The following is a 57,671-nucleotide window of genomic DNA, read 5'->3' as shown; positions in this document are numbered from 1 at the left end:
GGCCTGACGGGGGCCGCCCCAGCCCCCCACATCACGCCAGGTGGGAGGGGTGGGGCGGCGGTGGCACACGGGTTCGAGACCCGTTGCGCGGGCTCGGCGGAGCCGGTGGCTTAGATCCGCGCGAAGGCCTGCTCGATGATGTCGAGGCCCTCGTTGAGGAGGTCCTCGCCGATGACCAGCGGGGGCAGGAAGCGGAGCACGTTGCCGTAGGTGCCACAGGTCAGGACCAGCAGCCCCTCCTGGTGGCAGGCCTTGGCGAGGGCCGCGGTGGCCTCCGGGTTCGGCTCCTTGGTGGCGCGGTCCTTGACCAGCTCGATGGCGATCATCGCGCCCCGGCCGCGGACGTCGCCGATGACGTCGAACTTCTCGGCCATGGCGGTGAGCCGGGGCTTCATGATCGACTCGATGTTCTTCGCCCTGGCGTTGAGGTCGAGCTCCTTCATGGTCTCGATGGCCCCGAGCGCACCGGCGCAGGCGACCGGGTTGCCGCCGTAGGTGCCGCCGAGCCCGCCCGCGTGCGCGGCGTCCATGATCTCGGCGCGGCCCGTCACGGCGGCCAGCGGCAGACCGCCGGCGATGCCCTTGGCCGTGGTGATCAGGTCCGGGACGATGCCCTCGTCCTCGCACGCGAACCACTGGCCCGTACGGCAGAACCCGGACTGGATCTCGTCCGCGACGAAGACGATGCCGTTGTCCGCGGCGAACTGGCGGATCGCCGGCAGGAAGCCCTTGGCCGGCTCGATGAAGCCGCCCTCGCCGAGCACCGGCTCGATGATGATCGCGGCGACGTTGTCGGCGCCGATCTGCTTGCCGATCTGGTCGATGGCCTGGGCGGCGGCCTCCGGACCTGCGTTCTCCGGGCCGGTGAGCCAGCGGTAGGCGTAGGCGACCGGAACCCGGTAGACCTCGGGCGCGAACGGACCGAAGCCGTTCTTGTACGGCATGTTCTTCGAGGTCAGCGCCATCGTGAGGTTGGTCCGGCCGTGGTAGCCGTGGTCGAAGACGACGACGGCCTGGCGCTTGGTGTACGCACGCGCGATCTTCACGGCGTTCTCGACGGCCTCGGCGCCGGAGTTGAACAGCGCGGACTTCTTGGCGTGGTCACCCGGGGTGAGCTCCGCGAGGGCCTCGGCGACCTCCACGTAGCCCTCGTACGGGGTGACCATGAAACAGGTGTGGGTGAAGTCGGCCAGCTGGGCGCTCGCGCGGCGTACGACGGCCTCGGCGGAGGCGCCGACCGAGGTCACGGCGATGCCGGAACCGAAGTCGATGAGGCGGTTGCCGTCGACGTCCTCGATGATCCCGCCGCCCGCGCGCGCGGTGAAGACGGGCAGCACCGAACCCACGCCCTGCGCCACCGCGGCGAGACGGCGGGACTGCAGCTCCTGCGACTTCGGGCCGGGTATGGCGGTGACGACGCGACGCTCCTGCGGAAGTGCGGTCATGGGGGCTCCCTGATGAGTGGTGCGAACCGATGCGTGCCGGGCGCGTCCCGTCCGGTTGCTCCGGTGGTGCGTTTTCGGACGCTTTCCTTCTTTCTTCGCAGGCTAGGGCCGGGTGTGGGAGGTGGGCATGCTCCATGTGGGCGTTGTCGGAGAGTGACGTTGTCCGCGATGGACATAGTGCGGTGGGGGGGACCGGTGTCCGGCCGGACGGCTCCTCGGCCGCGTAAGCGGTGAACTCCCCTTGCGAGGGCGTTAGATTGGCCGCTGACGGTGGACTGAAGAACGGCTGGTCAGGGAGCGAGAGCGATGGACAGCGACGGGACGCGGGACACGCGGCGTACGCATGCGAATCCCGTACCGCGTCCGGCGGCGCCGCAGGACGCGGGCGCGGTGCCGGCCGAGGCACCCGCGGTACCGCCACGGCCCACGGCGCCCCCGACGGCGGTACCACCGCTGCCGGACGGCTCGGCCTTCCTGACCTGGCTGCGCGCACCCCGGCCCGAGGCGGCGCCGGGGGTGTGGCGGCTCGGGTACCGGGCGCGAGCGGAGCAGGAACCCGAGGAAGTCCCCACGGTTCAGTTGTTGGGAGGGGCGCTGATCGCCTTCCTGGCGGGGTGGTTGGTCTGGTCCCTGCTGTTCAACGGCTACCTGGGCGGCTGGTGGTATCTGCCGCTCAACGTGATGGTCCCGGACTCCTGGGCGCCACCGAATTCGTTGGCGCGCGTCGTCCTCGGTTACACCTGGTATGCCATCACCGCGTTGGTCATCATCCTCATCGCCGGCCGCCTCGGCCGCTGGGGTGAGGTCTGGCGCCGCTACGGCCCGCAGGCCTGGACCCCGACCCACCCTCCCGTCGAACGACCACCCGTCCCCGAGCAGGACCCCGCCGAGTTCCCATATCTTCGTCAGGCCGGGGCGGACCACGCCGCCGACCGGCTCGCCGCCGAAGCGCGTTCCGGGCTGATGCGGGACGTGGACCACGCCCGGATCGCCCGCGCCTGGCAGGGCGTACGCAGCGGCCGGCACACCATGGCCACCTTCACCGCGGCCGTGGTCAAGGACGGCGCCGCCGCCTGCCTGCACCCCTCCGGCGAACGCGACCTGCCCGCCCGGCACGCCCGCCACGACCTGGTCACCGGCCAGGTCCGGCTCGGCACCACCGCCGACGACCCACGCAACCCCTACCGGTACCGGGGCACCGGCCTCGCCCTCGGCCCCGAACTGCTCGGCACCTCGCTGCTCGCCGTGGGCCCGGCCGGCTCCGGCAAGACCGGCAGCCTGGTCCGCCCGCTCGCCGAGTCGCTCTGCCTGCACGCGCTCGCCGGCCGCGCCTCCGTCGTCGTCGTCGGCGCGGCCGGCGCCGGCCTCGGACCCGCCGACGCCTACGACGTCGTCGTCCGCATCGCCCACCCCGAGTCCGTCTACGACCTCGACCTGTACGGCGGCACCACCGACCCCGACGAGGCCGCCGCCATACTCGCCGAGGCCCTCGCCGGCGACCTCGCCGACCCGCACCCCGGCAGCGACAGCCGCCGCTCCACCACCGTCCTCGCCCAGCTGCTCGGCCCGTTCCGGGCGGTCCACGGCCGCTTCCCCTCCGTCCCCGAACTGCGTCAGCTCCTCGACGGCGCCCCCGGCCCGCTCGCCGCGCTCCGCAAGGGTCTGACGACGACCGGACACGAGTCGCTGCTGCGCGAGCTCGACGCGCGGGAACGCCAGATGGGACACCCGGGGGACGTCGGCGCGGTCCTCGCCGACCGCATCGCCCTCCTCGACCGCCCGGCCTTCGCCGGCTTCTTCGACACCTCCGGCCAGTCCCGGCCCTTCTCCCTCAAGGCCCTCGACCACCCGGTCCGGGTCCGCATCGACCTGCCCGAGCGCGGCCACGCGGACGCCTCCCGCATCCTGGCCCGCCTGGTGCTCGCCCAGTTCACGGCGAGCGTCGCGGTACGGGACGACCGCTCGCTCTTCTCCTGCCTGCTCCTGGACGACGCGACGGGCGTGGTGACGCCGGAGGCGGTCCGCGCCGTCCAGCGGCTGCGCTCCGCCAACGCGGGCGTGGTGCTGACCCTGCGCACCCTGGACGACGTACCCCGCCCGCTCCGCGGCCCCCTGCTCGGCGCCACCGGCTGCAGGATGGCCTTCGCCGGGCTCACTCCCTGGGACGGGCAGGACTTCGCCGAGGTCTGGGGCAAGGAGTGGACCGAGGCCCGGGACGTCACCGACCGCCAGATCATCGCGGAGACCCCGGCGGGCAAGGCGCTGCACGTCGTACGCCGGGTGATCACCGGCAAGGCGGCCACGGCACGGGCCGTCACCGTCCGGCAGGTGGAGCGCGAGCGCTGGTCGGCCTCGGAACTGGCCCACGGTCTGCCACCGGGCCATGCGGTCCTCTCCCTCACCACCGTCAAGGGCGAGCACGCGCCCCCGCTGCTGGTGGACCTCAGGGCGGGCGGCCGGCTCTGAACACCGGGGCACACGCGACCGTACAGTGAGGCAGAATCGACAGAGGCCGTTCATACGGCACGGCCAAAGACCACTGGCCTCACTCACGACGCTCACGGCGCTCACGACGCCTTCGACCCAAGAGAAGATCTGACGGCCTGATGCCACCGACGCTCGCCTCGCTCGTCCACCACTCCGCGCTCAAACTGACCGTGCGCGCGGGCGAGGACCGCCTCGACGTGCCCGTGCGCTGGGCCCACGTCAGTGAACTCGCCGACCCGGTGCCCTACATGGAGGGCGGGGAACTGCTCCTGATCACCGCGCTGAAGCTGGACGCGGAGAATCCGGAGGCGATGCGGAAGTACGTGAAACGGCTGGTCGGAGCCGGGGTGGTGGGCCTCGGTTTCGCCGTCGGGGTCAACTACGACGAGATCCCCGAGGCCCTGGTCGACGCGGCGGAACACGAGGGCCTGCCCCTGTTGGAGGTGCCGCGCCGCACCCCCTTCCTCGCGATCAGCAAGGCGGTCTCGGCGGCGATAGCGGCCGACCAGTACCGCGCGGTGACGGCGGGCTTCGCCGCCCAGCGTGAACTGACCAGGCAGGCGCTGAACGCCGGCCCGGAGGGCCTGCTCGCCGCGCTCGCCGCGCAGGTGGACGGCTGGGCGGCGCTGTACGACGCGTCCGGCGCGGTCGTCGCAACGGCACCGGAGTGGGCGGGGCGCCGGGCGGCGCGCCTGACGGCGGAGGTGGAACGCCTGCGGGAACGCCCGGCACCGGCGTCCTCGGTGGTCGGCGGCCCCGACAACGAGGACCGGGTGGAACTGCACTCCCTCGGTACCGGCCGCCGTCCGCGGGCGGCCCTGGCGGTCGGCACGGCCTCGGCGCTCGGCACGGCCGAGCGCTACGCCGTCCACTCCGCGATCGCCCTGCTCACCCTCACGACGGAACGCTCCCGCTCGCTGCACGCGGCCGAGCAGCGGGTCGGGGCGGCGGTGCTGCGCATGCTGCTGGCCGGGCAGCCGGACCACGCCCGCGGGGTCGCCGGGGACCTGTACGGCGGGCTGCTCGACGCCCCCTTCCGGATGATCGTCGCGGACGCGGGCGGCGGCGAGGTGCTGGCCGGTCTCACCGAGGCGGTGGAGTCGGCGGCGGCCCGTGCCGGGGAGGCGGTGCTGCTGGTGCCCGAGGGGGAGCGGCTGGTGGTGCTGGCCGCGGACCGGGGCGCGGCGGTGGCGGCGTGCGTGGAGTACGCGGCGGCACGGGAGGCGGCGCGGGCGGTGCCGGCGGAGCAGGGCGGCGGCGAGGACGACGAACTGGTGGTGGGCCTCTCCGCGCCGTCCGGGCCGATCGCCGCGGCGGCCGCGTACAAGCAGGCCGAACAGGCGCTGTCCGTGGCCCGGCGCAGGGGCCGGGTCCTGGTCGAGCACGACCAGCTGGCGTCGGGATCGGTCCTTCCGCTCCTCGCCGACGACGCGGTGAAGGCGTTCGCCGACGGTCTGCTCAGGGCGCTGTACGAGCACGACGCGACCGGCCGGGGTGACCTGGTCGCCTCCCTCCGGGCCTGGCTCTCCCGGCACGGCCAGTGGGACGCGGCGGCGGCGGACCTGGGCGTCCACCGGCACACCCTCCGCTACCGGATGCGCAGGGTGGAGGAGATCCTGGGCCGCTCCCTGGACGACCCGGACGTCCGGATGGAACTGTGGCTGGCCTTGAAGGCGACGTCGGGGGAGTAGCCGGGTACTTCCCCGCCCGCCCGCCCGCGCCCGCCCACCCACCCGACCCGCCCGCCCGCCGAAACCGCACCGTCCCGGCACCCGCCGAGGACCCCCAGACCGGCTGCCGTCCGCGGCCCGGTGGGGGCCGGCCGCGCAGTTCCCCGCGCCCCTGGGTTTCTCACCAAGCCCGGCGCTGAGAACGGGAGCCCGGCCTGTGACGACGGGCCCGCCCCCCACTTTTTCCAGCCCGTCCGCCGTCTGAGGACGACGCCCGCACCCCCACTATTCAGCCCGTCCGGCGTTTGAGGACGACGCCCGCACCCCCACTGTCCAGCCCGTCCGGCGTTTGAGGACGAGGCCGTCAGGCCGATGCGGGGGTCCGGGGGCGGCAGCCCCCGGGACGGGCGGTCGAAGGGGGCCCACCCCCTGGAGGACGGGACGGGTAGGGGCGGCGGGGGCGAGGAAAAAGCGGCCTGCCCCCCGCACCGTGCCAATCCGGCGCACCCCCCACCCCCACCACTACACCCCGGACAAACGCACCCTCGGCCCCACCGACCTACCGTGGAGCCGAACACCCTGCACACACCCACCCCCAACGCGGAAGGGCCGGGACTCGCAATGACCGCCACCCACGCCTTCTGGCTCGCCGGCCGCCAGGCCACCGGCGAGGACACCTTCGACGTCACCAACCCGTGGGACGCCCGTCTCGTCGGCAAGGTCAGCGTGCCCACCGACGCCCAGGTCGAGGAAGCCGTCGCCGCCGCGTACGCCGTGCGGGACGAGTTCGCCGCCACCCCCGCCCACGTACGCGCCGCCGCCCTCGACCACGTCAGCCGCCGCCTGGCCGAGCGCACCGAGGAGATAGCCCAGCTGATCTCCGCCGAGAACGGCAAGCCGATCAAGTGGGCCCGGGGCGAGGTCGGCCGCGCCGTGTCCGTGTTCCGGTTCGCCGCCGAGGAAGCCCGCCGCTTCAACAGCGGCGAGGCCCAGCGGCTGGACACCGACCTCGGGGGCCAGGGCCGCCTCGCGCTGACCCGCCGCTTCCCGAAGGGCGTCGTGCTCGGCATCGCGCCGTTCAACTTCCCCCTCAACCTGTGCGCCCACAAGATCGCCCCGGCGATCGCGGCCGGCGCGCCGATCATCCTGAAGCCGGCCCCGGCCACCCCCCTCTCCGGCCTGATCATCGGTGACCTGCTCGCCGAGACGACCGGTCTCCCGGCCGGTTCCTGGTCGATCCTCCCGGTCGCCAACGACAAGATGGCCGCCCTCGTCCAGGACGAGCGCCTCCCGGTCATCTCCTTCACCGGTTCCGAGAAGGTCGGCTACTCGATCATGGACTCGGTGCCCCGTAAGCACTGCACCCTGGAGCTCGGCGGCAACGGCGCGGCCGTCGTCCTCGGCGACTACGCGAGCGACGCCGACCTCGACTGGGCCGCCACCCGCATCGCGACCTTCTCCAACTACCAGGGCGGCCAGTCCTGCATCTCGGTGCAGCGGGTCATCGCCGACGCCGCCGTCTACGACCGGCTCCTGCCGCGCATCGTCGCCGCCGTCGAGGCCCAGGTCACCGGCGACCCCGCCGACGACAACACCGACGTCGGCCCGCTGGTCAGCGAGGCGGCCGCCGAGCGGGTCGAGGCGTGGGTGAAGGAGGCGGTCGAGGCCGGTGCCACCCTGGTCACCGGCGGCGACCGCGACGGCGCCAGCTTCGCGCCGACCGTCCTCACCGACGTGCCGGAGGACACCACCATCTCGTGCGAGGAGATCTTCGGTCCCGTCCTCACGGTGCAGAAGGTGCACGGCGAGGCCGAGGCGTTCGCCGCCGTCAACGCCTCCAAGTACGGCCTCCAGGCGGGCGTGTTCACCCACGACCTGCAGGGCGCCTTCCGTGCCCACCGGGCCCTCGAGGTCGGCGGCGTCGTCATCGGCGACGTCCCCTCCTACCGCGCCGACCAGATGCCGTACGGCGGCGTGAAGCAGTCCGGCGTCGGCCGCGAGGGCGTCAAGTTCGCCATGGACGACTACACCTACGAGCGCGTCCTGGTGCTCACGGGCCTCGCCCTCTGACCTGCCACGGACGGGCCGGAGAGCGACGGAACGGCCGCAGCCCGCTGTGCGGGGGCTGCGGCCGTTCTCCGTTCGACGGGAGCTGTTTCATGCAGGGGCCCGGCGCCGGTGCCTTCCGGTGCCGGGCCCCTGTCCGTGTCGGCCGTTCCGGACCCTCAACCGGAGAAGCCGACGTGCGCGAGCCGTAGGGGGCCGCGCAGTTCGAGGTGGAGGTCGTGCACGTCGTCGGCGGTGAGGGGGGCCGTGAGGGAGGTGTAGGTGTAGGCGTCGCGGGTCGGCTCGTCGAGGGTGAGTGCGGCCAGGGGCGGGGCGCCGTCGAGGGAGAGTTCCAGGGTGCCCCGGCCCGCGACCGTGACCGTGACCTCCGTCGAGCCGGTGCCGAAGTCGCAGTTTCGGTAGACGAGGTGGCCCGTGCCGCCGTCCGCCGGGGTGACCGCGTCGCCCGCCGTCCGGGTGCGGTCCACGATCGCGACGCCCGACTGCTCGTCGAAGTCCGCCGGTTCCAGACCCGACGCGGAGGTGACGGGCCGCGGTGCCGCGGGCTCGCCGTCGAGGACCACCGTCGTACGGAGGCGGATGTCGGTGCTGGACGCGCCGGCGAGGAGGTCGTACGGGCCCGGTTCGCGGCGCCGGCCGCCTCGTGCCACGTCCCAGAACCCGAAGGCGGAGAGCGGGACTTCGAAGGTCAGCAGGGTTCGTTCGCCGGGTGCCAGGGTGAGCCGGCGGTGGGCCAGGAGTTCGCGGCGCGGGCGGACCGCCGACGGCTCGGCGGCCCGGGTGTAGAGCTGGGCCACCTCGTCCGCCGGCACGTCGCCCGTGTTGGCGACCGTGAAGGAGACCCGGAGCGTCCCCTCCGCGACCTCGGTCGCCAGGTCCGCGTAGCGGAAGGACGCGTAGGACAGGCCGTGGCCGAAGGGGAACAGCGGGGTGCCCTCGAAGTAGAGGTAGGTCTGGCGGGCGCCGAGCACGTCGTAGTCGAGCAGGCCGGGAAGGTCGGCGTCGCAGGCGTACCAGGTCTGCGGGAGGCGGCCCGCGGGGGAGACGTCGCCGGCCAGGACACGGGCGAGCGCGGTGCCGGCCGCCTGGCCGCCGTGGGCCGTCCAGAGCACGGCGGGCAGCCGGGCCACGTCCACCGCGTACGGGTAGGACGACACCAGCGCCAGCACCGTGTGCGGGTTCGCGGCACGGGCGGCCCGCAGCAGGCGCTCCTGGTGCGGGGGCAGGGCCAGGGTCGTACGGTCCTCGGTCTCGCGGCCGTTGATGTGCGGGTCGTTGCCCGCGACCACCAGGACCGCGTCGGCCGCGGCGGCCACCCTGGCGACGGCGTCCGTACCCCGTTCGACGATGATCAATTCGAGGATCGAGGGGTTTTCGGCGGCAACCTGCACGCCGTCGGCGGCGACAGAGACGTGGCGACCCGTGCCGAGGTGCCGGAGGAGGTGACCGTTCTCGTGGGGTTCCAGGCGGAACGTCTCCTGGACGACCCAGCCGCCGGGCTGGTCCGCGGCGGCGCGGACGAAGCCGTCCTCGGCGACGGAGAGGTAGCGGCCGTCCGGGGCGCGGAGGGTGAGGACGCCCTCGCCCCAGTCGGCCAGGGCGAACTCGGTGCCGGTGGCGTCGGTGGTCAGCGGCGGGAGGTCGGTGCGGCCCGCGAGCAGTGCCGGGTCCAGGGCGCCGGCCGCGCCGCGTGCCTCGTCGGCGGCCGCGGGGGCGGGCGGCACGTGCAGGAAGGCGCCGTCCGCGAGCCGGAGCCGGACCCGGTCGACCCCCTCCGCGAACTCCACGCGCTCCGCGCCGAACCGCTCGTACAGGCCCTCCAGCGGAGTGGAGCGGTGGATCAGGGTGCCGCTGTACCAGTCGAGTTTGCACTCGTCGGCGAGGAGACCGACCACGGCGATCCGGGCGTCGGGTGCGAGCGGCAGCAGGTCGCCGTCGTTCTTCAGCAGGACCACCGCCTGCTCGGCCGCCTCTTGGGCGAGGGCGCGGTGGGCCGGGGTGTCGAACTCGGCGGTCCCCGCGTGCGGATCGTCGTGCGGGTCGAACTCACCGAGGCGGAAGCGGACCGAGAGGTGGCGGCGGACCGCCGTGTCGATGTCCTTCTCCGTCAGCAGCCCCTGGGCGAGGGCCCCGTCGACCCGGGCGATGATCTGCGAGCTGTCCGTGCCATGGTCGGTGAAGCTGTCGACGCCGGCGAGCAGGGCGGCCGCGGTCGCCTCCTCGTGCGTGGCGAAGTAGTGCTCGTGGTCGACCAGGTTGCTGGGCGCGCCGGCGTCGGAGCAGACCAGCAGCTCCTCCTCCGTCCAGGTGCGCAACTGCTCGCGCAGGTACGGGGAGACGTGGTTGGGGCGGCCGTTGACCAGGTTGTACGCGGGCATCACGCCGGCCACCGCGCCCGCCTCCACGGTCTCCCTGAAGGCCCGCAGGTCGTACTCGTGCAGCACCCGGGGGCGGACCGAGGAGGACGAGATGGCCCGGTCCGTCTCGTTGTTGTGGGCCAGCCAGTGCTTGAGGACGGGCGCGGTGCGCCAGTACACGGGGTGGTCGCCGCGCAGACCGCGGGTGTAGGCCGTGGCGATGGCGGAGGTCAGCTTCGGGTCCTCGGAGTAGCCCTCCTCGTTGCGCCCCCAGAGCGGGTGGCGCAGCAGGTTCACCGTCGGCGCCCAGACGTTGAGGCCGACCCGGTCGTCACGGGCGCGCATCGCCCGGACCTCCTTGGACACGGCCTCCCCGACCCGCCGGACGAGATCGGTGTTCCAGCTCGCGCCCAGGCCCACCGCCTGCGGGAACACCGTCGCCGGACCCATCCAGGCCACCCCGTGCAGGGCCTCCTGGCCGGTGCGGAAGGCGGCGATGCCGAGGCGTTCCACGGCGGGCGCGAACTGGTGGAGGAAGGAGACCTTCTCGTCCAGGGTGAGCCGGGCCAGCAGATCGTCGATGCGCTTCGCGAACGGCAGGCGAGGATCACGGAAAGGCGGCGTGGGCGGCGGGTGAGCGGTCACGTGCGGTTCCCCTTGCGCTGGAGCGACGCGGAGCTTTCGAAGCGCTTCGATGCTCATTCGACGCACCGCCGGGTGTCAAGAGACGCTCACCGAAAATTCAAGTGGCACATAAGGAGCGGTCATCCCCAAGACCTCGGGGGAATCTTGGGAGCGGCCCTTGTGCACCCCCGGGTGTTCACTTAACCTCGCAGCAACATCGAAGCGCTTCGACTAGCCGACCGTCCCGCCCGTCGACCAGCCGACTGGCGGCCACCGGCTGGCCGACCGGCCCCGTCCGCCCCAGGGACGCACGACCGTGGTCGGAGGATCGCTTCGGCTCAGCCAGTTCCACTCGAGACACCGCAGCCGACGGCCACCGCCGGGTGTCCTGGTGCGCCACGAAGGGTTGACGCAATGACGCCGAACGCCGCTTCCGCCCCCTCCGGGCCGAGCCGGAGAAGTTTCCTCGCCTCCACGGCAGTCGCCACCGCAGCGGTGGCGGGCGGGATGCCGCTGCTCGCCGCCTGCGGGGCGTCGGACAGCGGGTCGGGAGGGGGCTCCTCGTCGGGCAAGGGCGCGCAGAAGCTGCTGCCGGCCTACGTCGCCAACAACGTGGTGACCCCGGACATCCCGTCGAAGAACGGCTCGTCGATCGGCTTCACCAGCAAGCTCGACCTGGCGACCCTGAAGACCTCGGTGCCGAAGAAGCTCGGCAAGGGCGGCAAGGTCACCGTCATGTCGCCGTTCTGGGGCTCCCCGCCCAAGCAGGACAACCCCTACTACCACGCGATGAACGACATGATCGGCGTCGACGTCGAGTGGCAGAACCAGGACGGCAACACCTACGACCAGAAACTCGGCGCGGTCCTCGCCTCCAGCGACGTACCGGACGTCGTCGTCATCCCGAACTGGAACATGGGCGGCAAGATACCCACCGCCATCATCAGCAAGTTCGCCGACCTCGGCCCGTACCTGTCGGGCGACAAGGTCAAGGACTACCCGAACCTCGCCGCCATCCCGACCGATGCCTGGCGGCGCTGCATCTTCGGCGGGAAGCTGCGCGGTCTGCCGATGCCGGCCTCGTACGTCACCAACATCGTGCCCCTCTACCGCAAGGACATCTTCGACAAGGAGGGCTACGAGGTCCCGCGCTCGGCGGCCGAGTTCCTGTCCCTCGCCAAGGAGATCACCAACGCCAAGGCCAAGCGCTGGGCCTGCCTGGACATGAAGTGGACCGCCTGGCAGATGTTCAGCGTGCTGTCCGGCAGCGAGAAGCCGCTCGGCTGGAACCTCGTCGACGGCAAGCTGGTCAACCGCATCGAGACCGACGAGTACCTCGAAGCGCTGGAGTGGACCCGCAAGCTCTTCGCCGCCGGGGTCGTCCACCCCGACGCCAAGCTCGGCAAGAACGCCCCCGACCCGGGCCCCAAGTTCGCGGCCGGCGAGTTCCTCATCTACCCCAACGACATCAGCCAGTGGTGGAGCCGCACCGCCGAACAGGCCACCCAGAACCCGGACTTCAAGATCTGGGGCATGGACGTCTACGGCCACGACGGCGGCAACCCGCAGGTCTGGGCCGAACAGCCGGCCGGCATCTTCGCCTTCGTCAACAAGAAGGCCCCCGCGTCCGTGATCCACGACGTGCTGGCCGTCGCCAACACCACCGCCGCGCCGTACGGCACCAAGGAGTACATGGCCACCAACTACGGCGTCGAGGGCACCCACTACACCGTCAAGGACGGCGTGCCCACCAAGACCACCCGCGGCAACAACGAGGTCATCAACGCCTACGTCATGATCGCGAGCCCCGCGGCCACCATCGCCCACCCGGACTTCCCCGACGTCGCCAAGGCGCAGGTCGAGTGGCAGCAGCGGATGGGCTCCTTCACCAGGAAGTCCAGCTTCTTCGGCCAGATGATCACCGAGCCGTCCCGCTACACCAACCTCATGGACGACTTCGAGACGCTGGAGGACGACATCACCCGCGGCCGCAAGAAGATCAGCGACATGCAGCAGGCCGTCGCCGAGTGGAAGAGCAAGGGCGGCGACAAGCTGCGCGACTGGTACCAGAAGCTGCTCGACGACAACGGCTCCGCGGCGAGCTGACCGGCACCGAGGCAAGGGAGAACGGCCGTGTCCCACAGCACGGTGCCTCGCAGCAGGGCCGAGGCAGACGACGACGGTACGGGGCGGACCCCGGTGGCACCCGGGGGCGCCACCGCAACCCCCGAGAAGGCGAACGCCGGGAAGCTCGGCCTGCGCCTCAGGTTCAGACGCGACCGCGCCCTGATCCTGATGACCCTGCCCGCGGTCCTGCTGCTCCTGGTCTTCAACTACCTGCCGATCCTCGGCAACATCGTCGCCTTCCAGGACTACGACCCGTACGTCAGCGACAACGGCGTCGTCTCCATGCTGCACAGCGCGTGGGTGGGCCTGGAGAACTTCCAGCAGATCTTCGCCGACTCCGCCTTCTGGAACGCGGTGAAGAACACCCTGGTGCTGTTCTTCCTGCAGCTCGTACTGTTCTTCCCGATCCCGATCGCCCTCGCACTGCTCATCAACAGCGTGGTCCGGCCGCGGGTACGGGCGATCGCCCAGGCGGTGCTGTACCTCCCGCACTTCTTCTCCTGGGTGCTGGTCATCTCCGTCTTCCAGCAGATCTTCGGCGGCGCGGGCGTGCTCTCGCAGCTGCTGCGGCAGCACGGCTACGACGGCCTGGACATCATGACCGACCCGTCGACCTTCAAGTTCCTGGTCACCGCGGAGAGCGTCTGGAAGGACGCGGGCTGGGGGATCATCGTCTTCCTGGCGGCGCTGGCGTCCGTGAGCCCGGACCTCTACGAGGCCGCCGCGATGGACGGTGCGGGCCGCCTGCGCCGCACCTGGCACGTCACGCTCCCCGCCCTGCGCCCCGTCATCGCACTCCTGCTGGTCCTGCGGGTCGGTGACGCGCTGACGGTCGGCTTCGAGCAGATCCTCCTGCAACGCGACGCCGTGGGACCGGGGGCCTCGGAGGTCCTCGACACCTTCGTGTGGTGGAACGGCGTCCGCAACCAGGACTTCGGCTACGCGGCCGCCGCGGGCCTCATCAAGGGCGTGGTCAGCCTCGGACTGGTCCTCGCCGCCAACAAGGTGGCCCATCTCATGGGCGAGCAGGGGGTGTACAAGAAATGACCGCCGTCGCCGACAAGCCTCCCGTCCGGGAACGGCCGCCGTCCCGGTGGGCCGCGCCGCCCCGCCCGGTCTGGGAGGAGGAGCCGAGCAGGGCCGGTGTCGCCGGCAAGGGCCTGGTCCTGACCCTGGCCTGCCTCGCCGTCCTTTTCCCGCTCTGGATCGTGGTCGTCACCAGCCTGTCCTCCCGGAAGACCATCGACGAGGCGGGCGGCCTCGTGATGATCCCCAAGGGCATCACCTTCGTCGCCTACCGGGAACTGCTGAGCGGCGGCCAGGTCACCCGGGCCACGGTCATCTCCGTCCTGATCACCCTCGTCGGCACGCTGTTCTCGATGACCGTGTCGGTCCTGTGCGCCTATGGCCTGTCGCGCATCGGCTCGCTCGGCCACCGCTGGTTCCTGATGCTGCTGCTGGCGACGATGTTCTTCAGCGCCGGCCTGATCCCCACCTATCTGCTGGTGCAGTCCCTGGGTCTCACCGACAGCTACCTCGCGCTGATCCTCCCGAGCGCGGTGAGCGTCTTCAACATCCTCGTCCTGCGCGGGTTCTTCATGGGCATCTCGCAGGAACTGACCGACAGCGCGCGCATCGACGGCGCCGGCGACTTCCGGATCCTGTGGCAGATCGTGATGCCGCTGTCCCGGGCGGTGCTGGCCGTCATCACCCTGTTCTACGCGGTCGGGTACTGGAGCGCCTGGTTCAACGCGTCCCTGTACCTCAACGACCAGGACAAGATGCCGCTGCAGAACGTCATGATCCAGCTGGTCCAGAAGCAGCAGGCCCCGGTGGGCCTGGGACAGGCGATCAAGACGGGCGAACTGTCCGGACTCGCCGTGCAGATGGCGGTGATGGTGATGGCACTGCTGCCGGTCGCGGTCCTGTCTCCGTTCGTCCAGAAGCACTTCAAGAAGGGGATGCTGACGGGGGCGGTGAAGGGGTAGCCGACTTCGCCTTCTGAAGGGGGTGGCGGGGAGCGCCGGCGACTGCGGGTGCGTCGTGGCCGATCGCGCAGTTCCTCCTCCAGCCTTCGGCCGGGGGCACCCCCAGCGCCCCTTACGGGGCGCTGCCCAACCGTGTCCCACACAGCCGGGCGCTCGCACCATCTCCCGGCCGTGGGCTCGCACCATCCCGCAGCCGCAGCCGCAGCCGCGTGCCGCTTCTCAGCTGCGGGCAGTCGTGCCGCTGGGGCGGCACGGGTGGGCGCAGCGGCACTCGGCAAGCTCCGGGAAGCGTCCCCACCCCCCGGCCCCAGCCCCGGACCACCCACCCAACCCACGCTCACCGAAGGTTTCCCCATGCCCACCCTGAGCCGCAGAACCGTTCTCGCCGGTACGGCAGCAACAACCGCCCTCACCGCTCTCCCGACGCTCACCGCCACCGCCCAGGCGGCCGAGCCCCAGCCGCAGGCCTACCGCTGGCGCAACGCGGTCATCGGCGGCACCGGATTCGTCACCGGCGTCCTCTTCCACCCCACCACCCCCGGCCTCGCCTACGCCCGCACCGACATCGGCGGCGCCTACCGCTGGGACGCCCGCACCGCCCGCTGGACCCCCCTCACCGACCACCTCGGCTGGGACGACTGGAACCTCCTCGGCGTGGAGGCGATGGCCATCGACCCTGCCCACCCCGACCGGCTCTACCTCGCCCTCGGCACCTACGCCCAGTCCTGGGCCGGCAACGGCGCGGTCCTGCGCTCGGACGACCGCGGCACCACCTGGGCCCGCACCGACCTCGCCGTGAAACTCGGCGCCAACGAGGACGGCCGGGGCATGGGCGAACGCCTCCTCGTCGACCCGCGGGACAGCGACACGCTCTGGCTGGGGACGAGACACGACGGGCTGCTCAAGTCGACGGACCGGGGCGCGTCCTGGGCGCAGGACGACGGCTTCCCCGCCACTCCCTCCGCCTCCGGTCAGGGCGTGAGTCTCCTCGTCGCCGCGGGCCGTGCCGTCTACGCGGGCTGGGCGGACGGCGACGGCAGCGCGGCCGCCGTCAGTCTGTACCGCACCACCGACGGGGCCACGTGGAAGGCGGTACCCGGCAGGCCCACCGGCACCTCCGCCAGGATCCCGGTCCGCGCCGCCTACGACCGCCACGCCCGCGAGCTGTACGTGACGTACGCCGACGCCCCCGGCCCCAACGGCCAGGCGGACGGCAGCGTGCACAAGCTCGCCACCGGCACCGGCAAGTGGACCGAGGTCACGCCCGTCGCACCCGGCGGCGGCGACACGTTCGGCTACGGCGGGGTCGCCGTCGACGCCCGTCGGCCCGGCACCGTCGTCGTCTCGACGAACAACCGGTGGACGGCCGTGGACACCCTCTACCGGACCACCGACGGCGGCCGTACCTGGACGTCCCTCAAGGAATCAGCCGTCTTCGACGTGTCCGAGACTCCTTTCCTGAAGTGGGGAGGCGCCGAGCCCAAGTTCGGGTGGTGGATCCAGGCCGTCGCCGTCGACCCGTACGACTCGGAGCACGTCGTCTACGGCACCGGCGCCACCCTCTACGGCAGCCGCGACCTCGTCCACTGGGCCCCGCAGGTCCGCGGCCTGGAGGAGACGTCGGTGCTTCAGCTGGTGTCGCCCCCGGTCGGGGAGGCACACCTGCTGAGCGGCTCGGGGGACATCGGCGTCCTGTACCACGAGCGGCTCACCGCGTCCCCGTCCCGCGGTATGGCCACGAACCCCGTGTTCGGGTCGGCGACGGGGCTCGCGCAGGCCGCGGGCAGGCCGGCGTACGTGGTCCGGGCCGGCTGGGGCGACAACGGCAACGGCGCCTTCTCGGACGACGGGGGCCGGACCTGGGCGCCCTTCGCCGCGCAGCCCTCCCTCGCCCACGACGCACCGGGGCCGATCGCCGCCAACGCCGACGGCAGCGTGCTGCTGTGGTCCTTCGTGCACTGGGACGGGACCAAGTACCCCGCCCACCGGTCGGACGACAACGGCGCCACCTGGACCGAGATCTCCTCCTTCCCGAAGGGCGCCACGCCGGTCGCCGACCCGGCCGACCCGACGCTCTTCTACGCGTACGACACCGACACAGGAACGCTACAAGCCAGCACTGACAGTGGCCTTTCGTTCACGGCGCGTGCCACTGGGCTGCCCTCCGGGGACAGTCAGTTCCAGCTGGTCGCGGCGCCCGGCAGGTCCGGCGACCTGTGGCTCGGCGTCAAGTGGAACGGGCTGTACCGGTCCATCGACGGGGGTGCCACCTTCGCCAAGGTGGCCAGCTGCCGGGCCGCGTACACCCTCGGCTTCGGGAAGGCCGCCGACGGGGCCGGCTACCCGGCGATCTACCTGGTCGGCTCCACGGAGTCCAGCACGGCCGTCCACCGCTCCGACGACGAGGCCGGGTCCTGGGTCCGCATCAACGACGATCGGCACCAGTGGGGCTGGACCGGGCAGGCCGTCACCGGCGACCCGCGCGTCTACGGCCGGGTCTACCTGGCCACCAACGGGCGCGGCATCCAGTACGGGGACCCCGTCCGATGACCGCCGGACGGAAGCCGTTGCCCCCCGAACGGAAGCCGTTGACCACCGGACGGGAGCCGTTGACCACCGGACGGAAGCCGCCGGGCCTCTGTGACGCCACCCGCGGCCGCATCCTCTTCGGCGGCGACTACAACCCCGAGCAGTGGCCCGAGGAGACCTGGCAGGAGGACGTCCGCCTGATGACGGCGGCCGGCGTCAACTCCGTGACCATGGGCGTCTTCTCCTGGGCACGGCTCGAACCGCGGCCGGGGGAGCGGGACTTCGGCTGGCTGGACCGGCTCATGGACCTGATGCACGACCACGGCATCGGCGTCGTCCTCGCCACCCCCACCGCGTCGCCGCCGCCGTGGCTGGGCCGGCTGCACCCGGAGACCCTGCCCCGGGACGCCGACGGCCGCACCGAGTGGTGGGGCGGCCGCCAGCACTTCTCGCACTCCAGCGCCGCCTACCGCCGGTACGCAGCCGCCATCACGGAGGACCTCGCCGCCCGCTACGGCGGCCACCCCGCCCTCACGATGTGGCACATCAACAACGAGTACTGCACCTTCGACCATGGCGACGAGGCCGCCGCCGCCTTCCGCCGCTGGCTGCGCGCACGCTACGGCACCCTCGACGCCCTCAACACCGCATGGGGCACGGCGTTCTGGAGCCAGGGCTACGACACCTGGGAAGGCATCCTCCCCCCGCGCCACGCCCACTACCTGAAGAACCCCACCCAGGTGCTGGACTTCCGCCGCTTCACCTCCGACATGCTCCTGGAGTGCTACCGGGCCGAACGGGACATCGTCGCCCGGCACACCCCGCACATCCCGGTGACCACCAACTTCATGCCGCTCTGGACCGGCCAGGACGCCTGGCGCTGGGCGGACGAGGAGGACGTCGTCTCCGTCGACCTCTACCCGGACCCGCGCGACCCGCTCGGCGCACAGCACGGCGCGCTCGTGCACGACCTCACCCGCTCCCAGGCGCGCGGTCCCTGGATGCTCATGGAGCAGGCCGCCGGGCCGGTCAACTGGCGCGGGGTGAACCACCCCAAGCCCCGCGGCCTCAACCGCCAGTGGTCCCTGCAGGCCGTGGCCCGCGGCGCGGACGCCGTCTGCTACTTCCAGTGGCGGCAGTCGAGACAGGGCGCCGAGAAGTTCCACTCAGGGATGGTCAGCCACGCGGGTGCGGAGGGCCGCACGTTCCAGGAGGTCAAGCAGCTCGGCGCCGAGCTGTCCGCGATCGCCGACGAGGTGACCGGACGTCACCTGCACGCCGACATCGCGATCCTTCACGACTGGCACTCCTGGTGGGCCGGCGCCCACGAGGGCCGGCTCTCCGCCGAGGTGGACCTCCCCGACGTCCTGCACGCCTGGCACCGGGCCCTGTGGGAGTCGAACCTCACCACCGACTTCGCCCACCCCGAACACGACCTGTCCTCCTACCGGCTGGTCGTCGTCCCGCAGCTCTACCTCCTCTCCGACACCGCGATCGGCAATCTCCTTGCCTACGTCCGCGGCGGCGGCACCCTGGTCAGCGGCTTCCTGACCGGCGTCGCCGACGAGGACGACCGGATCCGCCCCGGCGGCATGGACGCCCGGCTGCGCGAGCTCTTCGGCATCCGCACCCTGCACGAGTGGTGGCCGCTGGACGCGGGGGAGACCGTCGCGTGCGAGGGCTTCCGGGGGACCCTGTGGTCGGAGGAGATCGAGGCCGTGCCCGGAGTCTCCGAAACCGTGCCGTACCGGGGCGGTGAACTCGACGGGCTGCCGGCCGTGCTGCGCAACGGGCGCGCCTGGTACGTCTCCACACTCCCGGAGCCGGAGGCGCTGCGCGGGCTGCTCGGCCGGATCGCGGCGGACGCCGGGGTGCGCCCCGTGCTCGACGGACTGCCCGCGGGCGTGGAGGCGGTCCGCCGGGGTGAGCTGGTGTTCCTTTTCAACCACGGGCGTGAGGAGGCGAAGATCTCCCTCATGGGAACACATCGAGACCTGCTGACCGGTACGACCGTCACCGGCGAGACCGTCCTCGGCCGCTACGGAGTGGCGGTGCTCAAGCCATGACCGCCGCCGGCGCGGACACCCGCGTCAACACCGCCACCGGGCCCGTCCACGGCACCTGGGAGCCCGCACCCGCCGCCCGCTGGGAGGACGCCTTCCTGAGCGGCAACGGCCGCCACGGCGCCCTCGTGTTCGGCGATCCGAACGACGACCGTGTCATCGTCACCCATCACACCCTCGTCCGCCCGAACGGCGGCGAACACGCCCGCCCACCCCGCCTGGCGGCCGAACTCGCCGCCGTGCAGGACAGGCTGCTCGCGGGGGAGAAGGCCGCCGCGGAGAGCTTCACCGACGGCCGTCCGCTCCAGTGGGTGCAGCCCTTCCACCCCGCCTTCCAGATCCGGCTGCGCAGGCCGCACGGCCGGTCCGACGGCTACCGCCGCTCCGTCGACTTCACCACCGGCGAGGTCACCGCCACCGCGGCCGACTGGACCATCCGGGTCTTCGTCTCCCGCGCGGACGACGTGATCGTGCAGCAGGTCACCGGCGCCGCCGCCCTCGACATCGCCCTCGACCACCGGCTCCCCGGCGCCCCGGCCGGCCTGGGCGTCGGGCACGGCGCGCTGCGCACGGCCGAGGGTGCCCTGCTCAGCCTCCGCGCCCGCTACCCCGGCAGCGACCGTGCCTACACGGGCGTCACCCTGGCCGCCGTCACCGGCGGCAGCACCGCACTCGTCCCGCCGGGCGTCCGCGTCACCGGCGCCGCGTCCGTCCTGCTCCTCACCCGGGTCCGCCGCCACACCGGCGACCTCGACGTGACCGCCGAGGCCCGCGCACTGAGCGACCTGCTCGCCGACCAGGAGTCGTACGACGCGCTGCTCGCCCGCCACCTCGGCCCGCACCGCACCGCCTACGCCCGCGTCACCCTCGACCTGGCCGCCGACCCGGCCGAACGCGCGCTGCCAGGGTCCGAGCTGCTCACGAAGCCGGCCGAAGCGGCCCTCCTGGAGCGCCTCTTCGCCGCAGGCCGCTACCACCTGCTCTCCGCGTCCGGCCTCAACCCGCCCCGCCTGACCGGCCTGTGGACCGGCGACTGGGACACGGCCTGGTCGGGGGCGTTCACCAACGACGCCAACGTCAACCTCCAGACGGCCTCGGCGGCGGCGGCCGCCCTGCCCGAAGTCACACAGGCCTGCGCCGCACTGGTCCAGCGCCAGCTCGGCGACTGGCGGGAGAACGCCCGCGCGGTCTTCGGCGCCCGGGGCGCGGTGGCGCCCGCGCACAGCGACGGCGAGTCCGGTCTTGCCTACCATTTCAGCCGCGAATACCCCCTGCACCTGTGGACGGCCGGCGCGGACTGGCTGCTCAAGCCGCTCGTCGACCACGACGAGATCCGCGGCGGGCGCGATCCCCGGACGGCGGCGGCGCTGGCCGAAGTCGCCCGGTTCTACGAGGACTTCCTCACCCGGACCGACGCCGACGGCCACCTCGTGATCGTCCCCTCCTACTCGCCCGAGAACCGGCCCGCGAACGCGAGCTGGGGCGCGGTCAACGCGGCGATGGACCTGTCCGCCGCCCGGCACGCCCTGCGCACCGCGGCCGACTACCACCCGGGCCCGGACGCCGACCGCTGGCGCGCCCTCGCCGACCGGCTGCCCCCGCACCGGACCAACGCCGACGGCGCGCTGGCCGAATGGGCCTGGCCCGGTCTCGAGGACACCTACGACCACCGCCACCTCAGCCACCTCTACGGCGTCTGGCCGCTCGACGAGATCACCCCCTACGACACCCCGGAGCTCGCGGCCGCCGCCCACCGCGCCCTCGAACTGCGCGGCGCCGAGAACGACTCGGCGCACGGCCACCTCCACCACGCGCTCGTCGCGGCCCGCCTGCGCGACGGCGAGCGGGTCGGCGCCGCCCTCGGCCGGGTCCTGGCCGGCGACTTCTTCCACGCGTCCCTGATGAGCGCCCACTACCCGCACCGCGACGTCTACAACGCCGACGCCGCGCACACCCTGCCCGCCGTGCTCGTCGAGGCCCTCGTCCAGTCGACGCCGGACCGGCTCGTCCTGCTTCCCGCGCCCCCGGCGGCCCTGCGCCAGGGCTGCCTGAGCGGCATCCGGACCCGCTTCGGCGCCGAACTGGACCTCTCCTGGACCCCCGTCGGCGCGCGGGCCGTCCTGAAGCCGCACCGGACGCTCCGCGTCGACCTGTGGACTTCCTCCGGCCGTCGGCCGCTCGACCTCGTCGCCGGAGAAGACCACGTCCTCACCCTGGGGACGTGGTAGCCACCCGCACCTCCCCCCACCCATGGAAGGGACACCATGGCACCACGTACGCTCGGCAGGGCCGTCACCGCCCTGATCGCCCCCGCGCTCGCCCTCGGCGCCACCGTCGGCCTCGCCACGGCCCCCGCCTCGGCCGCCGTCTGGAGCTCCTGCGACCAGTGGGGCACCACCACGCTGAACGGCTACACCCTCTACAACAACATCTGGGGCTCCGGCGCCGGCGCCCAGTGCATCTGGGCCAACTCCGGCACCAACTGGGGTGTCAACGCCAACCACCCCAACACCGGCGGCATCAAGTCCTACCCCAACGCCAAGAAGGTGATCAACAAGACGATCACCTCTCTCGGGTCGCTCACCAGCAGCTACAACGTGACCGTCCCGTCGTCCGGCGCGTACAACACGTCGTACGACATCTGGGACACCGGCTACGCCAACGAGATCATGCTCTGGGTCAACAAGACCGGCGCCGTCGGCCCGCTCGGCACCTCGCAGGGCACACTCACGCTGGGCGGCAGCACCTGGACCGTCTACAAGGGCAACAACGGCTCGAACAACGTCTATTCGTTCGTCCGCAACTCCAACTCCACCTCCGGCACGGTCGACATCCTGCCGATCCTGAAGTGGATCAAGGACACCAAGGGCTGGTTCGGCAACGTCACCATCGGTGACGTGCAGTTCGGCTTCGAGATCACGTCCTCGTCCGGCGGGCTGGACTTCACCGTCAACAGCGAGAGCGTCAGCAGCAGCTGAGCCACGGGCGGCCCCGCCGCCGGCGGGGCCGCCCCGTGCGCCCTCACGCCCGGTCGGCCTCGGCGCGCAGCGCGTTGTAGTCCGCGAAGGCGGTGTCGACGTCCGCGCGGGTCAGGCCGTAGCGGGCCAGGTCGTAGCTGTGCACGCGGGTCCCCCTGGGGCGCGCGGCGACGGCCGGGAGGCGAGCCGCGTCGGCCTCGGTCCAGCGCGCGCCGACGGCCGCGTAGAGCTTCGGGGCGCCCGCGGCCGGGTCGGCGCCCAGCCAGGAGTACGGCACGTCGACGAGGGACTCGCGGGGGATGCCGGCGCGGGCGGCGAGCCCGCGGCGGGCCGAGCGGGCCAGCAGTTCCAGCCAGGTGGCGCCGATCCAGTGCAGGTCGAGGGGGCGGGTGTTCACCGCCATGCCGTGCTCGACCAGGCTGCAGAAGGAGGCCACGGCGGTGGCCGGATCGCGGTGCGTCCACACGATCGTGGCGTCCGGGAAGACCGTCCGCAGCGCGTCCAGGTTCTCCAGGTGCAGCGGCGACTTCAGCACCCAGCGGCGGCGCGGGCGGCCGTACTGGAGGACCTGGTAGATCTGCTTGAGGTAGCGGTAGTCGGCGCCGAAGTCACGCGTCTCGTGCCAGGGCAGGTACTCGGGGATCACCGCCTGGGACAGCGGCATCACCGTGTGCGGCAGCGCGAAGGTGCACTCCTCCGGGCCCTCGGGGCGCAGGTTGTGGATGTGCCGGAAGCCCGGGGCGAAGAGGTTGATGCCGTCGACCAGGCGACGGGCGGTCGTGATCGCCCTCTCGTGTTGCGCGGGGTCGTCGTCCAGGCCGGGGGTCAGCAACTCCCACAGCAGCGGGCAGCGGTGCTCCGCGGACAGGGAGAGGATGCCGTGGGTGAGCGTGGTGGCGGTGCGGGGCAGGCCCACCACGAACACCGGGCGCTCGACGGGCTCCCGCTCGATCTCGGGGTGCGCGGCGAGCAGCCGGCGGATCCGGGCGCGGTTGGCCAGGTGCCGGCCGACGTGCCCGCGCGCGGACAGCCAGCCGACCGGGGTCAGACGGTCGGCTGCCGCCCAACATCGCAGCAGGTGGCGGAAGTCGGCGGTGAAGTTTTCGTCGCCCTCCGCGGGCCCGGCCGCCGCCAGCAGCCGGTCGAAGGCCCGGTCGGGAGCGCGACGGCCCCGGAAGCCGGGGCGCAGCAGCAGGTTGGTGAGCGTGAGGGGGAGCGGGTCCAAGGCCACGGCAGCGGAACCCTTCGTGGGGGGACAGTCGGCGGGGATACTGACTACCCTCTCCAACTGCCCATCCGCACGGCCGAGTTGAGACATTAACCGGCCGGTAACGAAGGGCGTCGCGATCCGGCCGGACTACTCCGTGACCGGGAGGTGTGCCCCGTCGCGCAGGAACAGCGGGATACGGTCCAGCGGCGCGTCCACCGTCACCGCCGTACCGCCCTCGTACGGCTCGCCCGTCCACGCGTCCGTCCACCGGGCGCCCGCCGGGAGATACGTCGTGCGGACCGTGGCGCCCGCCGTCAGCACCGGCGCCACCAGCAGGTCGCGCCCGAAGAGGTACGCGTCGTCCACCGTCCAGGCCGCCTGGTCCCCGGGGAACTCCAGGAACAGCGGCCGCAGCACCGGCAGCCCCTCCTCGTGGGCCTCCCGCATGACCCGCAGGACGTACGGCTTCAGACGCTCGCGCAGCCGCAGGTACTTCTCCAGGATCGCGCCCGCCTCCGGGCCGTAGGACCAGACCTCGTTCGGGCCGCCGGTCATGTCCGGGCCCAGCGGCATGCCCGGGTCGCGGAAGCCGTGCAGGCGCATCAGCGGGGAGAGCGCGCCGAACTGGAACCAGCGGACCATCACCTCGCGGTACGCCGGGTCGTCCGGGTCGCCGCCGTGGAAGCCGCCGATGTCGGTGTTCCACCAGGGGATCCCGGAGAGCGCGGTGTTGAGGCCGGCCGCGATCTGGTGGCGCAGCGTCGTGAAGTCGGTGCCGATGTCGCCGGACCACAGCGCGGCCCCGTACCGCTGACTGCCCGCCCACGCCGAACGGTTGAGGGTGACGACCTCCTCGCCCTCGGCCCGCAGCCCCTCGTAGAAGGTCCGGGAGTTCTCGGCGGGGTAGCTGTTGCCGACCTCGAGGCCCGGGCCCGCCCAGTAGCGCAGGTTCTCCTGGAAGCCCGGCTTCAGCTCGGGCTCGCAGGCGTCCAGCCAGAACGCCGTGATGCCGTAGGGGTCCAGGTAGTTCTCCTTGACCCTCGACCACACGAAGTCCCGGGCCTCCGGGTTGGTGGCGTCGTAGAAGGCGACCTGGACGGTCGACGCCACCTCCTTGTCCGGCCAGTCGGCGTGGGCCGTCGGGCCGTACTGGGTGCCGATGAAGTAGCCGCGCTGCTCCATCACCGGGTGGTTCTCGCTCAGCGGGGACACCGACGGCCAGACGCTCACCACCAGCTTGATGCCGAGCGCGTCGAGTTCGCGGACCATCGCGGCGGGGTCCGGCCACTCCTTGAGGTCGAACTTCCACTCGCCGAGGTGGGTCCAGTGGAAGAAGTCGCAGACGATCGCGGAGATGGGCAGTCCGCGGCGCTTGTACTCCCGGGCCACGGCGAGGAGTTCGTCCTGGGTGCGGTAGCGCAGCTTGCACTGCCAGAAGCCCGCCGCCCACTCCGGCAGCATCGGCGAACGGCCGGTCACCGCGCTGTAGGTGCGCTGCCCGTCGGCCGGGGTGCCGACGGTGATCCAGTAGTCGAGCTGGCGGGCCGAGTCGGCCACCCAGCGGGTGCCGTTGCCGGCCAGTTCCACGCGGCCGATCGCCGGGTTGTTCCAGAGCAGGGTGTAGCCGCGGCTGGAGACCAGCACCGGGATCGAGACCTCGGCGTTGCGCTGGACCAGGTCCAGGACCAGGCCCTTCTGGTCCAGGCGCCCGTGCTGGTGCTGGCCCAGGCCGAACAGCTTCTCGCCCTCGTAGGCGGCGAACCGCTGCTCCAGGCGGTGGTGGCCGTTGCCGACCGCGGTGTAGAGGCGGGAGCCGGGCCACCAGAAGTGGGCGCGCTCCTCGGCCAGTACCTCCGAGTGGTCGTCGCTGCGCAGGAAGCGGACCAGGCCCTCGGCGGACACCTCGACGGTCAGTGCGCCGACCGTCAACTGCCCCTCCCCGTCGCTGATCTTGACGGCCGAACCGGTGGCGGGGGGCGCGTCGAGCAGGGCGCCGGGCAGTCCTTCGAGGACCGGCCCGCCGAGCCGGGCGCGCACCCGGACCGCGTCCGGCCCCCACGGCTCGATGCGCAGCGTCTCCTGACGGCCGCTCCACTCCAGGGCACCGTCCCGCTCCCGGAACGTGCCGACGGTGGGGGAGGACTGCGCGAGGCTGACCTTGGGCTGGTCGTCCGCGGACTGGATTCGGGCAGACTGATTCATGTCACGTGCTCCTGAAGGAGTGCAGACAGAGGGGTGCCCCCGCAAGGGCGGGGCACTGCAAAGGGGTCAGGACCCGGCCGGGGCCGGTCCCGTGCTCGCCCGTACCGTCAACTCGGGTGCGATCAGCACGACTTCTTCGCTGCCCCGGCCGTCGAGCTTGGCGACCAGGTGCTCCACGGCGTACCGGCCCATCTCCTGGGCGGGGATGGCGACCGAGGTCAGCCGGACCGAGGCCTGGACGGCGACCTGGTCCGGGCAGATCGCGACCACGGACACGTCCTCCGGCACGGCCCGGCCCTGCTGGCGCAGCAGCGCGAGCAGCGGCTCCACCGCGGACTCGTTCTGGACGACCAGGCCCGTGGTGCCCGGGCGCTCGTCGAAGATCCGGGCCAGCGTGGCGGCCATCGCGTCGTACCCGCCCTCGCACGGCCGGTGCAGCACCCTCAGGCCCAGCTCCCGGGCCCGGGACCGCAGTCCGTCCAGGGTGCGCTCGGCGAAGCCGGTGTGCCGTTCGTAGACGGCCGGGGCCTCGCCGATGACAGCGATGTCACGGTGACCGAGCTTCGCGAGGTGCTCCACGCACAGCGCGCCGGTCGCCCCGAAGTCGAGATCGACACAGGTCAGCCCGGAGGTGGAGGCGGGCAGGCCGATGAGCACGGAGGGCCGGTCGGTCTGCCGCAGCAGCGGCAGCCGCTCGTCCTCCAGCTCCACGTCCATCAGGATCATGGCGTCGGCGAGCCCGCTGCCGGTGACCCGGCGCACCGCGTCCGGACCCTCCTCGCCGGTGAGCAGCAGGACGTCGTAGCCGTGCGCGCGGGCCGTGGTGGCCACCGCGATCGCGATCTCCATCATCACCGGCACGTACATGTCCGTACGCAGCGGGATCATCAGCGCGATGATGTTCGACCGGCTGCTGGCCAGGGCGCGGGCGCCCGCGTTCGGGTGGTAGCCCAGCTCGCGGATGCTCTGCTCGACCCGCTGCCGGGTGATGGCGGAGATGGACCGCTTGCCGCTGAGGACATAGCTCACCGTGCTCGCCGAGACTCCGGCGTGCTGGGCGACCTCGGCGAGGGTGACCATCCAGCTCTCCAAGGTTTGTGAAGCGCTTCGACAGCGCGCATTGCTGACGGGTGGCGAGTGAGGGTGGTTCGACAGTAGCTTCAGTGCGGGTGGGTGTCCATAGGTTGTCGAAGCGCTTCGACAGCGATTTGCCCGGGCGGCTCGGCAGCCTTTCGAGGGGTGGCGGCCACGAACGGGTCGGCGGAGACGCTGCTCGCCGCCCCGGTCGCGCTCACCCCGCCGCGGGCGTCACGGTGGCGCAGGCCGGTGGCCCGAGCGCGAGTGCACCGCCTTCGACGCCGTCACGCTCGGCAAGTATGACCTCAACGACAGCCTCTGGGGTCACGGCGGGGGCACCGGCCCCCAGAGCGTCCAGGACGCCTCCGCAGCGGGCTCCACCACCTCCTGGGGGCGTCGTACACGTCGTACCCGTCGTACACCGTCGGCATCGGCCGAGAAACGCGCCGGGGCGGTCACCGCGTCAGCCGATCGGACCGCGAGGGCTGGTAGGCAGGGCCCGATTCGGGTACCAACGATCCAGTAGCACTGGTCGGTAACGAACGGTCCCAACAACCCCTTTCGTGGCGAGGTGAGCCGCAATGTCCGCCCCCACCACCAAGAAACCCACCGTCACCGAGCGGGAGGCCCGCCAGGTGGCGGAGGCCGCCCGGGAACAGGACTGGCGCAAGCCCAGTTTCGCCAAGGAACTGTTCCTCGGGCGCTTCCGGCTCGACCTCATCCACCCGCATCCGCTCCCGGCGGACGAGGACGTGCAGCGCGGCGAGGAGTTCCTGGCCCGGCTGCGCGAGTTCTGCGAGACGAAGATCGACTCGGCGCTCATCGAGCGTGAGGCGCGCATCCCCGACGAGGTGATCGCCGGCCTCAAGGAACTCGGCGCCCTCGGCATGAAGATCGACACCAAGTACGGCGGCCTCGGCCTCACGCAGGTCTACTACAACCGGGCCCTCTCCCTGGTCGGCTCCGCGAACCCCGCGGTCGGCGCGCTGCTCTCCGCCCACCAGTCGATCGGCGTCCCGCAGCCGCTGAAGATCTTCGGCACCCAGCAGCAGAAGGACGCCTTCCTGCCGCGCTGCGCCCGCACCGACATCTCGGCGTTCCTGCTCACCGAACCGGACGTCGGCTCGGACCCGGCACGCCTGGCCACCACCGCCGTCCCGGACGGGGACGACTACGTCCTCGACGGCGTGAAGCTCTGGACCACCAACGGCGTGGTCGCCGACCTCCTGGTCGTCATGGCCCGCGTGCCGAGGACCGAGGACAGCAAGGGCGGCATCACGGCCTTCGTCGTCGAGGCCGACTCACCCGGCATCACCGTCGAGAACCGCAACGCCTTCATGGGCCTGCGCGGCATCGAGAACGGCGTCACCCGCTTCCACCAGGTCCGGGTCCCGGCCGCCAACCGCATCGGCGCCGAGGGCGCGGGCCTCAAGATCGCCCTCACCACCCTCAACACCGGGCGGCTCTCGCTCCCCGCGATGTGCGTGGGCGCCGGAAAGTGGTGCCTGAAGATCGCCCGTGAGTGGTCGGCGGCCCGCGAGCAGTGGGGCAAGCCGGTCGCGCTCCACGAGGCGGTCGGCTCCAAGATCAGCTTCATCGCGGCCACCACCTTCGCCCTGGAGGCGGTCGTCGACCTGTCCTCCCAGATGGCCGACGAGAACCGCAACGACATCCGCATCGAGGCCGCCCTCGCCAAGCTCTACGGCTCCGAGATGGCCTGCCTGATGGCCGACGAACTGGTCCAGATCCGCGGCGGCCGCGGCTTCGAGACGGCCGAGTCGCTGGCGGCCCGCGGCGAACGCGCCGTCCCCGCCGAGCAGCTCCTGCGCGACCTGCGCATCAACCGCATCTTCGAGGGCTCCACGGAGATCATGCACCTGCTGATCGCCCGCGAGGCCGTCGACGCCCACCTCTCGGTCGCCGGCGACCTCATCGACCCCGACAAGTCCCTCCAGGACAAGGCGAAGGCGGGCGCCAACGCGGGCGTCTTCTACGCCAAGTGGCTGCCGAAGCTGGTCGCGGGACCCGGCCAGCTGCCCACGTCGTACGGAGACTTCAAGCACGGCGTGGACCTCGCCCCGCACCTGCGCTACGTCGAACGGCACGCCCGCAAGCTGGCCCGCTCCACCTTCTACGCCATGTCCCGCTGGCAGGGCCGGATGGAGACCAAGCAGGGCTTCCTGGGCCGGGTCGTGGACATCGGCGCCGAGCTGTTCGCGATGAGCGCGGCCTGCGTACGGGCCGAACTGCTGCGCCGCCAGGGCGACCACGGCCGCGAGGCCTACCTGCTCGCCGACGCGTTCTGCCGGCAGGCCCGCATCCGCGTCGACGAGCTGTTCACCCGCCTCTGGTCGAACACCGACGACCTGGACCGCAAGGTCGTCAAGGCCGTGCTCGGCGGTTCCTTCGAATGGCTGGAGCAGGGCATCGTCGACCCGTCGGGCGAGGGCCCGTGGATCGCGGACGCGACCCCGGGTCCGTCCCAGCGGGACAACGTCCGCCGCCCGTTCGGGTGAGGACGGCCGCGTCGGCTACAGGCTGCCCGGTGGCATCAGCCACTGGGTGGGCTGGCCGGTGACCGACGCGATGGTCTCGAAGTCGTTGTCGTAGTGCAGCACCGTGAGGCCTTGTATCTCGGCGGTGGCGGCGACGAGGAGGTCCACCGTCCCCGCCGAGCGGTGCCGGCCCTTGGCGGTCAGCTCCTCCTGGACGCGCCATGCGCGCGTCAGCGCGCGGTCGTCCAGGGGTGTCCAGCAGAACAGGGCGTCCATGTCCTCGACCATCTGCACGCGGTTCTCGGCGTTCCTGGCGCTGTAGAGGAACTCGATCTCGGTCACCGGGCATCGGGCGACGAGACCCTCTGCCAGGGGACTCTCCCAGTGGGCGAGGGTCGGCTGCTTGAGGACCCGGACGAGGGCGCTTGTGTCGATGAGGTATTTGGCCGTGTTCATCGCCGATAGTTCGCCTTGTCCAGAAGGATGTCGAAGTCGCCCGCGTCGGCCTGCGCGGCCAGCCGGGCCAGTGCGAGGGCGCGCTTCTTACGTTCGACGCCTTCTTTCAGGGCCGCGGTCACGGTGTCCTTCTTCGTCTTGGTCCCGAACGCTATGGCCGCCTGCGCCAGCAGTTCCTCGTCGATGTCGATCAGAGTCTTGGCCATGGCGACACTCCTCGTATATCAAGCCGAGCCTTGTGTATATACAGTACTGCACGCCCGTGAAGGGGACGCGCTGTCCTCCCGGCCCCCGGATGCGGCCACAATGGGGGGATGACCGACAGTCCCGCCAGTCCGGCACCCCTCGCCGACCCGCACCTCGTGTACGACCCGCTCGTGGGCGACGGCCCGAAGGACGTGGTGATCCTCGGCTCCACCGGATCGATCGGCACCCAGGCCATCGACCTCGTCCTGCGCAACCCCGACCGCTTCCGGGTCACCGCCCTCTCCGCCCAGGGCGGCCGGATCGCCCTCCTCGCCGAGCAGGCGCACCGGCTGCGGGTGCGCACCGTCGCGGTCGCCCGCGAGGACGTCGTACCGGCCCTGCGCGAGGCGCTCACGGCGTGCTACGGCCCCGGCGAACCGCTCCCCGAGATCCTCGCCGGTCCCGACGCGGCCACCCACGTCGCCGCCTCCGACTGCCACACGGTCCTCAACGGCATCACCGGCTCCATCGGCCTCGCGCCCACGCTCGCCGCCCTGGAAGCGGGCCGCACCCTCGCGCTCGCCAACAAGGAGTCGCTGATCGTCGGCGGCCCGCTGGTCAAGGCGCTCGCCAAGCCCGGCCAGATCATCCCGGTCGACTCCGAGCACGCGGCGCTCTTCCAGTCGCTGGCCGCGGGGACGAGGGCCGACGTCCGGAAACTGGTCGTGACCGCCTCCGGTGGCCCCTTCCGCGGCCGCACCAAGGCCGACCTGGCGCACGTCACCGTCGAGGACGCGCTCGCCCACCCCACCTGGGCGATGGGACCGGTCATCACCATCAACTCCGCCACCCTGGTCAACAAGGGGCTGGAAGTCATCGAGGCGCACCTCCTCTACGACATTCCCTTCGACCGCATTGAGGTGGTCGTCCACCCGCAGTCGTATGTCCACTCGATGGTCGAGTTCACGGACGGATCCACGATCGCGCAGGCGACGCCCCCCGACATGCGGGGGCCGATCGCCATCGGTCTCGGCTGGCCCGAACGGGTCCCCGACGCGGCACCCGCCTTCGACTGGAGCAAGGCCTCCACCTGGGAGTTCTTCCCGCTGGACAACCAGGCCTTCCCGTCCGTGAACCTGGCCCGGCACGTCGGAGAGCTCGCGGGCACCGCGCCGGCGGTGTTCAATGCGGCCAACGAGGAGTGTGTCGAGGCCTTCCGGACCGGTCTGCTGCCCTTCAACGGCATCATGGAGACCGTGACCCGGGTGGTCGAGGAACACGGCACCCCCCGTACGGGAACTTCGCTCACCGTGCCGGACGTACTCGAAGCGGAGACCTGGGCGCGGATCCGGGCCCGGGAACTGACAGCGCAGAAGGCGACCGCGGAGGCGCGTGCATGACAGCCCTGATGATGATCCTCGGCATAGTCGTCTTCGTGATCGGCCTGCTGGTCTCGATCGCCTGGCACGAGCTGGGGCATCTCTCCACCGCCAAGCTCTTCGGCATCCGCGTCCCGCAGTACATGGTCGGCTTCGGCCCGACCATCTGGTCGCGCCGCAAGGGCGACACGGAGTACGGCATCAAGGCCGTCCCGCTCGGCGGCTACATCCGCATGATCGGCATGTTCCCGCCGGGCGCCGACGGCCGGGTCACCGCCCGCTCCACCTCACCCTGGCGCAGCATGATCGAGGACGCCCGCTCGGCCGCCTTCGAGGAACTCCAGCCGGGCGACGAGACCCGCCTCTTCTACACGCGCGCCCCCTGGAAGCGCGTGATCGTGATGTTCGCGGGCCCCTTCATGAACCTGGTCCTCGCGGTCGCGCTCTTCCTCACGGTCCTGATGGGCTTCGGCATCAGCCAGCAGACCACCACGGTCAGCTCGGTCTCCCAGTGCGTCATCGCCCAGAGCGAGAACCGCGACACCTGCAAGAAGACCGACGCAGCCTCCCCGGCCGCCGCCGCGGGCCTGAAGGCCGGCGACAGGATCGTCTCCTTCAACGGCGTCAGGACGGACAGCTGGAACCAGCTCTCCGACCTGATCCGCTCCACCCCCGGCAAGGACGTCGCGATCGTCGTCCACCGCAAGGGCCAGGACGTCACCCTGCACGCGAAGATCGCCACCAACCAGGTCGCCAAGAAGGACTCCAGCGGCCAGATCGTCCAGGGCCAGTACGTCACCGCCGGCTTCCTCGGCTTCAGCGCCGCCACCGGCATCGTCCGTCAGGACTTCGGCGAGTCCCTGACCTGGATGGGCGACCGCGTCGGCGAGGCCGTCGACTCGATCGTGAGCCTGCCCGGCAAGATCCCGGCCCTGTGGGACGCGGCCTTCGACGGCGCCCCGCGTCAGGCGGACTCCCCGATGGGCGTGGTCGGCGCGGCCCGCGTCGGCGGCGAGATCTTCACACTGGACATCCCGCCCACCGAGCAGCTGGCGATGGCCCTGATGCTCGTGGCCGGTTTCAACCTCTCCCTCTTCCTCTTCAACATGCTCCCGCTCCTCCCGCTGGACGGCGGCCACATCGCGGGCGCCCTGTGGGAGTCGCTCCGCCGCAACCTGGCCAGGGTCCTGCGCCGCCCGGACCCGGGCCCGTTCGACGTGGCGAAGCTGATGCCGGTGGCTTACGTGGTGGCCGGGGTCTTCATCTGCTTCACCGTCCTCGTCCTGATCGCCGACGTGGTTAACCCGGTCAAAATCTCGTAGCCATACGGCGTTCGAGGCGGCCCGGAACACTGTGTTCCGGGCCGCTTCCATCGAGTGGGTTTACGGGTGGGGGATGTGCTCGCTCCAGTGCCGGTGCCGTAATCTCGGAGCCTGGAACCCGCTTACGACGGGACCTGGACCTAGATCCACGACTTGGGGTTGCACAGCAGATGACTGCGATTTCTCTCGGCATGCCGTCCGTTCCGACCAAGCTCGCCGAGCGCCGGAAGAGCCGGCAGATCCAGGTCGGCTCCGTGGCGGTCGGCGGGGACGCCCCGGTCTCGGTCCAGTCGATGACCACGACCCGCACGTCCGACATCGGCGCCACCCTCCAGCAGATCGCCGAGCTGACGGCGTCCGGCTGCCAGATCGTGCGGGTGGCCTGCCCGACCCAGGACGACGCGGACGCCCTGGCGACCATCGCCAAGAAGTCGCAGATCCCGGTCATCGCGGACATCCACTTCCAGCCGAAGTACGTCTTCGCGGCCATCGAGGCCGGCTGTGCCGCCGTCCGCGTCAACCCCGGCAACATCAAGCAGTTCGACGACAAGGTCAAGGAGATCGCGGCGGCCGCCAAGGACCACGGCACCCCGATCCGGATCGGCGTCAACGCCGGTTCCCTGGACCGCCGGCTGCTCCAGAAGTACGGCAAGGCGACCCCCGAGGCCCTGGTCGAGTCGGCGCTGTGGGAGGCGTCCCTCTTCGAGGAGCACGACTTCCGGGACATCAAGATCTCGGTCAAGCACAACGACCCGGTCGTCATGATCGAGGCGTACCGGCAGCTCGCCGCCCAGTGCGACTACCCGCTCCACCTCGGCGTCACCGAGGCCGGCCCGGCCTTCCAGGGCACGATCAAGTCGGCCGTCGCCTTCGGCGCCCTCCTCTCCCAGGGCATCGGCGACACGATCCGCGTCTCCCTGTCCGCGCCGCCGGTCGAGGAGGTCAAGGTCGGCAACCAGATCCTGGAGTCCCTCAACCTCAAGCAGCGCGGCCTGGAGATCGTCTCCTGCCCGTCCTGCGGCCGGGCCCAGGTCGACGTCTACAAGCTCGCCGAAGAGGTCACCGCGGGCCTCACCGGCATGGAGGTCCCGCTCCGGGTCGCCGTCATGGGCTGCGTGGTGAACGGCCCCGGGGAGGCGCGCGAGGCCGACCTCGGTGTCGCCTCCGGCAACGGCAAGGGGCAGATCTTCGTCAAGGGCGAGGTCATCAAGACGGTTCCCGAGTCGAAGATCGTGGAGACCCTCATCGAGGAGGCCATGAAGCTGGCCGAGCAGATGGAGGCGGAGGGCACGGAGTCGGGGGAGCCGTCGGTGTCGGTGGCGGGCTGACACCGTCTGCGGGCGGGATCTCCTCGCCCCCGCCGCCCCTACCCGTCCCGTCCTGAAGGGGCTCCGCCCCTGCGACCCCGCCAGGGGCTCCGCCCCCTGGACCCCGCTCCTCAAACGCCGGAGGGGCTGAACGACTCAGCCCGTCCGGCGTTCGAGGACAAGGCCGGAGGCCGGAGCGGGGGTCTGGGGGCGGCAGCCCCCAGGGACGGAACCCCAGGCGGCGGCCACTTCGCAGCACGCGGGGCGGCACGGCCAAGCTTCCGCAGGTACAGTGCGGAGATCAGCAGAACCCATCAGCGTGAGGCCCCGCACGTGTTGACGCAGACCACCTCACGGGTGCTCGAACCGAGTGACCTGGACGCCGCGCTCGCCGTACTGGACCGCGAGCCGGTCGCGAACGCCTTCGTGACCTCGCGTGTCCAGGTGGCAGGACTCGACCCCTGGCGCCTCGGCGGCGAGATGTGGGGCTGGTACGAGGACGGCATGCTCACGTCCCTCTGCTACGCCGGCGCCAACCTGGTCCCGATCTGCGCCACCCCGCGCGCCGTCCGCGCCTTCGCCGACCGGGCCCGCCGGGCCGGCCGCCGCTGCTCCTCGATCGTCGGCCCTGCGGAGGCCACCGCCCAGCTGTGGCGCCTCCTGGAACCGCACTGGGGCCCCGCCCGCGAGGTGCGCGGCCACCAGCCCCTGATGGTCACCGACCACATGCCCGCCGACATCGCTCCGGATCCGTACGTCCGCCGCATCCGCAAGGACGAGATGGAGACGATCATGCCGGCGTGCGTGGCGATGTTCACGGAGGAGGTGGGCGTCTCCCCGATGGCCGGCGACGGCGGCCTCCTCTACCAGGCGAGGGTCGCCGAACTCGTCGGCTCCGGCCGCTCGTTCGCCCGGATCGACGACGACGGCAAGGTCGTCTTCAAGGCGGAGATCGGCGCGGCCACGGCCGAGGCCTGCCAGATCCAGGGTGTGTGGGTCGCCCCCGAGTACCGGGGCATGGGCCTGGCGGCCCCCGGCATGGCAGCGGTCCTGCGTTACGCCCTGGCCGACGTCGCCCCCGTGGTGAGCCTCTACGTCAACGACTTCAACACGGCGGCCAGGCGGACCTATCTGAGGGTGGGTTTCCAAGAGGTCGGCGCGTTCATGAGCGTGCTGTTCTGACGGTCCTCCTCCTGACAGGCGTCAGGGGCGCCGGGGGAGGAACCGCGCGACCGGCCGCAACGCGCCCGCGCCCGGACGCCTGCGCTCCGCCCCCTGTACCCTCCCCCCATGTCCCTCGTGATCGGCCCCCTGGACCTCCCCTCCCACGTCGACGAGGCCCTCGCAGTCCAGGCCGTCGCATTCGGCCTCGGCCCCGACGAGGTGGCGGTCCGCCGCCAGATCGTCCTCCGCCACATGCAGTACCCGGGGGCGAGGGCCCTCGGCGCCACGGCCGAAGGCCGCCTCGTGGGGTTCGTCTACGGCATGCCGAACTCCCGCACCCACTGGTGGTCCACCGTCGTGGAGCCCTACCTCCGCGCCCAGGGCAACGCCGACTGGCTCGACGACTCCTTCGTGATCACCGAGCTGCACGTGCACCCGAGCCACCAGAACCGCGGCGTCGGGCGCCGCCTGATCACGCTCATCACCGACGGCGCCGCCGAGCCCCGCTCGATCCTCTCCGCGATCGACACCGACAGCCCGGCCCGCGGCCTCTACCACTCCCTCGGCTACGTCGATCTCGCCCGCCAGGTGCATTTCCCCAGCGCCCCGAAGCCGTACGCCGTGATGGGCGCGCCCCTGCCGCTCCGCCGCAAGTAGCCGCGGTAGCCCGTCGTCGTTAACCGATTTCCACCGGCACAGCGTGCCCGGCTAACCTCCTAGCCATCACCCTTTTCCGGCAGGAGTACGAGAACCATGGCGAACGCACCGGTCCAACGCATGTCCCAGTTGATGGCGAAGACGCTGCGTGACGACCCGGCGGACGCCGAGGTCCTCAGCCACAAGCTCCTTGTCCGCGCGGGCTACGTCCGCCGCACCGCCGCCGGCATCTGGTCCTGGCTGCCCCTCGGCCTGAAGGTGCTGTCGAACATCGAGCGGATCGTCCGCGAGGAGATGGACGCGATCGGCGCCCAGGAGGTGCTGCTGCCCGCCCTCCTGCCCCGGGAGCCGTACGAGGCGACCGGCCGCTGGAACGAGTACGGCCAGGAGCTGTTCCGCCTCCAGGACCGCAAGGGCGGCGACTACCTCCTCGGCCCGACCCACGAGGAGATCTTCACCCTGCTGGTGAAAGACCAGGCGTCCTCCTACAAGGACCTGCCGGTCATCCTCTACCAGATCCAGAACAAGTACCGCGACGAGGCCCGCCCGCGGGCCGGCATCCTGCGCGGCCGCGAGTTCCTGATGAAGGACTCCTACTCCTTCGACCTGGACGAGGACGGCCTCGCCACGTCGTACGCCCTGCACCGCGAGGCGTACCGGCGGATCTTCGAGCGCCTCGGCCTCGACTACCGCATCGTCGCCGCCACCGCCGGTGCGATGGGCGGCTCGAAGTCGGAGGAGTTCCTGGCCCCGGCCGAGGCCGGCGAGGACACCTTCGCCGACTGCCCGAACTGCGACTTCGCGGCCAACACCGAGGCGATCTCGTACACGCTGAAGCCGGTCGACGCCTCCGGCGTGCCCGCTCTCGAGGAGATCCCGACACCGGACACCCCGACCATCGAGACCCTCGCCGCCCACCTCGGCGTCCCGGCCTCCGCCACCCTGAAGAACCTGCTGGTGAAGGTCGACGGCGAGATCGTGGCCGTCGGCGTGCCGGGCGACCGCGAGGTCGACCTGGGCAAGGTCGAGGAGCACTTCGCGCCGGCCGCCGTCGAGCTGGTCACCGAGTCCGACTTCGCCGGCCGTCCCGACCTGGTCCGCGGCTACGTCGGCCCGCAGGGCCTCGGCGAGAAGGTGAAGTACATCGCCGACCCGCGGGTGGCCCCGGGCACCTCGTGGATCACGGGCGCCAACAAGGAGGGCACGCACGCCAAGAACGTCGTGGCGGACCGTGACTTCACCGTCGACGAGTACGTGGACGTCGTCGTCGTGCTGGAGGGCGACCCCTGCCCGAAGTGCGGCACCGGCCTGAAGCTGGACCGTGCCATCGAGATCGGTCACATCTTCCAGCTGGGCCAGAAGTACACCAACGCCCTCAAGCTCGACGTCCTCGGCCAGAACGGCAAGCCGGTCCGGGTGACCATGGGCTCCTACGGCATCGGCGTCTCCCGCGCCGTCGCCGCCCTCGCCGAGCAGACCGCCGACGACAAGGGCCTGGTCTGGTCGCGTGAGGTCGCCCCGGCCGACGTGCACGTCGTGGCGGCCGGCAAGGCCCTGCAGACCGAACTCGCCCTGGACGTCTCGGAGAAGCTGCGGGCGGCCGGGCTGCGGGTCCTGGTCGACGACCGGGCCGGGGTCTCCCCGGGCGTGAAGTTCACCGACGCCGAACTCATCGGCGTACCGCAGATCCTGGTCGCCGGCCGCCGCTCCGGTGAGGGCGTCCTGGAGCTCAAGGACCGCAAGACGGGCGAGCGCGAGGAGCTCACGGTGGACGAGGCGATCGCCCGCCTGACCGCGAGCTGAGCCCCAACTCCCGCCGCGGCGGCCCCCGGTGACACACCGGGGGCCGCCGCGGCTTTTCAGGAAGGTCTCAGACAGTTCTTCGGCCCCGTACGGGAGCCTCACAGACTTCTCCCAGGCCGGTACCCGAACGTGATGCGTGACAGGCAGTCACGCAGGAGGGGATCGGTCATGACCGGGAGAGTGCACGGCGAGAAGTCCGGGGAAAGGGGCGCGGCCGCTGCGGTGCGCCGGGGTACCCGGCGTACGGCGGCCCTGGCGGCGGCCGTCACGCTGGCCGCGGCGGCCGGGGTGTTCGCCCTGGTCGGCACAGTGCAGTCGGACGCCGCCATGACAGCGAGCAGCGGCAGCGGCACCGGTACGGCGCCGAGTTCCAGCAGCTCCGCAAGCAGCTCCCACTCGACGTCGGACAGGGACGGTTCCTCGTCCTCGAAGTCGACCGGCTCCTCCGGCTCCTCCCGCACCTCCGGCTCGTCCTCCTCGGACCTCCAGTCCTCCTCCGGCGGGCTCACCTCCGGCAGCGGATCGAGTTCCTCCGACGCCACCTCGGGGGCGTCATGACCACCGCCCGCGCCCCGCGCCCGACGGCTGCCGCCGAGTGGCGTGCCCTCGGCACCACCGTCCGCCTGGTCGTCACCGACCCGGCCCTGCTGGACTCCTGCAACCTGCTGCTCGCCCGGCAGCTGGCCGAGGTCGACGCGGCCTGCAGCAGGTTCCGCGCCGACTCCGAACTCACCGCACTCGACACCACCCACAGCCGCCCGGTCCGGGTCAGCCCACTGCTCGCCGAGCCTCTGGTACGCCAACCGCGCCACCGGCGCCGTCGGCCTGGTCCTCTTCACGGTGGTCGTCCTCCTCGGCATCGCGGTCCGTCTCCGCGTCCGCCTCCCGGGCCTGCCGCGCTTCGGCACGATGAGCCTGCACCGCATGCTCTCCCTCTCGGCCACCGCCTTCCTGGCCCTGCACGTCAGCGTGGCGGTCGTCGACGGCTACGTGAACATCACGGCGCTGGACGCCCTCGTCCCCTTCGTCTCCGACTACCAGCCGCTCTGGCTCGGCCTCGGCACGGTCGCCCTGGACCTGCTGCTCGCGGTCCTGGTCACCAGCCTCCTCAGGGACCGCCTCGGCCACCGCGCCTGGCGGGCCGTGCACTGGCTGGCCTACGCCTCCTGGCCGGTCGCCCTCGTCCACGGCATCGGCATCGGCACGGACGCCGGCACCGACTGGATGACCTGGCTGACCGTCAGCTGCGTGGCGACGGTGGTCACCGCCTTCGCCCTGCGCACCGCCCGGACCGTCCGCGCCGCCCGCCAGACCCCCGCCGCACTGCTGCACACCGAAGGGGCCCACCGGTGACCACGCTCTGCACCGACGTCTACCACGGCCTGTGTGCGGAGCTCCTCCCGGAACACATCACCCTGGACGAGTGGGGCTACCCCTTGATCGACGGCCGCCCGATACCCCCACGGACGAGGAAACGAGCCCGCAGAGCGGCGGCCTACTGTCCGGTCCTGGCCTTGAAGCTGGGGGAAGGGTAATTCTCCTGGGGGCGCGGGGAACTGCGCGGCCAGCCACAATGCGCCCGCGGCCCGCAGACGACCGAAGCCACCCCGAACACCTCGCCCTAAACCCACCCGGCGAATTCAAGCAACAGCTCCGCATCCTTCGGCCGCCCAACCCTCCGCGCACGGATACCCGACTCCACCGCCCGGAACAGCGTCCACCCCCGCAACCGCTCCTGGTCGACCTCCAGGGACTCCGCGAGCCGCTTGATCCGCCGCCGGGTGATCGACGCCCCGGAGGGCGACGCGATGAGATCCTCCACCCGGTCCCGCACCAGCCGCGCCAGATCGAACGCGCACTCCCCGACCACGGGGTCCGGCCCCACCGCCAGCCACGGCATCCGCTCCCCGGCCAGCACCTTGCTCTGCCGGAACGTGCCGTGCAGCAGGCGTTGTTCGGGCGGCGCCGACAGCAACTCCTCCCGGGCCGCGAGCGCCGCCGCCACCAACGGGGCCACCTCGGCGTCACCGGCCGCCGCGGCCATCGCCGCGGCCTGCCGTCCCGTCCGCTCGGCCACGGTCTCGAAGACGTGATCCCGCGGCGGCGGCACCCAGAGCCGCCGGAGTGTCCCCGCCGCCTCCAGCAGCGCCTTCGCCTCGGGGAGGGACCGCACCGACACCTCGGGATGCAGCCGCTCGAGCAGCAGTACCCCCGCCGGCCCGTCGGCCTCCAGCACCTGCACCGCACCGAGCCCGCCCCAGTGCGCCAGCGCCGCCGCCTCGCTCTGGGGCCTGGCCCGCCGCGGCGCCAGCTTCAGCACGGCAGGCGTGCCGTCCGCCCGCCGCACCAGCAGCACCACACTGCTGCGGCCGCCCGGCACCTGCACCCGCTCCACGGTCAACTCGCGTTGCACGACGGCCTGTTCCACCGCACCCGGCAGCTTCTCCAGCCACTCGTCACCGTCCGGCGCCGTCTCACCGAGCGCCCTCACCAGGCGCCTCGGCGGTTCGAAAGCCATACGCGAGTCGTTCCTTTCCTGTTCCAGGTCTCTAGGGGGTAGCCGAGGCGGACAGCGAGGGCGAGGCCGACCCACCGGCCGCCGCTCCGGAACCCGCGCCGGAACCCGCCCGTTCGGCGAGCCCAGGGAAGGCTACGCTCTCCCCGCGCCAGCGCACGGCCCGCACCGCGGCCTCCCGCAGCGCCGCCGCCGCCGAACCGCGCCGCTCCCCGGAAGCGGCCCGGACCAGGTCGGAGTACACGTCGGCCACCCGCTCCTCCAGCTCGGCCGCGAGCCGTACGGCCGTGGCCGCGTCCGTGACGGCGAACGGCAGCGCGTACGCGGCGCTCGCGGCGACGGGCGCACCGCCCAGGTCCCGTACCTCGCGGGCCAGGGCGTCCCGGCCGGCCCGGTGCGCGTCGTACGCCGCGCGTGCCTCGGCCAGCCGCTGCCCGCCGATCCGGCCGCCGACGACGCCGTAGCCGTAGACCGCCGCGTGTTCGGCCGCCAGCGCCGCCTGGAGGGCCTTGAGGACGCCCTCCTCCGCCTCGTCGCTCACCGGTCACCCTTCGTCAGCAGGTACGCGTGGCCGGCCCCGGCCGCCGCCACCCCGGCCAGCAGCCGGGCCAGCTCGCCCGGCACGTCCAGCAGTGCCCTGGCCCGCTGGTCGGCGAGACTCCGTTCGGCGGCGGCCAGCGAGGCGAGCGCGGACTTCTCGTCGGCGGGCACGGTCGGCGAGGCCGACGGGGAAGCCGCGCGCGAGGGGGAGCCGGTCGCCGTGGGGGAAGCCGTGCCCTCGTCGAACGCCGCCGCGTGCGCCGCCACTTCCGCCCGCAACGGCCGCAAGCGCTCCGCGAGCGCGGGATGAGCGGCGAGGACGGCGTCGTACTGGCGCAGCAGCCCCCGGCTGTCCCGCGCCGCACGCGCGCGTGCCCGGACGGACACCGACGTACTCCCACCGCTCTGGGCGGAGTCCGGACCGGAGGAGCAGCCCGTCAGCACGGCAGCCGAGGCCACCGAGACGATCAGGCTCCTTCTGCGCAACAGCGAGGGGAACGACACGGCAGACGTCCTCAAGGGGGCTCGTACGAACACACGGCCGGACATGCACCCGACCGTGATCACGTTACCCGCGCATCCCTCCAACTGACGTCACCACCCCGACGCCGCCCGCCGAGGCCAGCCAAGGAGCGCGGGGGAACCGCGCGCCAGGCCGCACCGAACCCGCACCCGCCCGCAAGCCACCCCACCCCACAGGCGCCCGGCCGCACCACCCCCGCACCCGGACGCAACACCCCCCGCGACCCGATACCCTTTGACCAGACGCGCGACCCATCCCACAACAGCACACGCGGCCGAGGAGTCACCCGGATGAGCACCACCCAGAGCGAGAGGCTGCGAGAGCTCCTGGAACCGCTCGTCACCTCCCAGGGACTGGATCTCGAAGAGATCGCCGTGGACTCCGTCGGACGCAAGCGCGTGCTGCGCGTCGTCGTCGACTCCGACACCGGGGCGGACCTGGACCAGATCGCCGATGTGAGCCGTGAGCTCTCGGCGAAGCTCGACGAGACGGACGCGATGGGCGACGGGGAGTACACCCTGGAGGTCGGCACCCCCGGCGCGGAGCGCCAGCTCACGGAGTACCGGCACTACCTGCGCGCCGTGGACCGCCTGGTCAGGTTCCAGCTGGCCGAGGGCGGGGAGCTGGTCGCCAGAATCCTGGACGTCGACGACGAGGGCCTCGAACTGGAGGTGCCCGGCGTCAAGGGCCGCAAGGCCACCGCCCGCAGACTCGCGTTCGGCGAGATCGACAAGGCGCGTGTGCAGGTCGAGTTCAACCGCAAGGACAAGAAGGACATGACGGAAGAGGAGGAGGCGTAGCCGTGGACATCGACATGAGCGCCCTGCGGGGCTTGGTTCGGGAGAAGGAGATCTCCTTCGACCTGCTGGTCGAGGCGATCGAGTCGGCCCTCCTCATCGCCTACCACCGCACCGAGGGAAGCCGCCGCCACGCGCGCGTGGTGCTCGACCGGAACACCGGGCACGTGACCGTGTGGGCGAAGGAGGACCCCGAGGACCTGGAGGAGGGGCAGGAGGCGCGCGAGTTCGACGACACCCCGTCGGACTTCGGGCGGATCGCCGCCACCACCGCCAAGCAGGTGATCCTGCAGCGACTGCGCGACGCCGAGGACGACGCCACGCTCGGCGAGTACGCCGGCCGCGAGGGCGACATCGTCACCGGCGTGGTCCAGCAGGGCCGCGACCCGAAGAACGTGCTCGTCGACATCGGCAAGCTGGAGGCCATCCTGCCGGTGCAGGAGCAGGTCCCCGGCGAGACCTACCCGCACGGGATGCGGCTGCGGTCGTACGTCGTACGGGTGGCGAAGGGCGTCCGCGGCCCGTCCGTCACGCTCTCCCGCACCCATCCGAACCTCGTGAAGAAGCTCTTCGCCCTCGAGGTGCCGGAGATCGCCGACGGGTCCGTCGAGATCGCCGCCATCGCCCGCGAGGCCGGTCACCGCACGAAGATCGCGGTCCGTTCCACCCGTTCGGGCCTGAACGCCAAGGGCGCCTGCATCGGCCCCATGGGCGGCCGGGTCCGCAACGTCATGGGCGAGCTGAACGGCGAGAAGATCGACATCGTCGACTGGTCGGACGACCCGGCCGAGATGGTGGCGAACGCGCTGTCCCCGGCCCGCGTCTCCAAGGTCGAGGTCGTGGACCTGACGTCCCGGTCCGCCCGGGTGACCGTGCCGGACTACCAGCTGTCGCTGGCGATCGGCAAGGAGGGGCAGAACGCCCGGCTCGCCGCCCGGCTCACCGGCTGGCGCATCGACATCCGCCCGGACACCGAACAGGCGCCCGAGTAGATCACCGGCGGGCTCCCGACGGGGCCCGCCGCGGTTCACCCGGACGAGGGGAATAGATCCAAGCCGCAGGTGGCTTGGATTACGACAACGGGCGTTCGATCTTTGCCCCGAAGGGGTGAGGTCGGTTCGGGGAGGTAGACTTAGCAGTGTCTGGCCGGACGCATGCCCGCGCATGCCCTGAGCGCACCTGTGTGGGGTGCAGGCAGCGAGCGGCCAAGACCGAACTGCTGCGGATCGTGGCGGTCGAGGACGAATGCGTCCCCGATCCTCGCGGTACGCTGCCCGGCCGGGGTGCATATGTACACCCCGTCCAGGTCTGTCTGGACCAGGCGGTGCGCCGCCGGGCACTCCCGCGGGCGCTGCGCGCCCCGGGTCCGCTGGACGTAAAGGCGTTGCGCCGGTACGTCGAGCAGTAACACCGTAAGAAGCGTCGTTCGGAACGTCCGTGCGGCTCTGGTACCCCGCGAGTTGGAAGTAGGTCGAGATTGCGATGAGCACTCGATGAGCACGCGATGAGTACGCCCATGAAGTAGCGACGGTCCGGACGCACCCGGACCTAAAAGGAGCGAAGTGGCTAAGGTCCGGGTATACGAACTCGCCAAGGAGTTCGGGGTTGAGAGCAAGGTCGTCATGGCCAAGCTCCAGGAACTCGGTGAATTCGTCCGTTCGGCGTCCTCGACGATCGAGGCGCCCGTAGTACGCAAGCTGACCGACGCGTTCCAGGGCGGTGGCAACGGCAAGGCCGCCCCGCGCAAGGCAGCCCCCAGGCCCGCGGCGCCCTCTCCGGCGCAGGCGGCACGTCCCGCTGCCCCCAAGCCGGGCGCCCCGCGTCCGGCCGCCCCGCAGCCGCAGGCACAGGCCCCGGCGGCCCCCGCGGCTCCGCAGGCGCCCGCGACCCCGGCTCCGGCCCCGGTCACCCCCGCGCCGGCCGCCTCCGGCCCGCGTCCCGTCCCGGGCCCCAAGCCCGCGCCGCGCCCGGCTCCGGCCGCGCCCGAGTTCACCGCACCGCCGGCGCCTCCGGCCGCCGCGGCGCCGAGCCAGGCCGCCGCGCAGGGTCAGCGTCCGCAGGGCGCCGGTCCCCGTCCGGGCCAGGGTGCCCAGCGTCCCGGCGGCCGTCCGGCCCCCGGCCAGCGCGACGCCCGTCCCGGCCAGGGCGCGCCGCGTCCCGGTGGCCAGGCCCCGCGTCCGGGCGGTGCCCGTCCGGCCGGTCCGCGTCCCGGTAACAACCCCTTCACGTCCGGTGGCTCCACCGGCATGGCCCGCCCGCAGGCCCCGCGCCCGCAGGGCGGTCCGCGCCCCGGTGGCCCCGGTGCCCCCGGCGCGGGTCCCCGTCCGCAGGCGCCCGGCGCCCAGGGCGGCGGTCCGCGTCCCCAGGCTCCCGGCGGTTCCCGCCCGAGCCCGTCCGGCATGCCCCGCCCGCAGGGCGGTCCGCGTCCCGGCGGCGGCTCCGCGGGGCCGCGTCCGAACCCCGGCATGATGCCGCAGCGTCCCGCTGCCGGCCCGCGTCCCGGCCCCGGTGGCGGCGGTCGCGGTCCCGGCGGTGCGGGTCGTCCCGGCGGCGCCGGTCGTCCCGGTGGCGGCGGCGGCTTCGCCGGTCGTCCCGGTGGCGGCGGTGGCGCCCGTCCGGGCGGTGGCGGCGGCTTCGCCGGCCGTCCCGGCGGTGCTCCCGGCGGCGGTGGCGGCTTCGGCGGCGGTCCCGGCGGTGGCGGCGGCGGTCGTCCCGGCTTCGGCGGTCGTCCCGGCGGTCCCGGCGGCCGTGGTGGCACGCAGGGCGCCTTCGGCCGTCCCGGCGGTCCGGCGCGTCGCGGTCGCAAGTCGAAGCGGCAGCGTCGCCAGGAGTACGAGGCCATGCAGGCCCCGAGCGTCGGCGGCGTGATGCTGCCGCGCGGCAACGGCGAGACCATCCGTCTCTCCCGCGGCGCATCGCTCACCGACTTCGCGGAGAAGATCAACGCCAACCCGGCGTCCCTCGTCGCGGTCATGATGAACCTCGGCGAGATGGTCACGGCCACGCAGTCCGTCTCCGACGAGACCCTGCAGCTCCTCGCCGGCGAGATGAACTACGAGGTTCAGATCGTCAGCCCGGAGGAGGAGGACCGCGAGCTGCTCGAGTCCTTCGACATCGAGTTCGGCGAGGACGAGGGCGACGAGGAGGACCTGGTGGTCCGCCCGCCGGTCGTCACCGTCATGGGTCACGTCGACCACGGCAAGACCCGGCTGCTCGACGCCATCCGCAAGACGAACGTCATCGCGGGCGAGGCCGGCGGCATCACCCAGCACATCGGTGCCTACCAGGTCTCGACCGAGGTCAACGACGAAGAGCGCAAGATCACCTTCATCGACACCCCGGGTCACGAGGCGTTCACCGCCATGCGTGCCCGTGGTGCGAAGTCGACCGACATCGCGATCCTGGTCGTCGCGGCCAACGACGGCGTCATGCCGCAGACGGTCGAGGCGCTCAACCACGCCAAGGCGGCCGACGTCCCGATCGTCGTCGCGGTCAACAAGATCGACGTCGAGGGCGCCGACCCGACCAAGGTGCGCGGTCAGCTGACCGAGTACGGCCTGGTGGCCGAGGAGTACGGCGGCGACACCATGTTCGTCGACATCTCCGCCAAGCAGGGTCTGCACATCGACGACCTGCTGGAAGCGGTCGTCCTGACCGCGGACGCCTCGCTCGACCTGCGGGCCAACCCGCACCAGGACGCGCAGGGCATCTCGATCGAGTCCCGCCTCGACCGCGGCCGCGGTGCCGTGGCGACGGTTCTCGTCCAGCGAGGCACGCTGCGGGTCGGCGACACGATGGTCGTGGGCGACGCCTACGGTCGCGTCCGCGCCATGCTCGACGACAACGGCAACAACGTCGCCGAGGCCGGCCCCTCCACGCCGGTCCAGGTCCTGGGTCTGACCAACGTCCCGGGCGCCGGTGACAACTTCCTCGTGGTCGAGGAGGACCGTACGGCCCGCCAGATCGCGGAGAAGCGTGCCGCTCGCGAGCGCAACGCGGCCTTCGCGAAGCGCACGCGCCGCGTCTCCCTGGAGGACCTGGACAAGGTGCTCAAGGCCGGCGAGGTCCAGCAGCTCAACCTCATCATCAAGGGTGACGCTTCTGGTTCCGTCGAGGCCCTGGAGTCCTCCCTGCTCCAGCTGGACGTCGGCGAAGAGGTCGACATCCGCGTCCTGCACCGCGGCGTCGGTGCGGTCACGGAGTCCGACATCGACCTGGCGATGGGCTCCGACGCCATCGTGATCGGCTTCAACGTCCGCGCGGCAGGCCGCGCGGCGCAGATGGCCGAGCGCGAGGGCGTGGACGTCCGGTACTACTCGGTCATCTACCAGGCGATCGAGGAGATCGAGGCGGCCCTCAAGGGCATGCTCAAGCCGGAGTTCGAGGAGGTCGAGCTCGGTACGGCGGAGATCCGCGAGGTCTTCAAGTCGTCCAAGCTGGGCAACATCGCCGGTGTCCTCATCCGGTCCGGCGAGGTGCGCCGCAACACCAAGGCCCGCCTCATCCGCGACGGCAAGGTGGTCGCGGAGAACCTCAACATCGAGGGCCTGCGCCGCTTCAAGGACGACGTCACCGAGATCCGCGAAGGGTTCGAGGGCGGTATCAACCTCGGCAACTTCAACGACATCAAGATCGACGACGTCATCGCGACGTACGAGATGCGCGAGAAGCCGCGGGTGTAACGCCTACGGTGCGTAGCCGGCCGACGGGACTTCGGTTCCGTCGGCCGGCACTTTTCCCACCCACCCGACTCGGTGGGCCGAGAGGTGGCCGACACGGGGCTCCGCCCCGGACTCCACCCTCGCCCACCCACCACCCGACTGGGTGGCCTGAAAAGGTGCCCCTCGAGCGGTCCCTGTTCGACGGACCGGGGCGGTGTCCTCCGGCTCGACCGAGTCGGCGGACCGGAGCGGTGCCCTTCCGGCCGACCGAGTCGGGTGGTGGGTGGGCGAGGTCCGGGTCCGGGGCGGAGCCCCGCGGCGGTGCCTCTCAGGCCGACCGAGTCGGGTGGTCGGCCGGGAAACTCCCGGGTCCCGGGGGCAGCCCCCCGTGACGGCTGGGGAAAGTCGGTCGAGCCCCCGGCAGGGACGGGGTACCGTTCCTGACAGGGCCATCGATCCCGTACCGGCGGGTTAACCGGATACATACATGTACGTGGGGACCCTGTCCTTCGACCTCCTCCTCGGCGACATCCACTCGCTCAAGGAGAAGCGCTCCGTCGTCCGCCCGATCGTCGCCGAACTCCAGCGGAAGTACGCCGTGAGCGCGGCCGAGGTGGACCACCTGGACCTTCACCGCAGGGCCGGCATCGGCCTTGCCATGGTCTCCGGCGACGCCGCGCACCTGACCGACGTACTCGACCGGTGCGAACGGCTGGTCGCCGGCCGCCCCGAGGTGGAGCTGCTGTCCGTGCGACGGCGCTTCCACGGCGACGACGACTAGACCTGAGACCTGAGAACGACAAGAAGAAAGAACGGGAGACGGACCAGTGGCCGACAACGCGCGTGCCAAGAGGCTGGCGGACCTCATCCGAGAGGTGGTGGCCCAGAAGCTGCAGCGCGGGATCAAGGACCCGCGGCTCGGCACCCACGTCACCATCACGGACACCCGGGTCACGGGTGACCTCAGGGAGGCGACCGTCTTCTACACGGTGTACGGCGACGAGGAGGAGCGGAAGGCGGCGGCCGCCGGTCTGGAGAGCGCCAAGGGCATCCTCCGGTCCGAGGTCGGCCGCGCCGCCGGCGTGAAGTTCACGCCGACCCTCGCCTTCGTGGCTGACGCCCTCCCGGACACCGCCCGGAACATCGAGGACCTCCTCGACCGGGCGCGCCAGTCCGACGCGAAGGTCCGCGAGGCCTCCGCGGGCGCCGCCTACGCAGGCGAGGCCGACCCGTACCGGAAGCCGGGCGAGGACGACGCCGACGAGACGGACGACGCCACCGAATGACCAGCAAGCCCACCCCGCCCGACGGCCTTGTCATCGTCGACAAGCCGTCGGGCTTCACCTCGCACGACGTCGTCGCCAAGATGCGGGGCATCGCCCGCACCCGGCGCGTCGGACACGCCGGCACCCTCGACCCCATGGCCACGGGTGTCCTCGTCCTCGGTGTCGAGCGGGCCACCAAGCTCCTCGGGCACCTCGCGCTCACCGAGAAGGAGTACCTGGGGACGATCCGCCTCGGGCAGAACACGCTCACGGACGACGCCGAGGGCGAGATCACCTCGTCCACCGACGCCTCCGAGGTCACCCGCGAGGCCGTCGACACCGGCATCGCCAAGCTGACCGGCGCCATCATGCAGGTCCCGTCCAAGGTCAGCGCCATCAAGATCGACGGCGTCCGGTCGTACAAGCGCGCCCGGGACGGCGAGGACTTCGACATCCCGGCCCGCCCCGTGACCGTCTCGTCCTTCACGGTGTACGACGTCCGGGACGCCGTCGCCGAGGACGGCACCCCCGTCCTCGACCTGGTCGTCTCCGTCGTCTGCTCCTCCGGCACCTACATCCGCGCCCTCGCCCGCGACCTCGGCGCCGACCTGGGCGTCGGCGGCCACCTCACCGCGCTGCGCCGCACCCGCGTCGGACCGTACAAGCTGGACTCCGCGCGCACCCTCGACCAGCTCCAGCAGGAGCTGACCGTGATGCCGATCGCGGAGGCCGCGGGCGCCGCGTTCCGCCGCTGGGACGTCGACGAGCGTCGGGCCCGCCTGCTCACCAACGGCGTGCGCCTGGAGATGCCCGACGAGTACGCGGGCGGCGGCCCCGTCGCCGTGTTCGACCCCGAGGGCCGCTTCCTGGCACTCGTGGAGGAGCAGAAGGGCAAGGCGAAGAGCCTCGCCGTCTTCACCTGAGCCCTCCGGTTTCTGCCCGTGGAGCGGCGACCACGGGGTCTGGCGCCGCCGCCGCTCCACGGTCCCCCCTCGGTTCCCCCACCCCTAGGGTGTATCCACCCGCCCCGGGCTATTCACCCGACCGAGCAGGCGCTCGGAGTGAACCGGGGGAGCGGAGGGGGGCGCGTTCACCGCCCGCTCTGTCCCGCTGATCATTTCGCGCCTACGGTCGAAGACAGCCCGGGACAAGGGCACGGGTGTACGGGCGGGGAGGTTCGATCATGGCGGGACGGGGCCCGCGGACCGGGAGCGGTCGCCGGACGGCGGAGGCTGCGCGGGAGGCGGTGCAGGAGACGGCGCCGGGGCTGGACGAGCGGCTGGTCCGGATCCGGGACCTCGCCGGGCGCCCGCGCGGCACCGGCTTCCTGGCCGATCACCACGGGACGCTCATCACCAGCCACGAGGCCGTCGACGGCCTGGCCCGGATCGTGCTGCACGCGGCCGGGGACCGCACCTGCGTGGTCGGCTCGGACGCCGTCGTCCCGCTGCCCGCCCACGATCTGGCCCTGGTCCGCACCGAGGGCCTCGCCGTGGAGCCGCTCCCGATCACCGTACGGGAGCGCATCCCGGCCGGCGCCTACGTGCGCATCGCCGCCGACCGCTGGCGCGAGGCCCGGGTGCTGGCCGCGACCCAGGTGACGTACACCGCCACCGACCGCTTCCACCTCCTCGAGGACGCACTGGAGCTGGCGATCGGCACGGCGGGCCGGGACGCCCTGCGGCTGGGCGGCGGCGCGGCCGGCGGCCCGGTCCTGGACGCGGAGACCGGCGCGGTCCTGGCCGTCCTCGGCACCGCCCTCCAGTCCGGCCAGCGCGACGTGGGCTTCGCCGTCCCCCTCCACCACCCCGGCAGCGGCCCCCTCGCCGACCTCCTGGCCACCAACGCGGCCACGGTCCCCGCCTACGGCATCGACCTCAACCTGGCGGGCGTACTCGAACTGACGGCGACCTCCGTGGGCCAGGACGGCCCCCCGGGTGCCCTGGCCGGTTACGTGGGCCGCACCTTTCCCCACATGACGGCGCCCCGCCCTGAAGCGCCCCGAAGGGGCGCGGGGAACTGCGCGACCGGCCCCCACGCACCCGCAGCCGCCCCACCACCTTTCATGGCACTCACCGGCGAACTCACCGACCCCGTGCAACCGGTCGAACGCTCGGTCACCTCAGCCGAACTGTCGGCCTTCGCCGAAGGCACCGGCACCGGCACCGGAAAGACAACCAGCACCGTCCTGGCCCTCGTCGGCGCCCCCGGAACGGGCCGCACCACAGAACTCGCCGCACTCGCCGCCCGCCGCACGCGCGAGGCGACCCCCGCCCCCACCCTCTGGCTCCGCGGCGCCGACCTCAGGGACACCGACGACTCCGTCGCCGCCGCGGCCCGCCGCGCCCTGGAGCGCGCGGTCCGGATCGTCGCCGCCTCCCGCTCCCAACTCCCCGGCGACCTCGGCGAGCTGACCGTGGAGCGGCTGGCCAGGCTCGCCGCCCGCGCCGGCCGCCCGCTGCTCCTCCTGCTGGACGGCCCCGAGGAGATGCCCCCTGTCCTCGCCCACCGGCTCCCCGCCTGGACCGAGGGCACCGCCGACTGGCTGCGCGACACCGGCGCCCGCCTGCTGCTGGCCTGCCGCGAGGAGTTCTGGCAGCGTGCCGGCACCGAGTTCCCGCCGGAGCTGCTGCACCAGGGCACCGGCGACCCCGCCTGCGTCCGGCTGACCGACCTCTCCGCCGACGAGGCCCGCCGCGCCCGCTCCCGCTACGGCATCCCCGACGGGACCCTCATCGACCGCGACGCCCGCCACCCCCTCACCCTGCGTCTGCTCTCCGAGGTCCGGACCGCCCTCCCGGACGCCCCGGGCGACGGCGACCCGCTCGACCGGCACGACGTCTTCGCCGCCTACCTCGACCTGATGTGCCTGCGCATCGCGGTCCGCCTGGCCGCCGAGAACGGCTTGCGCGGCACGGCCGTACGACGGCTCGCCGCCAGGGTCTCCGGGCAGGTGCACGAGGCAGCCCGGCGCAGCCTCGGACCCGGGCAGGGCGAGCTGGACCGGGAGTCGTTCGAAGCGGTGTTCCCCTGGGGACCCGTCCCGGCCCACCTCGGCGGCGGCTCCGGCTGGGCCTCCGCCGTGCTCACCGAAGGCCTGCTGGTGCCCGCGGGCGGCGGGTACCGCTTCGCCCACGAAGAGCTCGCCGACTGGATCCAGGGCATGCACCTGGACCTGGACGAGGCCCTGCACGCCCTCGTCCACCGCCCCCGCAGCCCCCTGGGCGCCCACCCGCTGCCCGTCCCGCACCACAGGGCCGGCCCGGTCGTCCAGGCGCTGCTGCTGCTCGACCGCGAGTACGGGCCCGCTCGACTCGCGCCGCGGCTCGACGAGTTGGCGTACGCCCTCGACCTGGACCCCGGCTCCTGGTGGGCCGCGCGCCTGCTCACCCAGACCCTGCTGGGGCTGCCCGACGCGACCCCGTACACCGGGGTGCTGCGGCTGCTCGCCGACCGGGTCGTGGGCCGGCAGCGCCCCGCGGCCCCGGAGTTCGGCCCGGACTTCTGGACCGCGCTCGCGCTCCCGGACGCCGACCGCCTCGACCTGCTGCGCAGGCTCGTCCTCGCCGACGAGCCGCTGCCGGAGACCGCCGGCATCAGCCGCTTCGGACCCCGGCCGACCCGGGCGCCGACCCGGCCACCGACGGAGGAGCCCGACGGCGCCGCCCCCCGCTACCTGGACGCCGTGGCCCGGCTGCTGGCCGCCGACCCCATCGCCGTACAGCCGTGTCTCACCCGGTGGTTCGACGACGAACGGCCGCTGCCCGCGATGCCGCACGCCACCGTGGCGACGGCGGCCCAGGCGCTGCTGCACACCCACCGGCACCGCGCCCTGGACGAGCTGACCGAGGTGCTGGTGGACGCGGCGCACCGGCGCGGCGACGAACTGCTCGCCGTACTGGCCGAGGACGAACCGTCGGCGGTGTGCCGGGCCGTGGACCGCTGGGCGCACGACGAGCGCCCCGCCCGCCGGGTGGCCGCCGTGGCCCACGGCCTGCGCACCGCCCCGCACGTGCACAGCGAACCCGACCGCGAACTCCTCCGCTACGCCGCCCTCGCCCTGCTCGCCCGCCCCGCCGACTGCACCCTGCACGGCGGCGCCCTCGCCCTGCTGGTCCGCGACCCCGCGACCCGCGCCCGCCATCTCCCGCAGGCGCTGCGGCACTTCGCCGACGGCGACCACCAGCTGACCCCCGCCGCCCTGCTCCCCGCCCTCGCCACCCACTCGGACGAGGTCCTGGAGGCCTTTCGCGCCCGGCTGCGCGGACCGGACGCGGGCCAGGTCCTGCGCACCCTCGCCCACGTCACGTCGCCCGCCGTCGCCCGGCGGGTCACCGAGCTGGTCCTGGAGGCCGCCGAGCTGCGGCCGGAGCTGGCCGGGCAGGTGGCCGGGTTCGTCGAGCGCCGCCTGGACCAGGGCGCCGAGTCCCGTACCGTCCTGCTGCCGCTGGTCACCGAGCTGCTCGCCGACGGCCCCGAGCCGGTCCGGGCGGCCCTCGCGACCGTACTCGGCGCCGCCGGCACGCCCGCCTCGCGACCGCTGCGCCAGGAGCTCCTGGAGTTCCTGCTGGACCGTGAGCGCGACCCGGGCGTCCTGGACGCGCTGCTGCACGCGGCCGCGTCACAGCGCGAGGACGACGGCGACGGGATGCGTGAGCTGGTCAGGCGCACCGGGCTGCTGCTGGTCCGCACCCCGGACGGTGCGACCCGCTTCGACCGCGGGCTGGTCGACCTCGGCCGGCACGTCCCCGGCTTCGCGGCCCTGATGGCCCGCTGGCTCACCGACACCCCGCAGGACTGGGCGGCGGTGGTCGGGCCCAGCACCCGCCGCATGCTGGGAAACCTGGCGGGCGTCCGGGTCCCGGCGTGAGCGCGGACACGTGCGCCCGGTCACAGCGACCGTGCCGGTGTGAGACGGGTCCGGCAAACATGGCACCCTTAGACCTGCGTAAGACGGACAACGGACACAGGTTCGAGGAGCGGACACAGTGCAGCGCTGGCGTGGCTTGGAGGACATCCCCGAGGGCTGGGGGCGCAGCGTCGTCACCATCGGGTCCTACGACGGTGTGCACCGCGGTCACCAGCTGATCATCCGGCATGCCGTGGAGCGAGCCCGTGAGCTGGGCATCCCGGCCGTCGTCGTCACCTTCGACCCGCACCCCAGCGAGGTCGTCCGCCCCGGCAGCCATCCGCCGCTGCTCGCCCCGCACCACACCCGCGCGGAGCTGATGGCGGAGCTGGGCGTGGACGCGGTCCTGATCCTGCCCTTCACCACCGAGTTCTCCAAGCTGTCGGCCGCCGACTTCGTGGTGAAGGTCCTGGTGGACAAGCTGCACGCCAAGGCGGTCGTCGAGGGCCCCAACTTCCGCTTCGGCCACAAGGCCGCGGGCAACGTCGAGTTCCTCGTCGAGCAGGGCAAGGTGTACGACTTCGAGGTCGAGGTCGTCGACCTGTTCGTGCGCGGGGAGGCGGGCGGCGGCGAGCCGTTCTCCTCGACCCTGACCCGGCGCCTGGTCGCCGAGGGCGACATGGCCGGCGCCCGCGAGATCCTGGGCCGCCCGCACCGGGTGGAGGGCGTGGTGGTGCGCGGCGCGCAGCGCGGCCGCGAGCTGGGCTTCCCCACCGCCAACGTGGAGACCCTCCCGCACACCGCGATCCCCGCCGACGGCGTCTACGCCGGCTACCTGCACGCGCAGGGCGAGGTGATGCCGGCCGCGATCTCCGTCGGCACCAACCCGCAGTTCGACGGGACCGAGCGCACGGTGGAGGCGTACGCCATCGACCGCGTGGGCCTCGACCTGTACGGCCTGCACGTCGCCGTGGACTTCCTGGCCTACGTCCGCGGCCAGGCCAAGTTCGACTCCCTCGACGCCCTGCTCGAGCAGATGGCCGAGGACGTCAAGCGTTGCCGGGAACTGGTGGCGGCCGAGAACGCCTGATCAGCGGCGAGTTCAGCAGAGGCGTGACGCCGAAGGGCGGCCGGTGCGGCGAGGCACCGACCGCCCTTCGGCGTTCCGGCTACTGCTGCGGGGGCTGCGGCGGCTGCGGGGGCTGCTGCGGATAGCCGTACCCCGGCTGCTGCGGGTAGGGCTGGGCGCCGGGCTGCGGCTGGCCGTACGGCTGCTGCTGCGGGTGCGGCTGCGGGGGATACGGCTGCCCGGGCGGCGCGTACGGCTGTGCCTGCGGCTGACCAGGTGCGTACGGCTGCGGCTGGCCGGGGGCGTACGGCTGCTGGGCGGGCAGGGGCTGGCCGGGCATCGGCGGGGCGGCCACCGGCGGCGGGTTGCCGTCGTTGGTCCACAGGCCGTGCATCTGCTGGTGCCGGACGAAGTCCTCGGCGACCATCGCCGCGAGGTTGAAGTAGGCCTCCCGCACCTTGGGCCGCATCATGTCGAGGTCGACCTCGGCACCGGCGGACAGGTGCTCGTCGAAGGGAACGACCACGACGCCCCGGCAGCGCGTCTCGAAGTGCGCCACGATGTCCTCGACCTTGATCATCTTGCCGGTCTCGCGGACCCCCGAGATCACGGTGATGGACCGCGACACCAGGTCGGCGTACCCGTGCGCGGACAGCCAGTCCAGCGTGGTGCTCGCACTGCTCGCGCCGTCCACGGACGGCGTCGAGATGATGATCAGCTGGTCGGCGAGGTCGAGCACCCCGCGCATGGCGCTGTACAGCAGACCGGTGCCGGAGTCGGTGAGGATGACCGGGTACTGCTTGCCCAGCACGTCGATCGCGCGCCGGTAGTCCTCGTCGTTGAACGTGGTCGAGACGGCCGGGTCCACGTCGTTGGCGATGATCTCCAGGCCGGACGGGGCCTGCGAGGTGAACCGCCGGATGTCCATGTAGGAGTTGAGGTACGGGATCGCCTGGACCAGGTCGCGGATGGTGGCGCCGGTCTCGCGGCGCACGCGGCGGCCGAGCGTGCCGGCGTCCGGGTTGGCGTCGATGGCGAGGATCTTGTCCTGGCGCTCGGTGGCGAGCGTGGAGCCGAGCGCGGTGGTCGTGGTGGTCTTGCCGACCCCGCCCTTGAGGCTGATCACCGCTATCCGGTAGCAGGAGAGCACCGGCGTGCGGATCAGATCCAGCTTGCGCTGCCGCTCGGCCTCCTCCTTCTTCCCGCCGATCTTGAACCGGGAGGACGCGGCGGCGGGCCGGCCGCTCTTCGCCTTCTGCTTCTTGTTGTTGAGCAGCCGGTCGGAGGACAGCTCCACGGCGGCGGTGTAACCCAGCGGCGCGGCGCCGGGGTTGGTCATCTGCCGCTGGTCGTGCTGGATGGGCTGCGGCCAGGCGGCACCCGCCCGGGGGTCGACGGGCGGCTGGGGCGGCACGGCCTGCGGGTCGGACGCCTGCGGGTTCTGCGGCGCCTGCTGCGGTGCGGCCTGTGCGGCGCGCGGGTCCTGCGGGGCGGCCTGCGGCGGCCGGCCCGGCTGCGGGAACCCGTAACCGCCGGGCGGGACCTGGGCCTGCGGCTGTCCTGGCTGTGGGAAGCCGTAACCGCCCGGTGCCTGCGCGGGCGGGAGGGGAGCGCCCGGCTGCGGGAAGCCGTAGCCGCCCTGCGCGTCGGGCACGGGGGGCTGCGGGGCGTACGGCTGCGGCTGGCCGGGCTGCGGGGGCGCCGGCTGGTTCCAGGCGGCGGGTGCGGGCAGCGGTGCCTGCGGCTGGAACGGCTGCGGACCCTGCGCGGCGGCGGGCTGGGGCTGTGCCTGACCGGGGGCGGGCTCCGGTGCCGCCGGCTGGACCGGCCACTGGGCGGCGGGCGCGGGCGCCGCGGGCTGGTACGACGGCGGCAGCGGCGGAACCACCGCCGGAGGCGTCGGCGGGGGAGCCCAGCCGGTGGGCACGAGGTCCTCGGGGGCCGGGGGCGCGTCCTGCGGCGGGGCCGGGGGCGCGGGGACGGCGGGGGGCTCGGCTGGGGCGACGGCGGCTACGGCCTCGTCGGTCTCGGAGCGCGTCCCGGCGTCGTTGCCGGTGCCGTCGTCCTGGGCGTCCACGACGGCCGCGTCCCGGGGCTCGTCCTCGTCCGTGTCGTCCGCGGGAGCGGCTTCCCGCACCGTCTCCTCCGCCTCGGCCGCACTGTCGGCATCGGCAGCGGCCTCGTTCTCGGCCTCGGCATCGACTTCGGCAGCGGCCTCGTTCTCGGCCTCGGCGTCGGCGTCCGTGCCCTCGAACTCGTCGCTCGGGGATGCGTCCTCGGCCGTTTCCTCGCCGGTGTCCGCGGAGTCCTCGGCGTCGGCCTCCTCACTCGCCGGGAGTGCGACGGCCGCGGCCCCGGGTTCGGCCTCCTCTTCCACCTTGTCGGCGGCGACGGGCCCGGCGGCCTCGGCCGTCTCGCGCTTCAGCGCGACGGGGGAGAACCGCATCGTCGAACCGCTCTCCAGGTCACCGCTGCCCTCCTCGGGCTCGGGCTCGGGCTCCGGCTTCTCGGCGGCGGGCTGCGGCTCGAAACCGACCGGCAACTGCGGTACGGCGGCCGGACCGCCGACGGGCGGCACGGCCGGAGCAGGGGCCGGAGCCGGGGCCTGGGCCGGGATGAACGGTGCCTTGGGAGGCGCGGCCGGCGCACCGGCGTCCGCCCTCGGCGCCGGGGGCGTGAACGGCGCACCCGGCGTGGCGGCGGGCGGAGGCGTGAACGGAGCCCCCGGCGTCGCCACGGGCGCAGGAGTGAACGGCGCGCCGGGAGTTGACGCGGGCGGCGCGGTGAACGGCGCACCCGGTGTCGAAGCGGGCGGCGGAGTGCCCGGCGCACCCGGCGCCGGGGCGGCCGGCGCCGAAGCCGCCGGAGGCGTGAAGGGCGCCCCGGGCGTCGTGGTGGCCGGCGGCGTGAACGGCGCACCCGGTGTCGAAGCGGGCGGCGGCGTGAACGGTGCTCCGGGGGCCGACGTCGGCGGGGGCGTGAACGGCGCACCCGGACCGGACGTCGGCGCGGGCGGCGGCGGGGTGAAGGGCGCCCCGGGACCCGGCCGCCCGCCGCCCTGCTGGGCGTGCGGAGGAGGGGTCAGCCCGGGGATCGGCGCCCCCGGCGGGAACGGCGAACGAGGCTGAGGGGCGCGCGCCGTACCAGCACCGGCGGCCGCCCCGCCCGGCCCCGGACCGGCGCCCGGCCCGCTCTCGGCGTCGGACGCCCCCGCGGGTCCCGAGCCGCCCGGTGCGCCGGTCGCCGGCGCGGAACCGTCGGCCGCGTTCTGCGTGTACCAGGCGGGCGGCGCGTAGTCGATCGTGAACTCGCCCGTCATCTCGTTGAGGGACTCCGCGTCGGGCTGGTCATCGCCGGGTGTGGCCCAGCCCCCGCGGATCCCGTCCCGATCGCTGCTCACAGTTCCTCCTGGTGTGGTCGAGCACCCTCATGCCGTGCCGGCGCGACGACCATGTCGTGTCGTTCTCAGCATCCGTATTCGTGTGAGGTAGTCCGATCCACCGGCTCTCCCCCTCGGGACACCGGCGCCGTATTCACCGTCCGGACGCCGTGCCCCCCTCCCAGCCTAATCACCGTGAGCCGCACCTCGGCAGGCCCGTCCGCCTCTCATCGGAGGTCCGCCTGGTCACACCCTGCCCGGAAGTGGTGTGCGGAGCCTTCGTCTTGCCGAACAGGTGATGAACAAAACGGGCAAGTGCCGTCAGTCCGGATACGAGTTGGCGTCCGCCGTCCCGCCCCGCCATGTGTGGGGGGGACGAACTGACCGGCGGGGGGGGGGGGGGGGGGGGGGGGGGGGGGGGGGGGGGGGGGGGGGGGGGGGGGGGGGGGGGGGGGGGGGGGGGGGGGGGGGGGGGGGGGG

At 72.6% G+C, this 57,671-nt stretch carries 40 protein-coding genes; 28 read left to right on the top strand and 12 right to left on the bottom strand.

The genetic code is table 11. From position 1 onward, the window contains the following. Window positions 1-110: 110 nt before the first annotated feature. The gene (gene gabT / locus ACZ63F_RS29280) at window positions 111-1,445 is read right to left on the bottom strand and encodes a 4-aminobutyrate--2-oxoglutarate transaminase (protein WP_352367051.1); all 1,335 of its coding nucleotides are present in this window, start codon (window positions 1,443-1,445) and stop codon (window positions 111-113) included. 306 nt (window positions 1,446-1,751) lie between these two features. Here gabT and ACZ63F_RS29275 point away from each other — a divergent pair, with 306 nt between their 5' ends. The 3 genes from ACZ63F_RS29275 (at window position 1,752) to ACZ63F_RS29265 (ending at window position 7,672) form a co-directional block, all read left to right on the top strand. Next, window positions 1,752-3,911, top strand: a complete 2,160-nt coding sequence (locus ACZ63F_RS29275; RefSeq protein WP_469715298.1) for a type IV secretory system conjugative DNA transfer family protein — start codon at window positions 1,752-1,754, stop codon at window positions 3,909-3,911. 140 nt (window positions 3,912-4,051) lie between these two features. Then, entirely contained in the window at window positions 4,052-5,623 is a 1,572-nt protein-coding gene (locus ACZ63F_RS29270) for a PucR family transcriptional regulator (protein WP_469715296.1), read from the top strand. 600 nt (window positions 5,624-6,223) lie between these two features. After that, the gene (locus ACZ63F_RS29265) at window positions 6,224-7,672 is read left to right on the top strand and encodes an aldehyde dehydrogenase family protein (protein ID WP_469715294.1); all 1,449 of its coding nucleotides are present in this window, start codon (window positions 6,224-6,226) and stop codon (window positions 7,670-7,672) included. Between the two features lie 155 nt (window positions 7,673-7,827). Here ACZ63F_RS29265 and ACZ63F_RS29260 read toward each other — a convergent pair whose 3' ends face one another. Beyond that, complete coding sequence (locus ACZ63F_RS29260) at window positions 7,828-10,671, bottom strand: glycoside hydrolase family 3 C-terminal domain-containing protein (protein WP_469715293.1); 2,844 nt, start codon at window positions 10,669-10,671, stop codon at window positions 7,828-7,830. A gap of 393 nt (window positions 10,672-11,064) precedes the next feature. Between ACZ63F_RS29260 and ACZ63F_RS29255 the strand changes: the two genes are divergently transcribed. The 7 genes from ACZ63F_RS29255 to ACZ63F_RS29225 all read left to right on the top strand — a co-directional run bounded on the left by ACZ63F_RS29255 (window position 11,065) and on the right by ACZ63F_RS29225 (window position 22,335). After that, entirely contained in the window at window positions 11,065-12,756 is a 1,692-nt protein-coding gene (locus tag ACZ63F_RS29255; protein WP_469715291.1) for an extracellular solute-binding protein, read from the top strand. 27 nt (window positions 12,757-12,783) lie between these two features. Then, window positions 12,784-13,824, top strand: coding sequence for an ABC transporter permease (locus ACZ63F_RS29250; protein ID WP_469715288.1), 1,041 nt, complete (start codon window positions 12,784-12,786; stop codon window positions 13,822-13,824). Then, window positions 13,821-14,765: a carbohydrate ABC transporter permease gene (locus ACZ63F_RS29245; protein WP_469715286.1), complete on the top strand. Its 945-nt coding sequence runs from the start codon at window positions 13,821-13,823 to the stop codon at window positions 14,763-14,765. The genes ACZ63F_RS29250 and ACZ63F_RS29245 overlap by 4 nt, the downstream gene beginning before the upstream one ends. A gap of 354 nt (window positions 14,766-15,119) precedes the next feature. Continuing rightward, entirely contained in the window at window positions 15,120-17,315 is a 2,196-nt protein-coding gene (locus ACZ63F_RS29240) for a 1,4-beta-glucanase (protein WP_469715284.1), read from the top strand. Further along, a complete protein-coding gene (locus ACZ63F_RS29235; protein ID WP_469715281.1) occupies window positions 17,312-19,360 on the top strand; it encodes a beta-galactosidase in 2,049 nt (682 codons plus the stop codon). The genes ACZ63F_RS29240 and ACZ63F_RS29235 overlap by 4 nt, the downstream gene beginning before the upstream one ends. Next, on the top strand, window positions 19,357-21,585 hold the full coding sequence (locus tag ACZ63F_RS29230) for a glycosyl hydrolase family 95 catalytic domain-containing protein (RefSeq protein ID WP_469715279.1): 2,229 nt from the start codon (window positions 19,357-19,359) through the stop codon (window positions 21,583-21,585). Before ACZ63F_RS29235 ends, ACZ63F_RS29230 begins: the two co-directional genes overlap by 4 nt. Window positions 21,586-21,621: 36 nt before the next feature. Then, the gene (locus ACZ63F_RS29225; protein ID WP_469715276.1) at window positions 21,622-22,335 is read left to right on the top strand and encodes a glycoside hydrolase family 12 protein; all 714 of its coding nucleotides are present in this window, start codon (window positions 21,622-21,624) and stop codon (window positions 22,333-22,335) included. Window positions 22,336-22,378: 43 nt separating this feature from the next. On the opposite strand, the gene ACZ63F_RS29220 is transcribed toward ACZ63F_RS29225, so the two are convergent. From ACZ63F_RS29220 to ACZ63F_RS29210, 3 genes are all read right to left on the bottom strand, one after another. Then, the gene (locus ACZ63F_RS29220) at window positions 22,379-23,566 is read right to left on the bottom strand and encodes a sulfotransferase family protein (protein ID WP_469715274.1); all 1,188 of its coding nucleotides are present in this window, start codon (window positions 23,564-23,566) and stop codon (window positions 22,379-22,381) included. A gap of 126 nt (window positions 23,567-23,692) precedes the next feature. Then, window positions 23,693-25,747, bottom strand: coding sequence for a glycoside hydrolase family 31 protein (locus ACZ63F_RS29215; RefSeq protein ID WP_469715271.1), 2,055 nt, complete (start codon window positions 25,745-25,747; stop codon window positions 23,693-23,695). Window positions 25,748-25,813: 66 nt separating this feature from the next. Further along, the gene (locus ACZ63F_RS29210; protein ID WP_469715269.1) at window positions 25,814-26,827 is read right to left on the bottom strand and encodes a LacI family DNA-binding transcriptional regulator; all 1,014 of its coding nucleotides are present in this window, start codon (window positions 26,825-26,827) and stop codon (window positions 25,814-25,816) included. 578 nt (window positions 26,828-27,405) lie between these two features. Between ACZ63F_RS29210 and ACZ63F_RS29205 the strand changes: the two genes are divergently transcribed. Continuing rightward, window positions 27,406-29,340 (top strand): acyl-CoA dehydrogenase family protein, encoded by a 1,935-nt coding sequence (locus ACZ63F_RS29205; protein WP_469715267.1) that lies wholly within the window; start codon window positions 27,406-27,408, stop codon window positions 29,338-29,340. Between the two features lie 15 nt (window positions 29,341-29,355). Here the strand turns inward: ACZ63F_RS29205 and ACZ63F_RS29200 are convergent, their stop codons facing one another. Further along, window positions 29,356-29,775 carry a PIN domain-containing protein gene (locus ACZ63F_RS29200; RefSeq protein ID WP_469715265.1) on the bottom strand — a complete coding sequence of 140 codons (420 nt, stop codon included), beginning with the start codon at window positions 29,773-29,775 and terminating at the stop codon, window positions 29,356-29,358. After that, window positions 29,772-29,981, bottom strand: coding sequence for a type II toxin-antitoxin system VapB family antitoxin (locus ACZ63F_RS29195; RefSeq protein WP_133027381.1), 210 nt, complete (start codon window positions 29,979-29,981; stop codon window positions 29,772-29,774). Before ACZ63F_RS29195 ends, ACZ63F_RS29200 begins: the two co-directional genes overlap by 4 nt. Before the next feature lie 108 nt (window positions 29,982-30,089). Here ACZ63F_RS29195 and dxr point away from each other — a divergent pair, with 108 nt between their 5' ends. The 6 genes from dxr (at window position 30,090) to ACZ63F_RS29165 (ending at window position 37,593) form a co-directional block, all read left to right on the top strand. Further along, window positions 30,090-31,361 carry a 1-deoxy-D-xylulose-5-phosphate reductoisomerase gene (gene dxr, locus ACZ63F_RS29190; protein WP_469715262.1) on the top strand — a complete coding sequence of 424 codons (1,272 nt, stop codon included), beginning with the start codon at window positions 30,090-30,092 and terminating at the stop codon, window positions 31,359-31,361. Between the two features lie 8 nt (window positions 31,362-31,369). Continuing rightward, entirely contained in the window at window positions 31,370-32,662 is a 1,293-nt protein-coding gene (locus ACZ63F_RS29185) for a M50 family metallopeptidase (RefSeq protein WP_469715741.1), read from the top strand. Between the two features lie 170 nt (window positions 32,663-32,832). Further along, window positions 32,833-33,990, top strand: a complete 1,158-nt coding sequence (gene ispG, locus ACZ63F_RS29180) for a flavodoxin-dependent (E)-4-hydroxy-3-methylbut-2-enyl-diphosphate synthase (RefSeq protein WP_351706690.1) — start codon at window positions 32,833-32,835, stop codon at window positions 33,988-33,990. Window positions 33,991-34,302: 312 nt separating this feature from the next. Further along, the gene (locus ACZ63F_RS29175) at window positions 34,303-35,151 is read left to right on the top strand and encodes a GNAT family N-acetyltransferase (RefSeq protein ID WP_469715259.1); all 849 of its coding nucleotides are present in this window, start codon (window positions 34,303-34,305) and stop codon (window positions 35,149-35,151) included. 108 nt (window positions 35,152-35,259) lie between these two features. Then, window positions 35,260-35,790, top strand: a complete 531-nt coding sequence (locus tag ACZ63F_RS29170; protein WP_469715257.1) for a GNAT family N-acetyltransferase — start codon at window positions 35,260-35,262, stop codon at window positions 35,788-35,790. 96 nt (window positions 35,791-35,886) lie between these two features. After that, window positions 35,887-37,593, top strand: a complete 1,707-nt coding sequence (locus ACZ63F_RS29165; protein ID WP_469715253.1) for a proline--tRNA ligase — start codon at window positions 35,887-35,889, stop codon at window positions 37,591-37,593. Window positions 37,594-37,691: 98 nt separating this feature from the next. Here ACZ63F_RS29165 and ACZ63F_RS29160 read toward each other — a convergent pair whose 3' ends face one another. Continuing rightward, a complete protein-coding gene (locus tag ACZ63F_RS29160) occupies window positions 37,692-38,432 on the bottom strand; it encodes a hypothetical protein (protein WP_469715250.1) in 741 nt (246 codons plus the stop codon). A 1-nt stretch (window position 38,433) separates the two neighbouring features. Between ACZ63F_RS29160 and ACZ63F_RS29155 the strand changes: the two genes are divergently transcribed. Next, complete coding sequence (locus tag ACZ63F_RS29155; RefSeq protein WP_469715247.1) at window positions 38,434-38,946, top strand: ferric reductase-like transmembrane domain-containing protein; 513 nt, start codon at window positions 38,434-38,436, stop codon at window positions 38,944-38,946. Next, window positions 38,943-39,128 carry a ferredoxin gene (locus tag ACZ63F_RS29150; RefSeq protein WP_469715245.1) on the top strand — a complete coding sequence of 62 codons (186 nt, stop codon included), beginning with the start codon at window positions 38,943-38,945 and terminating at the stop codon, window positions 39,126-39,128. The genes ACZ63F_RS29155 and ACZ63F_RS29150 overlap by 4 nt, the downstream gene beginning before the upstream one ends. An 86-nt stretch (window positions 39,129-39,214) precedes the next feature. On the opposite strand, the gene ACZ63F_RS29145 is transcribed toward ACZ63F_RS29150, so the two are convergent. From ACZ63F_RS29145 to ACZ63F_RS29135, 3 genes are read right to left on the bottom strand one after another with little or no spacing between them, the layout of a single operon-like run. After that, window positions 39,215-40,111 (bottom strand): aminoglycoside phosphotransferase family protein, encoded by an 897-nt coding sequence (locus ACZ63F_RS29145; RefSeq protein ID WP_469715242.1) that lies wholly within the window; start codon window positions 40,109-40,111, stop codon window positions 39,215-39,217. 31 nt (window positions 40,112-40,142) lie between these two features. Next, window positions 40,143-40,649 (bottom strand): ferritin-like domain-containing protein, encoded by a 507-nt coding sequence (locus ACZ63F_RS29140; protein WP_469715240.1) that lies wholly within the window; start codon window positions 40,647-40,649, stop codon window positions 40,143-40,145. Then, entirely contained in the window at window positions 40,646-41,197 is a 552-nt protein-coding gene (locus tag ACZ63F_RS29135) for a hypothetical protein (protein WP_469715237.1), read from the bottom strand. Before ACZ63F_RS29135 ends, ACZ63F_RS29140 begins: the two co-directional genes overlap by 4 nt. Window positions 41,198-41,461: 264 nt before the next feature. Between ACZ63F_RS29135 and rimP the strand changes: the two genes are divergently transcribed. The 9 genes from rimP to ACZ63F_RS29090 all read left to right on the top strand — a co-directional run bounded on the left by rimP (window position 41,462) and on the right by ACZ63F_RS29090 (window position 53,833). After that, complete coding sequence (rimP, locus tag ACZ63F_RS29130) at window positions 41,462-41,971, top strand: ribosome maturation factor RimP (RefSeq protein ID WP_469715233.1); 510 nt, start codon at window positions 41,462-41,464, stop codon at window positions 41,969-41,971. A 2-nt stretch (window positions 41,972-41,973) separates the two neighbouring features. After that, window positions 41,974-42,960 carry a transcription termination factor NusA gene (gene nusA / locus ACZ63F_RS29125; RefSeq protein ID WP_469715230.1) on the top strand — a complete coding sequence of 329 codons (987 nt, stop codon included), beginning with the start codon at window positions 41,974-41,976 and terminating at the stop codon, window positions 42,958-42,960. 146 nt (window positions 42,961-43,106) lie between these two features. After that, complete coding sequence (locus ACZ63F_RS29120) at window positions 43,107-43,376, top strand: YlxR family protein (RefSeq protein ID WP_093498774.1); 270 nt, start codon at window positions 43,107-43,109, stop codon at window positions 43,374-43,376. 154 nt (window positions 43,377-43,530) lie between these two features. Next, complete coding sequence (gene infB / locus ACZ63F_RS29115) at window positions 43,531-46,650, top strand: translation initiation factor IF-2 (protein ID WP_469715223.1); 3,120 nt, start codon at window positions 43,531-43,533, stop codon at window positions 46,648-46,650. Between the two features lie 466 nt (window positions 46,651-47,116). Further along, a complete protein-coding gene (locus ACZ63F_RS29110) occupies window positions 47,117-47,410 on the top strand; it encodes a DUF503 domain-containing protein (protein WP_046732584.1) in 294 nt (97 codons plus the stop codon). A 46-nt stretch (window positions 47,411-47,456) separates the two neighbouring features. Next, window positions 47,457-47,915, top strand: a complete 459-nt coding sequence (gene rbfA, locus ACZ63F_RS29105; RefSeq protein WP_351959585.1) for a 30S ribosome-binding factor RbfA — start codon at window positions 47,457-47,459, stop codon at window positions 47,913-47,915. Continuing rightward, window positions 47,912-48,817 (top strand): tRNA pseudouridine(55) synthase TruB, encoded by a 906-nt coding sequence (gene truB, locus ACZ63F_RS29100; RefSeq protein ID WP_469715217.1) that lies wholly within the window; start codon window positions 47,912-47,914, stop codon window positions 48,815-48,817. Before rbfA ends, truB begins: the two co-directional genes overlap by 4 nt. 260 nt (window positions 48,818-49,077) lie before the next feature. Continuing rightward, entirely contained in the window at window positions 49,078-52,764 is a 3,687-nt protein-coding gene (locus tag ACZ63F_RS29095; RefSeq protein WP_469715214.1) for a trypsin-like peptidase domain-containing protein, read from the top strand. Window positions 52,765-52,882: 118 nt separating this feature from the next. Then, window positions 52,883-53,833, top strand: coding sequence for a bifunctional riboflavin kinase/FAD synthetase (locus ACZ63F_RS29090; RefSeq protein WP_469715211.1), 951 nt, complete (start codon window positions 52,883-52,885; stop codon window positions 53,831-53,833). Window positions 53,834-53,912: 79 nt separating this feature from the next. On the opposite strand, the gene ACZ63F_RS29085 is transcribed toward ACZ63F_RS29090, so the two are convergent. Then, the gene (locus tag ACZ63F_RS29085) at window positions 53,913-57,212 is read right to left on the bottom strand and encodes an SCO5717 family growth-regulating ATPase (RefSeq protein ID WP_469715209.1); all 3,300 of its coding nucleotides are present in this window, start codon (window positions 57,210-57,212) and stop codon (window positions 53,913-53,915) included. Window positions 57,213-57,671 lie beyond the last annotated feature (459 nt).

The organism is Streptomyces sp. NPDC104761 (genome assembly GCF_055583445.1).
Note: the sequence above shows the minus strand (reverse complement) of the source record. Positions and strands in the feature narration are given on the sequence as shown.

Bases quoted from the DNA above. Each gene is read 5' to 3' on its own strand.
- gabT (WP_352367051.1), bottom strand. From the start codon at position 1,445: ATGACCGCACTTCCGCAGGAGCGTCGCGTCGTCACCGCCATACCCGGC.
- ACZ63F_RS29275 (WP_469715298.1), top strand. From the start codon at position 1,752: ATGGACAGCGACGGGACGCGGGACACGCGGCGTACGCATGCGAATCCC.
- ACZ63F_RS29270 (WP_469715296.1), top strand. From the start codon at position 4,052: ATGCCACCGACGCTCGCCTCGCTCGTCCACCACTCCGCGCTCAAACTG.
- ACZ63F_RS29265 (WP_469715294.1), top strand. From the start codon at position 6,224: ATGACCGCCACCCACGCCTTCTGGCTCGCCGGCCGCCAGGCCACCGGC.
- ACZ63F_RS29255 (WP_469715291.1), top strand. From the start codon at position 11,065: ATGACGCCGAACGCCGCTTCCGCCCCCTCCGGGCCGAGCCGGAGAAGT.
- ACZ63F_RS29245 (WP_469715286.1), top strand. From the start codon at position 13,821: ATGACCGCCGTCGCCGACAAGCCTCCCGTCCGGGAACGGCCGCCGTCC.
- ACZ63F_RS29240 (WP_469715284.1), top strand. From the start codon at position 15,120: ATGCCCACCCTGAGCCGCAGAACCGTTCTCGCCGGTACGGCAGCAACA.
- ACZ63F_RS29235 (WP_469715281.1), top strand. From the start codon at position 17,312: ATGACCGCCGGACGGAAGCCGTTGCCCCCCGAACGGAAGCCGTTGACC.
- ACZ63F_RS29230 (WP_469715279.1), top strand. From the start codon at position 19,357: ATGACCGCCGCCGGCGCGGACACCCGCGTCAACACCGCCACCGGGCCC.
- ACZ63F_RS29225 (WP_469715276.1), top strand. From the start codon at position 21,622: ATGGCACCACGTACGCTCGGCAGGGCCGTCACCGCCCTGATCGCCCCC.
- ACZ63F_RS29215 (WP_469715271.1), bottom strand. From the start codon at position 25,747: ATGAATCAGTCTGCCCGAATCCAGTCCGCGGACGACCAGCCCAAGGTC.
- ACZ63F_RS29210 (WP_469715269.1), bottom strand. From the start codon at position 26,827: ATGGTCACCCTCGCCGAGGTCGCCCAGCACGCCGGAGTCTCGGCGAGC.
- ACZ63F_RS29205 (WP_469715267.1), top strand. From the start codon at position 27,406: ATGTCCGCCCCCACCACCAAGAAACCCACCGTCACCGAGCGGGAGGCC.
- ACZ63F_RS29200 (WP_469715265.1), bottom strand. From the start codon at position 29,775: ATGAACACGGCCAAATACCTCATCGACACAAGCGCCCTCGTCCGGGTC.
- ACZ63F_RS29195 (WP_133027381.1), bottom strand. From the start codon at position 29,981: ATGGCCAAGACTCTGATCGACATCGACGAGGAACTGCTGGCGCAGGCG.
- dxr (WP_469715262.1), top strand. From the start codon at position 30,090: ATGACCGACAGTCCCGCCAGTCCGGCACCCCTCGCCGACCCGCACCTC.
- ACZ63F_RS29185 (WP_469715741.1), top strand. From the start codon at position 31,370: ATGATGATCCTCGGCATAGTCGTCTTCGTGATCGGCCTGCTGGTCTCG.
- ispG (WP_351706690.1), top strand. From the start codon at position 32,833: ATGACTGCGATTTCTCTCGGCATGCCGTCCGTTCCGACCAAGCTCGCC.
- ACZ63F_RS29170 (WP_469715257.1), top strand. From the start codon at position 35,260: ATGTCCCTCGTGATCGGCCCCCTGGACCTCCCCTCCCACGTCGACGAG.
- ACZ63F_RS29165 (WP_469715253.1), top strand. From the start codon at position 35,887: ATGGCGAACGCACCGGTCCAACGCATGTCCCAGTTGATGGCGAAGACG.
- ACZ63F_RS29145 (WP_469715242.1), bottom strand. From the start codon at position 40,111: ATGGCTTTCGAACCGCCGAGGCGCCTGGTGAGGGCGCTCGGTGAGACG.
- ACZ63F_RS29135 (WP_469715237.1), bottom strand. From the start codon at position 41,197: ATGTCCGGCCGTGTGTTCGTACGAGCCCCCTTGAGGACGTCTGCCGTG.
- rimP (WP_469715233.1), top strand. From the start codon at position 41,462: ATGAGCACCACCCAGAGCGAGAGGCTGCGAGAGCTCCTGGAACCGCTC.
- ACZ63F_RS29110 (WP_046732584.1), top strand. From the start codon at position 47,117: ATGTACGTGGGGACCCTGTCCTTCGACCTCCTCCTCGGCGACATCCAC.
- truB (WP_469715217.1), top strand. From the start codon at position 47,912: ATGACCAGCAAGCCCACCCCGCCCGACGGCCTTGTCATCGTCGACAAG.
- ACZ63F_RS29095 (WP_469715214.1), top strand. From the start codon at position 49,078: ATGGCGGGACGGGGCCCGCGGACCGGGAGCGGTCGCCGGACGGCGGAG.